This is a genomic window from Haemophilus sp. SZY H36, from assembly GCF_018829625.1.
Classification (GTDB): Bacteria; Pseudomonadota; Gammaproteobacteria; order Enterobacterales; family Pasteurellaceae; genus Haemophilus; species Haemophilus haemolyticus_K.
Window position 1 is genome coordinate 1 of sequence record NZ_JAHKKA010000003.1, and the last position, 57671, is coordinate 57671.

Here is a 57671-nt window from a genome sequence, read left to right on the forward strand (position 1 = left end):
CTACTTAAAAAGTAATTATGAATTTTCAGTTAAGCACCTATTAAGACTTCAAAATTAAAAATATTTTAAAACAAGTCAATCAACAAGTGCCCACACAGATTGTCTGATATATTGTTAAAGAGCAAAAAACAACGACGCACTTGGAAACTTAAAAACTTCACAACAGTGCGTCGTTGTGTGCGGTGCATTATAGGGATTTTCAAATCCCTTGCAAGTACTTTTTTGTAAAAATATTTAAAAAAATGATCTTTTGATGGAAATATAAACATTTTATCAAAAAGTGCAGTGAATATATTCAACTTTTTACAACTATTATTTCTTACGTAATGAAACCTCGCCACCATTAAACATCTGAATTTTATTGCCACATAATACTTTTAAATAACCGCGTTCATCTATGCCTTGTTCAATACCTAAAATAGTGCCTTGTTCAGTAAGCACATTTACTTCATTATTTGAAAACGCATTATATGATTGCCATGCTTGTTGAAATTCCTCATTAATACCATTTTGCTCAAAAGTATTTAAACGTGCATACAAATGTTGTATGAGTTTTGGTAATAAAGTTTGTCGCTCTACATCAGGATCTATTTCACATACTTCCGCATAAGGCTGACTAATTTCCGTTTGTTTTGGTAATGACACATTAATACCTACGCCAATCACTAAATTGAGCATACCATTTTTATGGTTAGCGATTTCAACCAAAATTCCACCCAACTTTCTTCCATTAAACAAAATATCATTTGGCCATTTCACCTGCACATTTAGCACCTCTGCAATCGCCAAGCCGATAACTAAACTTAAACCTTCAATTGATTTTTTAGGATCAAATGTCCAATAAAAACTAAACATAATTTGCCCAGCAAAAGGAGATAACCATTGGCGACCACGTCGACCGCGTCCTGCAGTTTGATATTCAGCCACACAAAGATCACCTTTTTTTAAGGAAGGTATATTTTGTAGTATCCATTCATTTGTAGAGGAAATAATCGGCTGATAATAGATATTATAAGGAAAAAGTGCGGTTGAAATTTGCTGAGGATTTAATAAAGGAAGACTAGGCACTAAGCAATAATTTTGGTCATCAACGACAATTTCCAAGCCTAGCTCACGTAATTGTTTAATGTCCTCTTCAATATGCAGAGAAAACTTTTCCAATTCAAACCGCACTTTCGGCTGACAATCAGCTAAATATGTCAATAAAGCGAAATTCATCATTTATTCCTTGTAGCAAATGGAGCGAAAATCATAACACAAATCCAAAATTTCGTTTTCAAAATCAAGTAAAATCTGTATAATCCCGCCGCAATATTTTTTAACTTCAACTTAGCGAGAATATTGCAATGTCATTACGCATTAAACAAGAAGCCCTTACTTTTGACGATGTTCTACTCGTCCCGGCACATTCAACTGTGCTTCCAAATACAGCCAATCTTTCAACCAAACTCACTAAAGAAATTACTTTGAATATTCCTATGCTTTCAGCAGCAATGGATACTGTGACCGAAACCAAACTTGCAATCTCTTTAGCACAAGAAGGTGGCATCGGCTTTATTCATAAAAATATGACCATTGAACGCCAAGCGGACCGTGTTCGTAAAGTAAAAAAATTCGAAAGTGGTATCGTGTCTGAACCTGTCACCGTTTCACCTGATTTATCCCTTGCAGAATTAGCAGAACTAGTGAAGAAAAACGGCTTCGCGGGCTACCCTGTTGTAGATAGTGAAAATAACCTAATCGGTATCATTACTGGACGCGACACCCGTTTCGTAAAGGATTTGAGAAAAACTGTTTCACAAGTAATGACGAAAAAAGAAGACTTGGTGACAGTAAAAGAAGGGGCGAGTCGCGAAGAAATTTTGGAATTAATGCATCAACACCGAGTTGAAAAAGTATTAGTGGTTAATGATAGTTTCAAACTTAAAGGCATGATTACCGTTAAAGACTTCCAAAAAGCAGAACAAAAACCAAATGCATGTAAAGATGAATTCGGTCGTTTACGTGTTGGTGCGGCTGTAGGTGCAGGTCCTGGTAACGAAGAACGTATTGATGCTTTAGTGAAAGCCGGCGTAGATGTACTGTTAATCGATTCATCTCACGGTCATTCAGAAGGCGTATTACAACGCGTGCGTGAAACCCGCGCGAAATACCCTAATCTTCCAATCGTGGCAGGTAACGTGGCAACCGCTGAAGGCGCAATCGCATTAGCCGATGCAGGGGCAAGTGCGGTGAAAGTAGGTATCGGCCCTGGTTCAATTTGTACAACTCGTATCGTAACCGGTGTAGGTGTTCCACAAATTACCGCTATCGCAGATGCAGCAGCAGCATTAAAAGATCGTGGTATTCCTGTAATTGCTGACGGTGGTATCCGTTTCTCTGGTGATATTGCAAAAGCTATCGCTGCAGGCGCAAGCTGTGTCATGGTTGGTTCTATGTTCGCGGGTACTGAAGAAGCACCGGGTGAAATCGAACTTTACCAAGGTCGTGCATTTAAATCTTACCGTGGTATGGGTTCATTAGGTGCGATGGCGAAAGGCTCATCAGACCGTTACTTCCAATCTGATAACGCTGCAGACAAACTCGTACCAGAAGGTATCGAAGGTCGTATTCCATACAAAGGTTACTTAAAAGAAATCATCCACCAACAAATGGGTGGCTTACGTTCATGCATGGGCTTAACTGGCTGCGCGACCATCGAAGAATTACGCACTAAAGCAGAATTCGTTCGCATCAGTGGTGCTGGTATTAAAGAAAGCCATGTTCATGACGTAACCATTACTAAAGAAGCGCCGAACTACCGTATGGGCTAACAATGAATAAAAGAGCGGTTAAATTTGCCCGCTCTTTTGAACTGTTTCAGGCAATAAAAGGAACTATAATGAAGAAATTTATATTACTGATCCCATTTATTCTATCAGCCTGCACATTACTCGGTCCAACTTATACTGGGGAAACAACTGCAGATGATTTACTAAAATATGATACGGCAAGTAACATTAACCTATTTTTCAGAGCAATCCATAATTGTACGCCTAAACAAATTCACACTCAGATCGATGATGTAAAACTAAACAACAAAACCTCCACAGTAGATTTAGTGAATGAAACTTGGACAGTAAAAGGCTGTGATAAAACTGAAATATTTCACATTAAATATATCAGCGATGGATACGGTGGAACTTACATCAACATGACAAAACAAAATTAACATAAGGCAAAAAATGACAAATATCCACAATCATAAGATCCTAATCCTCGACTTTGGTTCACAATATACTCAACTAATTGCTCGCCGTGTACGTGAAATTGGTGTGTACTGCGAACTTTGGGCTTGGGATGTAACCGAACAACAAATCCGTGAATTTGCCCCAACAGGTATCATTCTTTCCGGCGGCCCTGAAAGTACCACTGAAAAAAACAGCCCTCGTGCACCGGAATATGTGTTCAATGCAGGTGTACCGGTGCTCGGCGTTTGCTACGGTATGCAAACTATGGCGATGCAACTTGGCGGCTTAACCGAAACGTCTGAGCACAGGGAGTTCGGCTATGCTTCAGTTTCTCTTGAAAATTCCACCGCACTTTTTGCCAATCTTAATGATAACTTGACAGCAAATGAGCCGACCTTAGATGTTTGGATGAGCCATGGTGATAAAGTGACTCGTTTACCTCAAAACTTCCAAGTAACAGGGACTACCCCAACCTGCCCAATTGCCGCAATGTCTGATGAAAGCCGTCATTTCTACGGCGTACAATTCCACCCAGAAGTCACTCACACTAAAAAAGGCTTGGAATTATTAACCAACTTCGTCGTTAACATTTGTGGTTGCGAAACCAAATGGACAGCTGAAAACATTATCGAAGATGCCGTTGCTCGTATTAAAGAGCAAGTCGGTGATGATGAAGTAATTTTAGGCTTATCTGGTGGTGTGGACTCTTCTGTGGTTGCATTACTTTTACACCGTGCTATCGGTAAAAACTTACACTGCGTATTCGTGGATAACGGCTTACTCCGCTTACACGAAGGTGACCAAGTAATGGAAATGTTTGGCGATAAATTCGGCTTGAACATTACCCGTGTTGATGCTGAAAGCCGTTTCTTAGGTGAACTTGCAGGCGTATCGGATCCTGAAGCAAAACGAAAAATTATCGGTAAAGTATTCGTTGATGTATTCGATGATGAATCGAAAAAACTCACCAACGTGAAATGGTTGGCACAAGGTACGATCTACCCTGATGTCATCGAATCTGCAGCAAGCAAAACCGGTAAAGCACATGTGATTAAATCACACCACAACGTAGGTGGCTTACCAGACTATATGAAACTTGGCTTAGTTGAACCATTACGTGAATTGTTTAAAGATGAAGTACGTAAAATCGGTTTAGCATTAGGCTTGCCTGCTGCAATGATCAACCGCCATCCGTTCCCTGGCCCAGGCTTAGGCGTACGTGTATTAGGCGAAGTGAAAAAAGAATACTGCGATTTATTACGCCGTGCGGATGCAATCTTTATCGAAGAATTACGCAACAGCGGTTGGTATGAAAAAACCAGCCAAGCCTTCAGCGTATTCTTACCGGTGAAATCTGTAGGTGTAATGGGCGATGGCCGTAAATACGATTGGGTTATCTCCCTACGCGCGGTAGAAACCATCGATTTTATGACCGCACATTGGGCTCATTTGCCTTATGATTTATTAGGCAAAGTGTCTAACCGTATCATCAATGAGGTGAATGGCATTTCCCGTGTGGTGTATGACATCAGCGGAAAACCACCCGCAACGATCGAGTGGGAATAGAACCAGAATAAATAACGCCTTGTAAAACAAGGCGTTATTTTTTTAATTTAACAATATTTTCGCTGCATCTATTACCACTGAAACGGCTTTCTCTTCGGTCTCTTTCATTGTCGCTTCATTTGGAATTTCTTGTTGAGTGCGGTTTACAATCACGCCTGCAACCATTCCTGCTCGTAACCCCAATGCGCTACACATGGTAAACAATGTTGACGATTCCATTTCATAGTTCATAACATTCAAATCTTGCCACTGTTTAAGTAGTCCTTGGTAATCACGATATACTTTACCACTATAGGTATCATAACGTTCTTGACCTGGATAGAATGTATCAGATGATGCGGTCACTCCTACATAAGGTTCAATCCCTTTTGCTTTCGCTGCATTATAAAGTGCAGTTGTACATTCAAAGTTTGACACAGCCGGATATTCTAACGGTGCAAAATGGCGGCTTGCACCATCTAAGCGAACAGAAGCCGTTGTAATAAGAACATCACCCACATTAATATGTGGTTGAATTGCCCCCGTTGTACCAATACGTAAGAAAGTGCGAATGCCAAGTTGAGCTAGTTCTTCCACACAAATTGAGGTTGATGGCCCACCAATACCAGTAGAGCATACAACAACAGGTTGCCCATTAAGATAACCTAACCATGAAGTAAATTCACGCGTGCTAGCAAGAAACTTTGGATTATCAAGTTGTTTAGCAATACGCTCACTACGAGCAGGATCGCCGGGAACAATAGCGAGTGTTGCGCCTTTAAGTTGAGATTTTGTAAGATTAAGATGGAATACATCTGACATAGTAGCCTCCTTATTATTTTTATATTGTATGTTTACATGCCAAAAAAATTAAAGCAATAGCATTGAACCCCATTTGATGATATCAAAGAAGAATTTATTTTCATTCGTCGCGATACCATCAGGATTTTTCGGTGTGCCATCTTCATTTTTCTGCACTTCCACCATGCCATTTTTATATTGGCCTTTCACGACAGCCAAATCATCGCTCGCTTCATTACGTAATTTTAAACACGCCTGTTCAGTTAAAGGTTCAACATTACCCACTTCGGTACGGAATTTTTTAAACTGATAGCTTGCATAATTCATCGATTTTTCATCACCTTGAATAATCTTCACATATTGCTCACCAATAATTTTTTCCAATGGGTAGAAAAAGACATATTGTGAATGAATATAGCTATCTTCTTTAGAAAAATGCTGTTGCAAAATCCGAGTTAAATTTGGGTAAATGCATTGTTCTGCTTGCTTACTTGCAATCGCCCATTGTTTTGCATCTTGATCGGAGAGTTGGTAATCCGCCCCCGCAAATTCACCTGGGATTGCGGATTGTGAGCTACCAAACATTGAGCAGCCAGACAGCAATGCTGCCACACCTAAGGTTGCAATTAATTTCACATTTGATCCTTATAAAAGTGAGAATGCGCAAAATTCTAGCAATATCTTCACAACAGATAAAGCAGCAAATGAATTTAGTTTTCCTGATCCGAAAAACTTCCGCTATAATGACCGCACTTTTTTACGTTAATTAAAAGGAATTCTTATGCAAAATCCAAAAGATGATGTGTTATATGCGCCTGTTGAGTGGGTTGATCACAGTGAAGGCTACAGCGACATTCGCTATCATAAATCCACTGACGGTATTGCCAAAATCACGATTAACCGCCCAGAAGTTCGTAATGCGTTTCGTCCACAAACAGTGAAAGAAATGATCACTGCATTTTCTGATGCACGCTTCGATGAAAACATTGGTGTCATTGTATTAACTGGCGAAGGCGAAAAAGCATTCTGTTCTGGTGGTGACCAAAAAGTGCGTGGCGATTACGGCGGTTACAAAGATGACAGCGGCGTACATCACTTAAATGTATTAGATTTCCAACGCGATATTCGTTCTTGTCCAAAACCGGTTGTGGCAATGGTGGCAGGTTATGCAATTGGTGGTGGCCATGTATTACATATGCTTTGCGACTTAACAATTGCTGCTGAAAATGCCATTTTCGGGCAAACTGGGCCAAAGGTCGGTTCATTCGATGGTGGTTGGGGCGCAAGCTATATGGCTCGTTTAGTGGGTCAGAAAAAAGCGCGTGAAATTTGGTTCTTATGTCGTCAATATAATGCCCAAGAAGCATTAGACATGGGCTTAGTTAATACTGTTGTGCCTTACGCTGATCTTGAAAAAGAAACCGTACGTTGGTGTCGTGAAATGTTACGCAATAGCCCAATTGCAATTCGTTGTTTGAAAGCGGCATTAAATGCTGACTGTGATGGCCAAGCAGGTCTTCAAGAATTAGCAGGTAACGCAACAATGTTGTTCTACATGACTGAAGAAGGTCAAGAAGGCCGCAATGCGTTTAACGAAAAACGCGCCCCAGACTTCAGCAAATTCAGACGTAACCCTTAATTTATCGTTCTAAAGTGCGGTTAAAAATCTTCGTGAACTTTGACCGCACTTTTGTATTGGGAGCAAACATGGCTGAAAAATTATTTAATCTTTACCGTTATTCCATCCCCGTTGATAGTCAACTTATTCTGCGTGATCGTTTTTTAAAACGCCGTGAAGGCTTAATCGTAAGAGTGAGTTGCAGCCGAGACGGTTGGGGAGAAATCGCCCCGCTACCAGGTTTTAGCGAAGAAACCTTAGACCAAGCTCAAGAACAAGCAATTGAATGGCTAACGACATGGTGCAATGCCAGCTGCGATGCACCTCGCGTACCATTAGATGGCACCTATCCCTCCGTTGCTTTTGGTATCAGTTGCGCAATGGATGAAATGAAAGGTTATTTACAAGCTGAAGGCAATTATCATACGGCACCACTTTGTTGTGGCGATCCAGATGAACTGTACGCCAAACTTGCGAGCATAGAAGGCGAAAAAGTGGCAAAGATGAAAGTGGGCATATACGAAGCCAATCGCGATGGATTAATTGCCGATATGTTTTTAGAAGCCATTCCTGATTTACAATTACGACTTGATGCAAACCGCCATTGGTCGTTAGAAAAAGCGTTACAATTTGCCGATAAAGTCAAACCGCAGCATAGAAAACGTATTCAATTTTTAGAAGAACCTTGTAAAACACAAGCACTCAGCCGTGAATTTGCAGCGCAAACTGACATTGCGATTGCATGGGATGAATCCGTTCGAGAGCCTAATTTTTGCCTGAAAAAAGAACCGAACTTATCGGCTGTCGTAATCAAACCCACTTTAATTGGTTCAATTCAACGTTGTACTGAACTCATTAACCAAGCTCATTCGTTAGGTCTAAAAGCGGTTATTAGTTCAAGTATCGAAAGCAGTTTAGGGCTCTCTCAGCTTGCGCGAATTGCACAACAATACACCCCGAATGTAACGCCAGGCTTAGACACGTTAGATTTGATGGAATATCAAGTGCTACGCGCTTGGCCGGGTTCTGATTTACCTATTGTGAATTTAGAATCTGAATTTATCACTAAAATTATCTGATTCGACCACCAAAAATCGAAAAACCAGTATAATGCGCCACACAAAAAGGATTAAAAATGTCGCAAACACACAGAATTTTGCTGTTAAATGGCCCGAACTTAAATATGTTGGGGGCTCGCGAGCCAAAACATTATGGCAGTATTTCTCTTGCATCCATTGAAGAGAAAATACAAACTTTAGCTACTCAGCACAATGTAAAAGTGGAATGTTTTCAAGCCAATAGTGAAGAAAAATTAATTAATAAGATCCACGAAAGTTTTCATCAAGTCGATTTTATTTTAATCAATCCTGCTGCTTACACCCATACCAGTGTGGCATTGCGCGATGCACTTTTAGCCGTTTCAATTCCTTTTGTGGAGATTCATTTATCCAACATGCATAAACGTGAACCATTTCGTCATCATTCTTATTTTAGCGATGTGGCTGAAGGTGTTATTTGCGGTTTGGGCGCAAAAGGTTACGAGTTTGCCTTTTTATTTGCTATCGATTACCTTTCTAAAAAATAAGAAAATCGAGCATTTTTGGCGAAATTCACAGAATTTTATCGCAAATTTGCAAAATTTAAGGTAATCTTTGCAACATAAAAATAAGTTTATTCATAACCGCACTTTTTCGTCTAAAAGTGCGGTTAAAATTTCAATCTTTTTAGGAAGAACGTATGGACATTCGTAAAATCAAAAAATTAATCGAATTAGTAGAAGAATCTGGCATTACTGAATTAGAAGTGCAAGAAGAAGAAGGTACAGTACGTATTAGCCGTGCAGCGCCAGCAGTTGCTCCAGCAGCAGTTCAATACGCTGCAGCGCCAGTAGTAGCACCAACTCCAGCTGCTGCGCCAGCTCAAGCGCCTGCAGCTGCGACACCAGCACCAGCCGCATCTGATGAATTATCAGGCCATCTTGTACGTTCACCAATGGTGGGAACGTTCTATCGCAGTCCAAGCCCAGAAGCAAAAGCATTTGTTGAAGTGGGTCAATCTGTGAAAGTTGGCGACGCGCTTTGTATCGTTGAAGCAATGAAAATGATGAACCGCATTGAAGCGGACAAAGCTGGCGTAGTAAAAGCAATTCTTATCAACGACGGGGACGCTGTTGAATTCGACGAACCATTAATCGTTATTGAATAATTTCCAATATTTTCGTCGGGCGGACTTTAGTCCGCCTATTTCATATACAAACAATTAGAGCGAATTTATCGTAGGCAATATAAATTGAAATCTGTGCAGACCAAATTTTATAGGGAGAACAATATTTCAATAACCTACATAAAAATTCACGTCTATCTGACTAAACGGACTCTTTTATGTTAGAAAAAGTTGTGATTGCTAACCGCGGTGAAATTGCACTACGCATTTTACGTGCTTGTAAAGAATTAGGTATTAAAACTGTGGCGGTTCACTCCACTGCCGATCGTGATTTAAAACACGTTTTACTTGCTGATGAAACCGTTTGTATCGGTCCAGCACCTTCCGCAAAAAGTTATTTAAATATTCCAGCTATCATTGCTGCCGCCGAAGTAACAGGCGCAGATGCAATTCATCCAGGATACGGTTTTTTATCTGAAAATGCTGATTTTGCTGAACAAGTTGAACGCTCAGGTTTCACTTTCATCGGCCCAACTGCGGATGTCATCCGTTTAATGGGCGATAAAGTTTCAGCTATTAAAGCGATGAAAAAAGCAGGCGTGCCTTGTGTACCTGGTTCTGATGGCCCTGTAGGTAACGACATTGCTAAAAATAAAGAAATTGCTAAACGTATTGGCTATCCAATCATCATCAAAGCATCCGGCGGTGGTGGCGGCCGAGGAATGCGTGTCGTTCGTGGCGAAGACGCATTAGAAGAATCTATCGCGATGACCAAAGCCGAAGCGAAAGCCGCATTCAACAATGATATGGTCTATATGGAAAAATACTTAGAAAATCCACGTCACGTGGAAATTCAAGTATTAGCAGATACTCATGGCAATGCAGTTTATTTGGCTGAACGTGACTGCTCAATGCAGCGTCGTCACCAAAAAGTGGTGGAAGAAGCACCAGCTCCAGGTATCACAGAAGAAGTTCGCCGCGATATCGGCTCACGCTGTGCAAAAGCTTGCGTAGAAATCGGCTATCGCGGAGCAGGTACGTTTGAATTCTTATATGAAAATGGCAAATTCTATTTCATTGAAATGAATACTCGTATTCAAGTGGAACACCCTGTAACTGAAATGATTACAGGTGTAGATTTAGTGAAAGAGCAATTACGCATTGCAGCAGGCTTACCTATTTCCTTTAAGCAAGAAGACATCAAGGTTAAAGGCCATGCAATGGAATGCCGTATTAATGCAGAAGATCCAAAAACATTCTTACCGTCTCCGGGGAAAGTAAATCACTTACATTCGCCTGGCGGCTTAGGCGTTCGTTGGGATTCTCATGTTTATGGTGGCTATACAGTACCTCCACATTATGATTCTATGATCGCAAAACTTATCACTTATGGTGATACGCGTGAAGTTGCAATCCGTCGTATGCAAAATGCATTATCTGAAACAATTATTGATGGTATCAAGACCAACATCCCACTTCATGAATTAATTCTTGAAGATGAAAATTTCCAAAAAGGGGGAACAAACATCCACTATTTGGAGAAAAAATTAGGTATGCATGAATAATTAAATTTTAAATGGCTAACAGGTGTTAGCCATTTTCTTATTGATTTTATAGACTTTTATTATAAAAAATAACAATTATATAGATAGTTTATTAAGACAATGAATAGTTTTTTCTATATAATCCCCTATTAGTTATTTTAGGAGAAATTATGAACATCAATTTAAAAAAATTTAGTTTAACGATACTTGCCGCCCTAACATTAACGGCTTGTGGAAGCGGTGGTGGATCATCAGCACCAAGCACTCCTGCTCCTCAACCAAGTACTCCAGCAGCTCAACCAAGTACTCCGGCTACTCAACCAAGTGCTCCAGCTGCTCAACCAAGTACTCCTGCAGCTCAACCAAGCACTCCTGCAGCTCAACCAAGCACTCCAGCAGCTCAACCAAGCACTCCAGCAGCTCAACCATCAGAACAAGCTGTTCTAGAAATGCCTGAGCGTTCACCGACTAATACAGGTTTAGTCTTTTCTATAAAAACAGAAAGTGAGGAAGATAGTGTAGGACAAATTAACACAATTAACAATGAACAAGAGCTATCTAATAGAACTTTAACCAGCATTGATGTTGATGGAAAAAATATCCCTATTGATTTTAAATTTGAACTCAATGAAGATTGGACAAAGGAGGGGGAATTTATTGAGGAACGCAATTTATCACCGCATATTTGTTGTGGGAAATATACTCATGTACGCTTTGGTGCAATCGCAAATCACTCAAACGGACAAAATGATATTCTTTTTTATAATGGAATCCCTTCTGAAAATGTTCCAAATTCTAATCCAAAATCTGGTCCTGTATCTTACATAGGTGAAAGTGTAATGGCATATAAAGGAACTGGGAGTTATAGAAGAGGAACATCTAAATTTACCGTTGATTTTGAAAAGAAAAAATTACATGGAAGTTTAAATGGAAATATCTACCAACATGACAGACTAAATGATGTCGAAATTAAGATTGATGCTCAAATTTCAGGTAATCAATTCTACGGTACAGCAAAATCATCCTCTTTAGATTCAAAAGGTATCACAGAAGGTAAATTTTACGGCGATGGTGCTAAAGAACTAGGTGGAATGGTGAAAGCTAAAGATAATTCTTGGGCTGGAGCCTACGGCGCAAAAGCACAGTAATAAATTGTTTTATCATTTAAAGCAAGCTCAAGCTTGCTTTATTTCCCAATAAGGATAAAAATGAGTATACAAACTAAATTTAGTTTATGTCTCACCGTCGCATTATTTTTAGCGTCAAATTCTATTGCTGTAGAAAAATATCCTCTGCCACATGATGGGCGTTTAGATGAACAGCTACATTTGGCTAAACCAAATTTACCACAAAAAACAACCGTACTTTTGACGAATAATAATCCATCAAAATTATCGATTACAAAAGAAGAATTAGCCAAACACCCAGATTTGATTATTCGCGGTCTTATCCCTGCAGTATTACAAAATAATGGCGAGGCGGTACAGCTTTTATTGCCTCTATATCACCCCCTTCCTAAAAAAGATCCGTTCTTGTTAGAATGGGCGGAAGCAATTGACTTACGAGAAAAAGAGCATTTTTCTGATTCCGTTAAAGCCTACCGACACTTATTTTCACAAAAAACTGATCTTTTACCTTTACGCTATCAATTAGCTCAAGCCTTGTTTCTGAATAATGATAACGAGGCGGCAAAAGATCAATTTCAAAAGTTAAGAGCAGAGCAAGTTTCCCCTGATTCTGTAAAAATAATTGAACAATATCTTTCTGCATTGAACCAACGAGATCAATGGAAAATTCAAGGTGGATTTAGTTTTTTAAATGAAAGTAATATCAATAATGCGCCAAAAGCAGGCACAAAAATTGGCAACTGGACTGCTTGGGAAAAAGAAAGTGCCAGAGGATTTTCGTATTTTGGGAATGCTGAAAAGAAATGGTCATTACCTCACAACTACTTTACAAAATTGTCCTTGGAGGGTAGTGGGAAATATTATTGGGATAACAAGAAATATAATGAATTTAACGCGAGAGCTGGTGTGGGTCTTGGATACCAAACTGCACGATTTGAACTCTCATTAATGCCATTTACTGAGAAGCGTTGGTATGCGGGCGGCTCATCTGGCGGAAATGCGATGAAACAATACTCTAAAAATTCAGGTGCTAGATTGGATTTATCCAATTGGATAAATGAAAAATGGCAAATTTCGACCGCACTTGAGTATGGTGAACAACGCTATGAAACTCGTAAACATCTCAATGGAAATAACTATCTAGCTTCCGCTACACTACTTTACCTTGCGAAAAGTGGACAGTATTGGTTTGGTGGCGTTGATTATAATCGCGAAAATACTCGAGATTTAGATAACGCTTATCAACGAAAAAATGTCCGATTAGGATGGGGACAAGAATGGAAAGCGGGTATATCAACTCGTTTAATCCTAAATTATGCACAACGTGCCTATAAAGAAAAAGATCTTATTGGTATTCGCCAGAAAAATAAGGAATATGCATCAGTATTTACTATTTGGCATAGAAACTTTCATATCTGGGGAATCACACCGAAATTATCTTGGTCGTATCAAAAGGTAACCAGTAATCATCCTTTTTATGAATATGACAAAAATCGAATTTACTTAGAAATCAGCAAAACATTTTGAATTATTCAAAAAAGTTGTAAGATTGGCAAACATAAGGGGCGTATGAAATATACGCCCTTTATACCATTCAAAAATATACTTTCACTTATAAAAATTTTAAGGAAGAAACATGACATTAAAACAACGTTATCAACAAGCTGCCAAGGAAGCTAGTTGGGCATTAGGCCTATCTATTTTATATGTGATAGGTTGGTGCTTATGTGCTTATTTGCCTAAAGAAACTCAAGGGCCGATTGGTTTCCCTCTCTGGTTCGAGCTCTCTTGTATTTATTTGCCTATTCTATTTATTGTAATTGGCCATTGGATTATCAAAATTATTTATCAAGATATCTCTCTTGAAATCAAGGATGAGGAGAATCAAAAATGAATTTAGGTATTATTCTCCCTTTAATTATTTATCTTGCATTTATATTTGGTGCTGCGATTTTAGCTTATGTAAAACGTACAAAAGGCGATTTCCTAACGGAATATTATGTAGGTAACCGCTCGATGACGGGTTTTGTGCTCGCAATGACAACCGCATCAACTTATGCCAGTGCAAGTTCTTTTGTCGGAGGGCCTGGTGCAGCTTATAAATACGGATTAGGCTGGGTATTACTAGCGATGATTCAAGTCCCTGCTGTGTGGCTCGCATTAGGTGCATTAGGTAAAAAATTCGCGCTATTATCAAGAGAAACCAATGCGTTAACGATTAACGATCTGTTCCTTTATCGTTATAAAAACAAATATTTAGTCTGGCTATCAAGCCTTGCCCTTCTTCTCGCATTTTTTGCAGCCATGACTGTGCAATTTATTGGTGGTGCACGTTTATTAGAAACGACCATTGGCATTTCTTATACTCAAGCATTGCTCTTATTTGCTTTAACGGTAGGTATCTATACATTTATCGGGGGATTCCGTGCTGTCGTACTCACGGATACCATTCAAGGTACCGTCATGATTTTAGGTACCATTATTCTCCTTGTAGGAACCATTTATGCGCTCGGCGGTGTAGAAAGTGCGGTTAATAAATTAACAGAAATCGATCCTGCGTTAGTCACACCTTACGGGCCAAATGGAATGTTAGATTTTCAATTTATGGCTTCCTTCTGGGTACTCGTCTGTTTCGGGGTCGTCGGTCTTCCACATACTGCTGTTCGATGCATGGCATTTAAAGATAGCAAAGCCTTACATAGAGGCATGCTGATAGGAACAATTGTTCTTTCCATCATTATGTTCGGTATGCACTTAGCCGGTGCACTTGGTCGTGCAGTTATTCCAAATTTAACGGTATCGGATCAAGTGATTCCAACTTTAATGCTAAAAGTATTACCGCCTATTATTGCCGGTATTTTCTTAGCCGCACCAATGTCAGCAATTATGTCCACTATTGATGCGCAACTTATTCAATCTTCTTCTATTTTTGTAAAAGATTTATACCTTTCTACGAAACCAGAAGCTGCAAAAAATGAGAAAAAAGTCAGTTATTTTTCATCTATTATCACGCTGATTTTGACCGCACTTTTAATCTTTGCCGCCCTCAATCCACCAGATATGATTATTTGGTTAAACCTATTTGCCTTTGGCGGACTAGAAGCCGCATTTTTATGGGTGATTGTGCTGGGTATTTACTGGGATAAAGCAAATGCTTATGGCGCGTTAAGCTCAATGATTATCGGCTTGGGAAGTTATATCTTGCTCACTCAACTTGGCATAAAATTATTGAATTTCCATCAAATCGTGCCGTCATTAGTATTTGGATTGATTGCATTTTTAGTAGGTAATAAATTGGGCGAACGTCGTATTGAAAAAACTCAATTAAAAGTTACCGCACTTTAACCATTAATCAATATGCTGTCACCTTCTTCTAAATGAGAGGAAGGTGATATTTAATTTTCTCACTTTCAGCAATTTCTACGCTAAAACATAGAATTGGAACAATTCACAGGGATACATCAATGCTCTATCAAATTCTCGCGCTACTTATTTGGAGCAGTTCATTAATCGTCGGTAAGCTCACTTATTCGATGATGGATCCTGTGCTTGTTGTGCAAGTGCGGTTAATTATTGCAATGATTATTGTCATGCCACTCTTTTTACGTCGTTGGAAAAAAATTGATAAACCAATACGTAAACAGCTTTGGTGGTTGGCATTCTTTAACTATACCGCCGTATTTTTATTGCAATTCATCGGACTAAAATATACATCTGCGTCCAGTGCAGTCACCATGATTGGGCTAGAACCGCTGCTCGTTGTATTTGTCGGGCATTTCTTCTTTAAAGACAAAGCAAAATGGTTTCACTGGCTATTCGGCGCAATGGCATTTATTGGCGTGGCGATTTTAATCAATGGTGGAAAAAATAATGAAGGCATTGATAACATCAGTTTATTCGGCTGTTTATTAGTGCTAAGTGCGGGGATCATTTTCGCTGCCGTGTTACGTTGGACGCAGCGAGTTGTAGCCAAAGTCTCAACGCAAGCTTATACCTCCGTCAGCATTGTACTTGGCACCATCACGACGTTGCCATTTACGGTATTACTCACAGAAAACTGGCAAATATCATTAAATTCCACAGGTATTGCAGGTTTATTATATCTTGCCATTGGCTGTAGCTGGCTTGCCTATTGGTTATGGAATAAAGGCCTTAATAATGTGGATGCCAATATCTCCGGTATTTTAGTCGCACTTGAGCCACTATTCGGCATCTTATTTGCCGTATCATTACTTGGCGAAACACTATCATTTTCAGCCGCACTTGGTATAACAATCATCATGCTCGCTACACTTGGCTCGACTTTACTGCCGAAACTTTTGAAAAAATCGGTATAATACGCCCCATTTTATGAAATAAAGGAAAAAACAAATGGCTTGGATTCAAATTCGCCTAAATAGTACCAATGAAAAAGCAGAACAAATGAGTGATTTTTTAGAAGAAATCGGCTCCGTTTCTGTGACTTTTATGGATAGTCAAGATACACCGATTTTCGAGCCTTTGCCTGGTGAAACTCGTTTATGGGGCAACACCGATGTTATTGCATTATTTGATGCAGAAACAGATATGGCAGAAATCGTCCGCTTATTAAAAGAAGCAAAATACTTAGATAACAATACGGCATACAAAATTGAACAAATAGAAGACAAAGACTGGGAGCGCGAGTGGATGGATAACTTCCACCCAATGCAATTTGGTAAGCGTTTGTGGATTTGTCCAAGTTGGCGTGATGTACCTGATGAAAATGCCGTCAATGTTATGCTCGACCCAGGCTTAGCGTTTGGTACAGGTACTCATCCTACAACCGCGCTATGTTTAGAATGGCTAGATGGCCTAGATTTAAAAGATAAAACCGTCATTGATTTTGGTTGTGGTTCAGGTATTTTAGCCATTGCTGCATTAAAACTTGGTGCGAAAAGTGCAGTGGGAATTGATATCGATCCACAAGCGATTCTAGCTAGTCGTAATAATGCCGAGCAGAATGGCGTAGCTGATCGCCTACAACTGTTCTTATCTGATGAAAAACCCGCTAATTTAAAAGCAGATGTCGTGGTGGCAAATATTCTTGCTGGCCCGCTCAAAGAACTTTACCCAATCATTAGTCAACTTGTTAAACCGAATGGCGATCTTGGTTTATCGGGCATTTTAGAAACTCAAGCTCAATCCGTATGCGACGCCTATACGCAAACATTTGCGTTAGAGCCAGTCGCAGTGAGAGAAGAATGGTGCCGAATTACGGGTAAGCTAAAAACGCTTTAATTTCTTTTTGTCAATCAAAAAAAGTGTATTTTTTAAACAAATTTCACTTTGCAAAGTAAGGCAAAATGCGTATTATAGCCAGCCTTGTCGGTCGTCGACCAGTTCGACACTAATTAGATTTAGGCTTGCTAGGAAGGTAACGTAAAATGCGAATCGGTTCATACCAATTAAAAAATCGTGTTTTACTTGCACCAATGGCAGGCATTACCGACCAGCCTTTCCGTCGTCTTTGTGCATATTATGGTGCTGGGCTCACATTTTCAGAAATGATGTCCACAAATCCGCAAGTTTGGCATACCGAAAAATCCAAATTGCGTTTGGCACATAGCGAAGATTTAGGTCTCAATGCCGTGCAAATTGCAGGTAGTGATCCACTCGAGATGGCGCAAGCTGCGGCTATCAACGTGGAATATGGCGCTCAAATCATTGACATTAATATGGGGTGTCCTGCCAAAAAAGTAAATCGCAAACTCGCAGGCTCTGCGTTGTTGCAATTTCCTGATCTCGTAGAAAAAATTCTGCGTGAAGTGGTGGCTGCCGTGAATGTGCCGGTGACCTTAAAAATTCGTACAGGCTGGGATAAATCTAATCGAAACTGCGTTCAAATCGGCAAAATTGCAGAACAATGTGGCATACAAGCATTAACGGTGCATGGTCGTACACGCGCTTGTCTTTTTGAAGGCGAAGCGGAATATGACAACATCAAAGCCGTTAAACAAGCGATTGCCATACCGGTTATAGCCAATGGTGATATTGATTCTGCTCGGAAAGCAAAATTCGTTCTCGATTATACCGGAGCGGATGCCATTATGATCGGTCGTGCTGCGCTAGGTAACCCTTGGCTATTTCAAGCTGTGGAAAACCTAATTGAGCATGACTCGATAAGCCAAATGCCAAGTTTAAACGAAAAGTGCGGTCAAATTTTGCGTCATATTCAAGAATTACATCAATTCTATGGCGAACAAAAAGGCTATCGCATTGCGCGTAAACACGTGGCTTGGTATTTACAGGGAATTCAACCTGATTCCGTTTTTAAACAGACTTTTAATGCAATTAGTGATCCAAAAGAGCAACTTATTGTATTGGAAGATTTTTTCAATTTAATTTTGGATAAAGAAAAATGTTAGAACAACAACGTAATCCTGCTGAAGCCTTAACGGTATCAGTATTAAATGCGCAATCACAAGTGACCAACAAACCATTACGCGATTCAGTAAAACAAGCATTGCGTAATTATTTAGCGCAATTAGATGGTCAAGATGTGAATGATCTTTACGAATTAGTATTAGCGGAAGTTGAACACCCGATGTTAGATATGATTATGCAATATACTCGCGGTAATCAAACCCGTGCAGCAAATATGCTTGGTATCAACCGTGGTACATTACGTAAAAAACTAAAAAAATACGGTATGGGCTAAGTTATACTTTTTTAGATAGCAAAGGGCGAACATTTTAATGTTCGCCCTTTTCATTCAATCATGATAAAGCACAAGCTATAACCTGTGCTTTAAATTTATCTTAAAATCAACCGCACTTTATTCTACGGTGACGGATTTCGCTAAGTTACGAGGTTGATCTACGTCAGTACCTTTAATTAAAGCCACATGATAAGAAAGCAACTGCATTGGGATGGTATAAAAAATCGGTGCAACGATATCATTGACTTTCGGCATCGTGATGATTTTCATTCCTTCACTTGGTGTAAAGCCCGCTTCTTTATCGGCAAATACGTATAATTGGCCACCACGAGCACGAACCTCTTCAATGTTCGATTTTACTTTCTCTAATAATTCATTATTTGGCGCCACAACAATTACCGGCATATCGGCATCAATCAACGCTAATGGACCATGTTTCAATTCTCCAGCCGCATACGCTTCAGCATGAATATAAGAAATCTCTTTCAATTTCAAAGAGGCCTCTACAGCAATTGGATAAAATGCACCACGACCTAAGAAAAGTGCATGATGTTTTTCAGCAAAATCTTCAGCCAATGCTTCAATGTCTGTATCAAAAACTAACGCTTTTTCAATTTCAGCAGGTAAAGATTGCATTGCTTTGATAATCTCTTGCTCTTTTTCTGCAGAAATATGACCTTTAACTTTACCAAGTGCCGTCACCAACATTAATAACGCAGCGAGCTGCGTCGTAAATGCTTTTGTTGATGCCACCCCAACTTCAACACCAGCACGCGTCATAAATGCAAGATCTGATTCGCGTACTAGCGAAGATCCAGCAACATTACAAATTGTTAATGCCGCCATGTAGCCCTTTTCTTTCGCTAAACGAAGTGCGGCTAAAGTATCTGCTGTTTCGCCAGATTGAGAAAGTGTAATCAATAAGCTATTTGGACGGGTAACAAATTTGCGGTAACGAAACTCTGATGCAATTTCAACATCACAGCTCACTCCAGCCAAAGATTCAAACCAATAACGAGCCACCATACCTGCATTATAGGATGTACCACAAGCAACAATTTGAATATGCTCAACTTTTTCTAAAATGCCTTTTGCACCATTGCCAATTGAATCAACAATCACATTTTTATGATTGATACGCCCTTCCATTGTATTGATAAGTGCAGTTGGCTGTTCGTAAATTTCTTTCTGCATAAAATGACGGAATTTACCTTTCTCTGCCGCGTCATTTTCAAGATTAGATTCGTGAACTTCACGATCAACTTTATTGCCGTAAGTATCATAAATATCAACTGTACGACGTGTAATCTCTGCAATATCCCCTTCTTCTAAAAAGATAAAACGACGGGTAACACTTAAAAGCGCAAGTTGATCTGAAGCTAAGAAATTTTCACCAATACCTAAACCAATCACTAGCGGACTACCAGAGCGAGCTGCAACTAAATTTTCAGGATGGCGACTATCCATTACTACCATACCATATGCGCCCGTGAGTTGTTTTACTGTTTTTTGCACAGCTTCTAAAAGTGAATCCGTGCTACGCATTTCCCATTCGACGAGATGAGCAATTACTTCAGTATCTGTTTGTGATAAAAATACATAACCACGAGATTTTAGTAATTCTCGAAGTTCTTCATGATTTTCAATAATACCATTATGTACTATGGCAAAGGTACCTGACACATGTGGATGAGCATTTGTTTCCGATGGCTCACCATGCGTTGCCCAACGAGTATGCGCAATCCCTGAACCACCAATCAATGGTTTCTCGGATACAGCCTCGTCTAAGGCCTTAACTTTACCTAAGCAGCGCACACGTTGTAATTCATGATTTTCATTTACCACTGCTACGCCTGCAGAATCATAACCACGATATTCTAAACGATGTAAACCATTAATTAAGATTTCCGCTACATCACGTTGCGCTACCGCGCCGACAATACCACACATAAGCTTTCCTTATTGTTCATTAAATAAAAAATACGTCTAATTTTTAACCGCACTTTATACGCAAATTACTTCTACGCCATGAGCTAAAATGGCTTGTTTATCTTGTTCTGATAATCCCGTATCAGTAATAAGCACATCAATTTGTTGCCAAGTTAATTCTAAATTTGGCATTTTCCGACCAATTTTCTGAGATTCCACCATCACAACAACTTCGCGAGAAACTTCCGCCATCACCTGGCTTAATCCTACAAGTTCATTAAAAGTCGTAGAACCTCGTGCTAAATCAATGCCATCGGCGCCAATAAAAAGTTGGTCAAAATCGTAAGAACGCAACACCTGCGCTGCTACTTTCCCTTGAAACGATTCCGAACGAGTATCCCAAGTGCCACCAGTCATCAGTAACGTTGGCTCATTTTCTAATGCTCTCAATTCTGTTGCCACCGAAAGTGAGTTCGTCATTACAACTAAGCCTTGTTTTAAATTAAGTTGTTTAATCAAAGTCGCAGTAGTACTACCGCTATCTACGATAATACGGTTATGATCACGAATACGTTCGGCGGCGGCTTTCGCTATGACAAACTTTCGTTTCGTAAGTTCATCATTTTCGTTTTCATCGATAATTTCTTTTGGCATTAAAATTGCGCCGCCGTATTTACGCAATAAAAAACCATTTGTTTCTAGCGCACTTAAGTCTTTACGAATAGTCACTTCAGATATATCAAAAAGCTGCACGAGCTGTTCTACACTCACTTCACCTTGTTCTTGCAAAAGTTGCATAATAGTATGGCGACGTTGTTTAGTATTACGAGGCTGGCTACTTTCTTTCATAAAGCTATCCTTAGATGCAATAAATTTCGGTTCGAAAGTTTATTTAAAGAATATTGTTTTGTAAAGTAAATTTTAGGTAACAAAAAACCCTGCTCATTGGCAGGGTTTAAAATCATTCAAATATTAATTATTTGATTGCATCTTTTAATGCTTTACCAGATACAAACGCTGGTACTTTAGATGCTGCGATTTTAATTTCAGCACCAGTTTGTGGGTTACGACCAGTACGTGCAGCACGTGCATTTACTTTGAATGTACCGAAACCGATTAATTGTACAGGTTCACCTTTTTTGAGGCTTGCAGTAATCGCTTCTAAAGTAGCTTCTAACGCAGCTTTAGCTTGTTTTTTGTTTAATTCTGCAGCGCTTGCAATTGCATCAATTAAATCTGTTTTGTTCATAAATTTGTACCTTCTGTTAAATAAAAATTTGACTCTTCAAAATATGCCTGCGGACGAACCACAAAAGCTGCGCAAAGGATAATCTAACTTACGATGAATTAAAAGCAAGATTTTTAAAATTTGTGACAAATCTCACGTTATTGATGAAATTCTATACCAATATTAGAGATTCCCTCGGCTCGGATCTCATTTTTTAAATCTAAAATTAATTCAATATCACGTTTTTCACATTCTTTAAGTAAACGATAAATCTGCCATTGCACATCAAGTTCAGCCTGAATATCTTCACTTTCTTTTAGCTCACTGTCCGACCAATCTCGCCCCGTTTCCGTTTCCAACAAACTGGTTACCGTTCCTAAAGAAATTAAGCTCATTTCCACCGCTCTTTCTAAAGTTTCACCCGCAATAATAGCGTGTAAAATTTCAGCTAAAGCCTGGCAAGCATCTAACGCAGGCACAACACCAAAACTCTCGTAATCATTCACATCAGGAATAATCGTTTCCAATTTCTCCAACTGATTTTCAAAGTTAACCTTGGCATTTTTAACCGTTAAATATTCCCACACCAAATTGAGAATATTTTGATACATTTTGACTTCAGCGCTAAGCTCGTTCATTTGACAGAACAATTTAAAATTTGGAGCCATACGTTCACATAAAGCAGCCATAAAAGTAAGATGTTGCCAACTTTCTAAATTCTCCAAACGTTTATGAATTGGATTTCGCATGATATTCTCTTATTTATGATAGATTCTAGAATAATGGTGCACCGCATCTACAAAAACTTTAGGTGCATTTTCTGGCACATCTTGATGAATTCCATGCCCAAGATTAAATACATGGCCACTTCCAGTACCAAAATCAGCTAAGATTGATTGAACTTCTTGTTCAATACGCTCTGATGATGCATACAATACGCTTGGATCCATATTACCCTGCAATGCAACTTTATGCCCTACACGTGCTTTAGCATCAGCAAGATTCACCGTCCAATCTAATCCAATCGCATCACATCCGGTATTAGCTATGGCTTCTAACCATAAACCACCACCTTTGGTGAACAATGTTACGGGTACTCGACGACCATCATTCTCACGAATCAATCCATCTACAATTTTATGCATATACTGAAGAGAGAAATCTAAATATTCTCTATGTCCCAACACTCCGCCCCAAGTATCAAAGATCATCACAGCTTGAGCACCAGACTTAATTTGGGCATTCAAATAAAGCGTGATGGAATCAGCCAGTTTATCGAGTAATAAATGAAGTGTTTTCGGATCAGAATACATCATTTTTTTGATTTTTCCGAAGGTCTTACTTGAGCCACCTTCTACCATATAAGTAGCTAATGTCCAAGGACTACCAGAGAAACCAATAAGAGGGACCTCGCCTTTTAGCTCACCACGAATTGTGCGTACAGCATTCATAACATATTGAAGTTCTTCCTCAGGATCTGGAATAGGTAAATTTTCTACCGCGCTTTTACACTCAATTGGTCGGGCAAATTTAGGACCTTCCCCCGCACCAAAACTTAAACCTAGCCCCATAGCATCTGGAATAGTCAAAATATCAGAAAATAAAATCGCAGCATCTAAATCATAACGACGAAGCGGTTGGAGCGTCACCTCACAAGCTAAGCCAGAATTGCGACAAAGTGACATAAAATCTCCTGCTTGGGCACGCGTCGCTTTATATTCAGGCAAATAACGTCCAGCTTGACGCATCATCCAAACAGGGGTGTAATCCACTGATTCACGTAATAAAGCTTTTAAATAACGATCATTTTTTAATACTGACATTTAGATTTCCTTCTGATTATCCTCTGCTCGACAAAGCTCAAGCGTCGTATGTATAAGTTTATATGCGATAGTACCTGTTGGCGGTAATTCTGGCAAGGGTTGATCATAAGAAAACCACTGCGCATCATGAATTTCACTTTCCTGCAAAGTAATTTCACCGCTCTCATAATCAGCAAGAAAACCGACCATTTGAGAATTCGGAAATGCCCAAGGCTGGCTACTAAAATAACGAATATTTTTTATCAAAATCCCTGTTTCCTCAAAAACCTCTCTCCGCACCGCTTTTTCAAATGTTTCACCGACCTCTACAAAACCAGCAAGAGTAGTATACATTCCTCCGTTCGGGTGATAATGACGCTTGTGATTAGCAAGCAATATTTCTTTGCCACGTCGAACTGCAACAATAATGGATGGGCAAATTACAGGATAAGTGCGATACCCACAGTGAGTACATTGCACAGCGAGTTCTTCTTGAATTTGTTGTGTTTTATGGCCGCACTTTCCACAAAATTTATGGGTTTTCAGGAAATGATTAATTTCCACACCTCGGCTTAATATATGGAATTCATCCTCTGGCAGTGAAAGTAATCCACGTAAACTTACATATTCCCGCGCATCACTTTCTTGCTCAGCCACAAGCCATAACGGATGATTTTTCCATTCACCGATTTGCATTGCCTGCAATCCTTCCATTCCAAGCGCTTTAGCCGTACCACAAGGCAACTCATTATTCAGCAAATAAAGATTCGAACCTTGAGTAAGTAACCAATAACCAAAATCATCTGGATGAAGTGTTTTCATTTTTTACTCCATAAAAATAACCGCACTTTCAAAGTGCGGTTATTATAAATCTTCTTTTTACCACTCACTAATAATAAGAGTGCTCTCCACGCTGATGTTCGGTTACATCTTTTGCACCTTTTAATTCATTAGGGAATAGGTTAATAAGTTGTTTTTCTACGCCATCTTTTAACGTAACGTCCACCATTGAGCAACCATTACAGCCACCACCAAATTGTAAAATTGCGTAACCATCTTCAGTAATTTCAATTAAGGTTATGCGTCCACCATGACTTGCAAGCTGTGGATTAATTTGAGTTTGTATCACATATTCAACGCGTTCAATTAATGGCGCATCATCAGCCACCTTACGCATTTTGGCATTTGGTGCTTTTAAGGTAAGTTGCGAACCAAGTTCTTCGGTAACATAATCAATTTCTGCTTCTTCTAAGAAAGGCAGGCTGACCTCATCAATAAATGCAGAAAAAGTGTCATATTTCATTTCAAAATCACTTTCTTCTACGGCATTCGGTGGGCAATAAGATACGCCACATTCCGCGTTAGGTGTGCCTGGATTAACCACGAAAATACGAATATTCGTTCCTTCTTCTTGCGTGTCTAAAAGTTTTCGAAAATGCGCTTGTGCGGCATCAGAAATAGCGATTTGCTGGGTTGCTTGTTCCATAATATTATGTCCTAAATACTTGAGAGAAAGTATCGGGAATAATACGCTCATCGCGCTTTTTTTTCCAGTGCTTTGTATTAAGCCCGCGCCAGCCCCCACACTTGGATCTCCTCTACACCTAATTTTCGCAACAATTTTGATATTTCATTGAGTGTAGAACCAGTAGTAATCACATCATCCACCAATGCTACGCGACGATAAGGAAATTCATTTTTCGAAACAGCAAGAGAAAAGGCATTTTTTAAATTCTGACGACGATCTTTTGCACTCAAACCTCGTTGAGTATGGGTATGTCTCACGCGTTTTACAATATTGTTCAAATTAGGAATATCTAGCCAACGACTTAATTGCCGAGATAATAAATCAGCCTGATTATAACCCCGTCGCCACTGACGAAAATGATATAAAGGCACTGGAATGATTGCTTCTGGCAATTTAAGTTGATGCGTTCGTTTAGCATCACGCACCGCAAGATATAAAAGGCGAGCTAAAGTGCGGTCAATCCAAAATTGATTTTGAAATTTAAAACGGTGAATCAATATAGAAAGTGGCTCAACATAATGCCCAATAATGACTATCTTATCCCAACTAGGCTCTTGTTTAAGGCAATTACCACAATGCTGCGCATAATATTGCAATTCCGCACCACAATGACCGCAATAAGGAAAAGATTTAATTTGTTTTTGGCAACGGGAACATAGCCCATTTTTTGCGATATGAAGATTGCCACGACAGTGGATACAGCGAAAATTAAAAAAATTCATCATCTAAAAAAGTTATTTTTTACCCGCACTTTTTTGTTTCAACGCATCTAACGTTTCTCCTGCTTTTAAAATATGCGGCGTCACGAAAATCACTAGCTCACGTTTTTGATGTCGTTCACTTTCTTTACTAAACAATCGTTTAATGCCAGGTATATCGCCAAGTACTGGCACTTTATCTTCGCTTTTCGTGATCGTATCGTGGAATACACCGCCAAGCACAATGGTTTCCCCATCTTTGGCAAAAACTTGAGTATTAATTTCTTGCTTATCAATAGAGACCACCTCGTTTTGTCCATAAGCGACACGAGAACCTGGTGAGTTTTGACTCACTAATAAATCAAGCAAAATATTGTTATCTTTAGAAATATGTGGCGTCACTTCCAAACCAAGCACCGCCTCACGAAATTCCACAGATTGCGTATCGTTACGAGTATTACTCACAACATAAGGAATTTCTGTCCCCTGTTTAATACTCGCACTTTTCTTATTCGTAGTGAGTAAGCGAGGACTTGCTATGATTTCCACATTATTTTCGCGCTCCAACGCGCTCAATTCTAAATCAAGCAATCGACCATTAATTTTCGCGACTTGTAATGCTATCGAGCCAGCAGGTGTCGTCGTTGTCGCAAAATTTACATTAAGATTATCCGTAATATTTTCAAAGCCATTTCCAGCTAAACTGCCCGCTACACGCGCAGCATTTTCCGTTGGATTAAAAATCCCCCACCGAACGCCTAGTTCTTTCAAACTCTCATCAGTTATCGTCACAATACGCGCTTCAATAGCAATCTGCTCAATAGGTTTATCCATTTCTGAAATTAGTTTTTTGATATTTTGCACAGAACGAGGCTCATCCTGAATAACCAGTAAATTACTACGATCATCAAAGGTAATGCTCCCTGCAGGCGAAAGCAACGATCCACTTCCTGTTGTTAAGGATTTCATTAATTCAGAGGCTTTAGCAAAATGGAGTTTTACCGTATGGCTCACTAAGTGCGGTTCATTTGTAGCAAGATTTCCTGCAACTTGACCTTTGCCTGATTGCCCTCCATTAAGATAATAAATACCCTCATCTTTATTCAAAGTAAGCTTCTTACTTTTAGCAATTATTTGTAGCAAACGGGGCATATCAATATTGTCTAATTTCAACGAAATATTGCCTTCTAACGTCTCATCCATCACTAAATTGACATCATGTTGAAAAGCTAATTGCTCCAGTGTTTGATCTAAAGGCGCTTGCGATAAACGAATAAAAAAACGTTCGTTATCAGTTTTGGGATTAGCAAAAACAATTAATGGCAACCAAAAACACATTAAAAAACAACCGCATTTTAAAAGATACTTCTTCATAACCTTCCTTTAAAAACTTAATTCTTTCTGTTCAGTGCTATCACATTGCTCACCGAGCTTACGCATAAATTGCACTTTATTTTTATGAATTTTTTCCACTAAATAGCCCTCTTTAGCCACATCAACGCCCTCTAAAACGCTGTAAATTTGCAAATCCTGATCTAGTAATAACGCCAACGCTTTATCTTTAGAAATCAGTACGCCCACCAATTTTAAAGCGTTCAAAGGAATTTCAACCGCTTGGCGATTTTCATCCGCTCCGCATTGATTATTAGGTACATCTGAGGAGGTTATTTCTGTCTGCTCCATTACTGTTTGTACGTTATCAAACTGAGAACGGGTACGCTGTGTTTTATCAAAAGGATCTTGTCCCCAACTGCAATTCATAAAAAATAATGCAATCAGGTAAAACCAATACTTCATTTTGCCTCCTTATCTAGCTGAAAAATGATCTCGGTTTGCAATGGGCTGTCTTCGGGTTTCATAAATTGCAACTGGCTTACAGAAAGTTGTGACGTATTAGCTAAAAGTGCGGTTAAAAATGTCTTCGTTTTTTCAAAATGCCCAGTAAGCTGTAAATGCAAAATAAGTTGTTGCCCCGTTTCCCAACGTAAATTCTGAGATAAACCGTTACGCGCAGCTAAACGTTGAATTTGTTTATTCAACGGCATAATTTGAGCAGCCAGTTCTGGAGAAAGTTTTCGACTTTCCGACTGCTGCTGTAAAGAGGTTAAAATTTTCTGTTGATGCAATAATTCTGATCTTTTCCCTGCTAATTCACTTTCGATTTCATGGAAACGCGAGCTCCCCTCGATATAATCTAAAACAGGTCTAAAAATCACCGCACTTAATAACAATAAAAAAGTTAAACCGTGCACATAAAAAGGCTGACTTAGCCATTTTCCAAAAGGTGTAAAAGGATCGTTAAAAAAGGCTTTCACTTTTCCTCTCCTTGTTCCACATTAAAGCGAAAAAACAATGTATCTTGTTCAGGCTGAACCTGACTTAATTTCACATTGGGAAAATGTTTCTTTAAAAATTGATGTACCGATTCAAATTCTGTTTGATCTTGTGCTCGACCTTCCAAACTTAAGTTATGGGCATCTTGTTTAAATCGGTTTAATTCGCCTTTCTGAAGAGGCAATTCACTTAATTGCTGCAAACTATTTTGAACTTGTCTATTCGTGAGAGAGTGCAAAATTTCACCAACTTTCACAGCACTACGTAACTGTTCAATTTGCGTGGTGGTTTTGTAAAGTTGCTGATTAAGTTGTTCAAACGACTTTTGTTGTGCCTGCAAATTTTGTTTCTGTTGTTCAATCAAATTGCTAAAAGCCAACATTAAATTAATAGCAAGCAAGATAAATAAAGCGATATAAAAAGCTAAACGACGTAAACGCTTTTGATGTTGATAAGTACGCCAAGGCAATAAATTCATCGACATTTAGCTACTCACTTTTTGTTGATGTAAATCTTTTTGCCACAGCGCATTGCCAAGTGCGATAAAAGGTAAATCCGTTTCTACTCGCTGCCAGTTTTCTGGTAATGGCGTATGACTTGAAGGAATTTGATAAACAAAAATTCGTTCAATTTGCCCTTCAAAACGTTCGGTAAATTGCTCATAAAGTGCGGTCAAATTTTCATGAGATTGTAAAATTTGCGATTGCTGCGCTCTTTCACAAATCGCCAAGCAATAGTCATCTTCTTGAAATAAAAATAAGGTATTTTCTGACCGCACTTGGTCATTCAATAAATACTGAAATGCACGCAAGATGGTATGAGGAACAACATCTAACACATTAATTTTAAATGGCTGAAAATTTTGCAAATAAGTTTGCGCACTTGCTTCTCGAATTGCCGTAATCTCTAAACGAAAACCTTGCTTTAACGGAGTAGAAATATAATCAAACCACAATTCATCCAAAGGAATAGGCAACTCTTTCTCAATCACAAATTTACATTGTTGATGACATTCTTGCGCATTTAATATTTGCGGCAACATTAATACTTTCGACCAAGTCAAGTGAGCAAAAATACTTGCCACAAACTGCAAAGAAAAGGTTTTCCCTTGAAATTGTGTTTTTAAATGTCGCAAAAAACGATTTTTTAAATCACTATCATTGATAGAAGCTTGATAACATTGTGGCTGTTCAAGTTCATCAAACCACACAAAATCAAAATTACCTTGTTTACGGTGAATACCAATTTGTAAAGTGCGGTGATTTTTCCGGGAGAATTGCATATTCTTTCCTATTCTTTAAAGGCTGAATCTTTTATACTTAGCAGCTAAATCATAGGTCTCTTAACAAGAATATTCATTAACGAAGCGAGAATTTTACGATGCGGATCGCAAAATTAATATTTAGTACCCTATTAACTTTATGTATTTTAGGTTTAATCGCAGGCGGAATGCTGTATTTCCACCTAAAATCAGCATTACCCTCAGTAGAAGCATTAAAAACCGTTGAATTACAACAACCAATGCAGATTTATACGGCCGACGGTAAATTAATTGGTGAAGTGGGTGAGCAACGACGTATTCCAGTTAAATTAGCAGATGTTCCACAACGCTTAATTGATGCATTTTTAGCGACAGAAGATAGCCGCTTTTACGATCATCACGGATTAGACCCTATCGGCATTGCCCGAGCATTGTTTGTTGCAGTGAATAATGGTGGCGCATCACAAGGTGCAAGTACGATCACCCAACAATTAGCACGTAACTTTTTCTTAACCCCAGAAAAAACCATTATTCGTAAAGCTCGTGAAGCCGTGCTTGCGGTAGAAATTGAAAATACCCTCACTAAACAAGAAATCTTAGAGCTTTATTTAAACAAAATCTTTTTAGGTTATCGTTCTTATGGTGTTGCGGCTGCTGCGCAAACCTATTTCGGTAAATCATTAAATGAATTGACATTATCGGAAATGGCCATTATCGCAGGCTTACCAAAAGCACCTTCAACCATGAACCCGCTTTATTCTTTAAAACGCTCAGAAGAACGCCGCAATGTGGTGCTAAGCCGAATGTTAGATGAAAAATACATCAACAAAGAAGAATATGATGCTGCATTAAAAGAGCCTATCGTTGCCAGTTATCATGGCGCAAAATTTGAATTTCGTGCTGATTATGTCACTGAAATGGTTCGCCAAGAAATGGTTCGCCGTTTTGGTGAAGAAAACGCCTACACCAGTGGTTATAAAGTATTTACCACTATACTTTCAAAAGACCAATCTGAAGCCCAAAAAGCCGTACGTAACAACTTAATTGATTACGATATTCGTCGTGGGTATCGTGGTGGTGCGCCTTTATGGCAAAAAAATGAAGCGGCTTGGGATGATGAACGTATTCTAGCGTTTTTACGTAAATTACCAGATTCTAACCCATTTATTCCAGCGGCTGTGGTTGGCATGGCAAAAGGTGGTGCAGATCTATTATTAGCATCCGGTGAAAAAATGACGCTCTCCACTAATGCAATGCGTTGGACTGGCAGAAGCACTCCTGTAAAAGTAGGTGAGCAAATTTGGATTCGTCAACGCACTAATGGTGAATGGCAATTAGGACAAATTCCAGCAGCTAACTCTGCGTTAGTATCGCTTAACTCAGATAATGGTGCGATTGAAGCTATTGTTGGTGGCTTTAGCTATGAACAAAGTAAGTTCAATCGAGCAACTCAATCCTTAGTTCAAGTGGGTTCCTCTATTAAACCATTTATTTACGCAGCGGCATTAGAAAAAGGCTTAACACTTTCTAGTGTATTACAAGACAGCCCAATTTCTATTCAAAAACCTGGACAAAAATTGTGGCAACCCAAAAACTCACCTGATCGTTATGATGGTCCAATGCGTTTACGCGTAGGATTAGGTCAATCTAAAAATATGATTGCTATTCGCGCTATTCAAACAGCAGGTATTGATTTCACAGCAGAGTTTTTACAGCGTTTTGGTTTTAAACGTGATCAATATTTTGCAAGTGAAGCCTTAGCGCTTGGCGCAGCCTCTTTCACACCATTAGAAATGGCTAGAGCTTATGCGGTGTTTGATAATGGCGGTTTCCTCATTGAACCTTATATCATTGAAAAAATTCAAGATAACACGGGTAAAGACTTATTCGTTGCAAACCCTAAAATTGCTTGTATTGAATGTAATGATATCCCTGTTGTTTATGGTGAAACGAAAGACAAAATCAACGGATTTGCGAATATTCCTTTAGGCGAAAATGCCTTAAAACCATCAGATGACAGTACAAACGGTGAAGAAGTTGATCAACAACCTGAAACTGTGCCTGAACTGCCAGAATTACAGTCAAATGTCACCGCACTTAAAGAAGATGCGATTGATTTAATGGCGGATGCAAAAAATGGTTCATCTAAAACTGAATATGCCCCTCGAGTAATCAGTGGCGAATTAGCATTTTTAATTCGCAGCGCCTTAAATACTGCGATTTATGGTGAACAAGGTTTAAGCTGGAAAGGCACCAGCTGGCGTATCGCACAAACTATTAAACGTAGCGATATAGGCGGTAAAACAGGTACCACCAATAGTGCAAAAGTGGCTTGGTATGCGGGATTTGGTGCAAACTTAGTAACCACAACTTATGTCGGGTTTGATGATAACAAACGCGAATTAGGTAAAGGTGAAGCGGGTGCGAAAACTGCAATGCCAGCTTGGGTCGCTTATATGAAAACAGCATTGAGCGATAAACCAGAACGTAAATTATCGTTACCACCAAAAATTATGGAAAAAAGTATTGATACGATGACTGGTTTACTCTCTCCATCCGGTGGACGAAAAGAATACTTTATTGTGGGAACTGAACCAACCCGTACATACGTTTCCGAAATGCAAGAACGCGGTTACTATGTTCCACCAGAATTACAACAACGCTTAAATGGTACTGGAGGCAAAGCGCCCGTGCCAGTTAGCCAGCCAGAAGAACTCTTCTAAAAATGACCGCACTTTAGTGCATAATCAGGCGAGTCAATGGGCTCGCCTTCGTTATTAAACAAAGGATATATTATGCTGAGTTATCGTCACTCATTCCACGCCGGCAATCATGCTGATGTCTTGAAACATATCGTCTTAATGCTCATTTTGGAAAATCTTAAACTCAAAGAAAAAGGCTTTTTTTACTTAGATACGCACTCTGGCGTGGGGCGTTATCGTTTATCCTCAAACGAATCAGAAAAAACGGGAGAATATAAAGAAGGTATTGGACGCTTGTGGGATCAAACAGACTTACCTGAAGATATTGCTCGTTATGTAAAAATGATCAAAAAACTCAATTATGGTGGCAAAGAACTACGTTATTACACTGGCTCACCGTTAATTGCCGCGGAATTTTTGCGCCCACAAGATCGCGCACTATTGACCGAGCTTCATCCTAGTGATTATCCAATTCTTCGTAATAATTTTAGTGACTACAAAAATGTCACCGTAAAATGTGACAATGGCTTTCAACAAGTCAAAGCAACACTACCACCAAAAGAACGCCGTGGCTTGGTGCTAATCGATCCGCCTTATGAATTAAAAGAAGATTATGATCTTGTCGTCAAAGCCATTGAAGAAGGCTATAAACGTTTTGCCACTGGTACCTATGCGATTTGGTATCCTGTTGTACTACGCCAACAAACTAAACGTATTTTTAAGGGATTAGAAGCAACGGGGATTAGAAAAATTCTAAAAATTGAACTCTCTGTTCGCCCTGATAGTGATCAACGAGGCATGACAGCAAGCGGTATGGTAGTAATTAATCCACCTTGGACATTAGAAACCCAAATGAAAGAAATTTTGCCTTACCTCACAAAAACATTAGTTCCAGAAGGTATAGGAGGCTGGACAGTCGACTGGATTACACCGGAATAGAAAAATGAGCATCACCAGAAGGTAATGCTCATTTTAATCAACTTAACTCTATGGAATGACGGGTAATTAACCTTTCTGTACGTTATATGCTTCCAATGCACGTAAAGAATAAGTATAAGCAGCGCCTGCATTTAATGCGATAGACATTGCTAATGCTGCAGCCACTTCAGCTTCGCTTGCGCCTGCTTTTACAGCTTCTTCTGCGTGTACGCTAATGCAGCTTTCGCAACGAGTTGTTACAGCAACTGCTAATGCGATAAGTTCACGAGTTTTAGCGTCAAGCACATTACCTTCTGCCGCTGCTGCGCCTAATGCTTGGTAAGCTTGTAACATTTTTGGATATTGTTTACCTAACGCACCAAATGATTTTTTAACGTGTGATGTTTCTTCTTTCCAATCTGCAAACATAATGTTCTCCTAAATATATTGAATTAATAACGAACTGGTGTGGCAAATTATAGGCAGATTGGATTATGATACTTGCTTATTTATCTCAATTTTTATCGCTAACATCTCATTATGGATTATTTAGATAAACTCACCCATTTAGCACAAGTGCGTGGGGAAATTAATATTCGCTGTGAATTTCAAGGTGAATGGCAAGTTGCCCATCAAGAAAAAGATGCAGGAAAAGGCGTATTCCATCTTATTGAACAAGGCGAATGCTGGCTTACACTCGGACAAAAGCAATTTCATTTAAAGGAAGGTGATATCTTTTTCCTTCCCCAAAATCAACCGCACTTTATGCGTCATTCATCCACCCAAACAAAGGACGCATCATTGAAAAAAAGCTGGCAAGGTGCGTTTGAATTGTATCAAGTAGGGCAAGGCACACCAGATTTAAAAATGTTCTGCGGTGCATTTTATTATCAGCAAGATGCTCTCCTCACAGCTTCTATGCCTGAATATTTGCATCTCAATTTATGCGATACGCCGATTCATCCTTTGGTTCAGCTTTTTCTACAAGAAGCACAAAAAAACGATGCAGGTACGAAATCAGTCGTCGATGCACTTTCGAATGTGCTTTTAATTTATATTTTACGCCATGCGATTCAAGAGAACTTAATTACAGGCGGTGTGCTACTTGCGTTGCAAGACAAGCGATTAAATACGGTGCTAGGTGCGATATTACAACGCCCTCAAGAAGATTGGAGAATTGAACAATTAGCCGATCTTTCTGCAATGTCTCGTGCAAACTTTATTCGTGTTTTTCAACAACAACTTGGTATGTCGCCAGGGCGTTTTATTACTCAAGTGCGGTTACAATCGGCAGCATTTTTATTAAAACAATCCCAACAATCTGTGCTTGCCATTGCTTTAGAGGTAGGGTATCAATCGGAAGCGCATTTTAGTAAAGCCTTCAAGAATTACTACCAACTTTCGCCAAGCCAATACAGAAAATCTGCCAGCCTATAAATTGGAGAATTTTTGCGCTATAATCTCCAAGTTTTTTGAAAGGCAACATCTGTTGCCTTTTCTTTTTAAGGAAAAGATATGTTTAACAAAATTTTTTCGTGGTTTGAAAACCGCTTAAATCCTTATCCAGAAGGTAATCCAACAACACCTAAAAAAGGCTTATTGCGTTTTATTTGGTCTAGCATTGAAGGAATGAAAGGCTGGATTCTCTTACTGACAGTGCTAACGGTTGGTACTGGTGTAATGGAAGCCATATTATTCCAATTTATGGGAACGCTTGTAGATTGGTTAGGGACATTAACACCTGAGACATTATGGCAAGAAAAAGGTCATTTATTAATTGGCATGGCTGCCCTATTACTTGTTAGCATTGTGTGGGGATTTTTAGCCTCTACCGTACGTTTACAAACCTTACAAGGCGTATTTCCAATGCGATTACGTTGGAATTTCCATCGTTTAATGCTTGGGCAAAGTTTGAGTTTTTATCAAGATGAATTTGCCGGCAGAGTATCTGCCAAAGTAATGCAAACCGCACTTGCTGTTCGTGATACAGTGCTCACACTGGCAGATATGTTTGTATATGTCATCGTATATTTTATTACATCAGGATTAGTTCTCGCAGCATTAGATTCTTGGTTCTTACTGCCATTTATTGCTTGGATTACGATTTTTATTTTTATCCTACGAACCCTCATTCCTAAATTATCAAAAACGGCACAACGACAAGCTGACGCACGCTCGTTAATGACAGGACGCATTACAGATGCTTATTCCAATATTGCCACGGTAAAATTATTCTCTCATGGTTCGCGAGAGGCCGCTTATGCCAAGCGTTCTATGGAAGATTTTATGGTCACAGTGCACGCTCAAATGCGCTTAGCAACATCACTAGATACACTCACTTACGCTACAAATATTCTACTTACGTTAAGCACTGCAATACTTGGTATTATTTTATGGAAAAATGGTCAAGTTGGCGTGGGTGCAATAGCAACGGCAACGGCAATGGCATTACGAGTAAATGGACTATCTCGCTGGATTATGTGGGAATCTGCCCGTTTGTTTGAAAATATCGGAACCGTAAACGACGGAATGAATACCTTAACTAAACCTCACACTATTGTGGATAAACCTCAAGCATCGCCGTTACAAGTGAAACAAGGGGAAATTAAATTTAACGATATTACCTTTGCTTATGATCCGACAAAACCATTGCTCAATCATTTCAATCTCACTATCAAACCTGGTGAAAAAGTCGGACTAATCGGCCGTTCTGGTGCAGGGAAATCTACAATTGTGAACTTGTTGCTTCGTTTCTATGAAGCACAACAAGGCTCGATTACTATTGACGGGCAAGATGTACTAGATGTGCAACAAGAAAGCCTACGCCGCCAAATCGGTTTAGTGACTCAAGACACATCTCTGCTACATCGCTCTGTTCGTGACAATATTATTTATGGACGCCCGAATGCCACAGATGAAGAAATGGTTTTAGCTGCTGAACGAGCGGAAGCCGCTGATTTCATTCCATTCCTTACTGATGCTCAGGGCAGAAAAGGCTATGATGCCCATGTGGGTGAACGTGGTGTAAAACTTTCAGGTGGTCAACGGCAGCGCATTGCTATTGCTCGTGTCATGTTAAAAGATGCACCAATTCTATTGTTAGATGAAGCCACAAGCGCACTAGATTCTGAAGTAGAAGTGGCAATACAAGAAAGTCTCGATAAGATGATGGAAAATAAAACAGTGATTGCCATTGCCCATCGTTTATCTACTATCGCAGCGATGGATCGCTTGATTGTGCTTGATAAAGGACAAATTGTCGAACAAGGTACCCATGCTGAATTACTGGAACGAAATGGACTATATGCAAAACTATGGGCTCACCAAAGCGGTGGATTCTTGAGTGAACATATAGAATAAAACCCAAAGTGCGGTTTGTTTTTACCTATTTTTTATTGGAGTCTAAATGAAAAAATTATTACTTCCTATGTTAATTCTCCCCACTCTATGTCTAGCACAGGAAACAAAAATCGATCCTATTTTACTCGGTCTTGGAGAAGTTTTCTTTTTTGATAAATCCCTCTCTCATAATAAGACCCAATCCTGCTCCACTTGCCATATGCCAGCAGCAGCCTTTGCTGACTTGCGTCAAAATGATATCGCTCATATGGTCTCTCAAGGAGATGATCCAACAAAATTTGGTAACCGTAACACACCAACTGCACTTTATGCTAAGTATTCACCTAGCTTCCATTTTGATGAAAAAATTAACGATTATGTGGGCGGACAATTCTGGGATGGTAGAGCAAAAAATCTTGCAGAACAAGCCGGAGGTCCACCATTAAACCCCGTAGAAATGGGCATGAAAGATAAAGCAGATGTAGTAAAACGTATTGAAGAAAATCAAGCCGTGAAAGATTACATTACAAAATATTTTGGTGCCGAAATATGGAAAGATAATCAGAAAATATATGCCATTATGGAACAAGCATTAGCTACTTTTGAACATTTAGATTTATTTAGCCAATTCAGCTCAAAATACGACCGCACTTTAGCTGGAAAGGATACCCTAACAGAACAAGAATCTTTAGGAAAGGCATTATTTTTTGATAAAGAAAAAACAAATTGTAGTAATTGTCATCAATTACAAACAGCCGATCACGATGAAGAAACTTTCACAAACTATCGTTATTTCAATCTTGGTGTTCCTAAGAATGAAGCCTTAATTGCACATAATAAATTAGACAATAACTGGATTGATAATGGCTTACTCGATAATCCAATGGTAAAGGGAGATGAAAAACAAAAAGGAAAATTCAAAGTGCCCACACTCCGTAATGTCGCAGTTACAGCACCTTACATGCACAATGGAGTATTTAAAGAACTTCGCACCGTATTATTATTCTTAGATAGCTACAATAACCCTGCACGAAAAATTAATCCAGAAACCAATAAGCCCTGGGATTTGCCCGAATATGCACCAACTGTAAGCCACGACGCGCTTAAAGGAAAACCATTAACTGATACAGAAATTGATGCACTAGAATCTTTTTTAAAAACCTTAACGGATGCACCTTATGAAAGAAATTAAGAAAACTAGACAATTTTTAATTAAATTGAATCCATCCTAAAATCTAGGCTATTCTTTACTTAGTCTAGCGAGTAAAATAAATAACCCAACTTGTCTCATATAAGTTGGGTTATTTTCTAACTAATAAAGTACTCGCGCACGAATTGTGCCATCGATTTCCTTCAATTTCGCCAGTAATGGCGATGCATCATTTGTTTCTACATCAACGACAACATAACCAATTTTCGGGTCAGTTTGTAAATATTGCGCGGCAATATTCAGGTTGGCTTCGACGAAAATTTGGTTCAGTTTATTCAATATACCAGGACGATTTTCATGAATATGCAATAAACGTTTTGTTCCCTCGTGTTCTGGTAAAGATACTTCAGGGAAGTTGACGGAAGAAAGTGTTGAACCATTGTCTGAATATTTGACAAATTTACCTGCTACTTCAAAACCGATATTTTCCTGTGCCTCTGCTGTTGAACCACCGATATGTGGAGTTAAAATCACATTATCAAATTCGCGTAACGGTGAGACAAATTCTTCATTAATTGACGCAGGTTCAATTGGGAATACATCAATGGCAGCACCGTGAATTTTACCGTCTTTTAAGGCTTGAGCGAGAGAATCAATATCTACCACTGTACCACGCGCAGCATTGATCAAAATTGCACCTTGTTTTAATTGTGCGATACGCTCAGCATTCATTAAGTTTTTGGTAGATGGCAGCTCTGGCACATGTAATGAAACCACATCGCAAGAACTGAGTAATTCTTCAAGGCTACGAACCTGTTTGGCATTACCGAGCGGAAGTTTATTTTCGATATCGTAGAAATGTACATCCATGCCTAATGATTCCGCAATAATACTTAATTGTGAACCAATGTGGCCGTAACCAATAATTCCAAGTTTTTTACCCCGCACTTCATGAGATCCCGTCGCTGATTTATTCCAGACGCCACGATGTACTTCGGCATTCGCCTGTGGCACATTGCGCATAAGTAATAAAATCTCGCCTAATACAAGTTCTGCGACAGAACGAGTGTTTGAGAATGGCGCATTAAATACAGGGATTCCACGCGCTTTTGCCGCATTTAAATCCACTTGGTTGGTACCAATACAGAAACAGCCTACTGCGATTAATTTGGGTGCGGCCTCAATCATTTCTGCCGTTAAATGGGTGCGAGAACGCAAGCCGATAAAGTGTGCATCTTTAATGGCTTCTTTTAATTCATTACCATCTAGTGCTTTTTTATAGTAATCAATATTGGTATAGCCTGCCGCATGGAGCGTATCAAGTGCGCTTTGATGCACACCTTCAAACAATACAAATTTGATTTTTGATTTGTCTAGAGAGACTTTGTTTGTCATGTTTGCTTCCTTATGATTTTTATTATGAATTAGTCAATAATTTTGGCGCCTTCAGGCGTACCGACGATCACAACGTCTGCGCCACGTAACGCGAATATCCCGTTAGTGACGACACCCGCAACGTTGTTTAATTCTTTTTCCATTTCAACTGGATTTAAAATAGTAAAGTTGTGCACATCTAAAATCACATTGCCGTTGTCAGTCACCACTCCTTCACGATATTCCGGTGCGCCACCAAGTGCGGCTAATTTTCTGCCTACTTGTGAACGAGCCATTGAAATAACTTCAACTGGTAATGGGAAGGTCGAACCTAACACATCCACTTGTTTACTCGAATCCACAATACAAATAAATTTTTTCGCTAATGCAGCGACGATTTTTTCACGAGTGAGTGCTGCGCCACCACCTTTAATCATCATTTTTTGTGGATTGATTTCATCTGCACCATCCACATAAATATCTAAGCTCGAGACATCATTTGCATTAAATACTTCGATACCTTGTTTACGGAGTAATTCTTCTGATGCTTTGGAAGCCGCAACTGCGCCTTGAATTTTATCTTTGATTGTACCTAAAGCTTCAATAAAGCAGTTCACAGTGGAGCCACTTCCCACGCCAACAATTGTGTCAGCTTTTACATATTGTAATGCAGCTTGTGCTGCGAGTTTTTTCATTTCTAATTGATTCATTTCTTTTCCTTATTTTAATAAGTAAACGATTGCGTTACTTTATTACGAGAGTATTTAATAAACAAGTGTAATTTTCAGCAGTGATAGGTTTAACGGATAAGCTACGATTCCGTTAAAAATAATTCCAAAAGTCCATTGAGAAATAATTTGCCATGCTCAGTGATTTGCCAAGAATCATTGTTTTCCACAATATAGTTTTGTTGAATAGCAAAATCAATTTGATTTTTCACCGCACTTTGCGATAAACCTGTGTAATCTTCAAATTCTTGTTTGGGTACCGCTTCTAACAAACGAAAGCGATTCATAAAAAATTCAAAAGGGCGGTCAATTTCTGGCACGTTTTTTTCTTCGTAAAGATATTCGCCACGCAAATAACCTTTCGGGTGCTTAGTTTTAGAAAAGCGGGTAATCTCGCCATTCGGAAACGTCAATTTCCCGTGTGCGCCACAGCCAATGGCTAAATAATCCCCAAACCGCCAATAATTCAAATTATGTTTACATTGAAAACCCGCTTTTGTGTAAGCCGATGTTTCATATTGCTGGTAGCCTGCCGCAGTTAACAGTTGGTGGCCTTGTTCAAAAATATCCCAAAGCTCATCATCATCTGGCAATTTAGGTGGGCGGTAAGCAAACATCGTATTTGGCTCAATAGTAAGCTGGTACCAAGAAAGGTGAGGAGGAGATAGCTCAATAGCTTGGCGAAGATCATCTAAGGCTTCTTCCAACGTTTGGTTTGGCAAACCGTGCATTAAATCTAAGTTGAAACTTTTTAGCCCAGAAACTTTCGCTAAATTGACCGCACTTTTTGCCTCTGCTGCATTATGAATCCGCCCAAGACGCTGTAATTTGTCATCATCAAAGCTTTGTATCCCCATAGAAATTCGCGTAATGCCTGCTGATACATAACCTTTAAAACGTTCAGCTTCTACCGTGCCAGGATTCGCTTCTAATGTGATTTCAATATTATCTTCAAAATCAATCTGCGTTTTTATTTCTTTTAAGAGATATGCAATGCTTTTTGCTAAAAATAAACTTGGCGTACCGCCACCAATAAAAATTGAATGGAGTTTTCGTTGTTGAATTGAATCTTTAAAGCGCTGTAAATCAGCCCGTAGATCTTGCAGAAGGTGGTAAATATAGTCTTGTTCTGGTATATCGCCTTTTTGTGCGTGAGAATTAAAATCACAATAAGGGCATTTTTGAACGCACCATGGAATGTGTACATAAAGGGAAAGTGGAGGAAGTTTGAGCATGCTGTTATTAACAAGTTTTAAATGTGAGAACAGTTGAAAAAGTACAAATTAACGTTGTGTAAATATGAAATCTTAGCTGACACTATGAATGTTGATAAAAAGGGCCTGTTTTCACAAGCCCTAAAACATTCAATTAATTGACCGCTCTTGTTGTCTTACTGGTCGCTTTACGGCGGGGTGATTTTGCCGCTTTAGCTTCAACTTTGACAAACTCAATGCCTTCAGGCGGATTTTCCAATGCAAGGCCAAGTACTTCATCAATGGTTTCTACTGCATGAATCGCAAGATTTTGTTTTACGTTTTCTGGAATTTCTTCGAGATCTTTAACGTTCTCTTTTGGAATTAATACGGTTTTAATTCCGCCACGATGTGCAGCAAGAAGTTTTTCTTTTAATCCACCGATTGGTAATACTTTACCGCGTAAACTGATTTCACCTGTCATGGCTACATCCGCACGTACAGGATTACCTGTTAAACAAGAAACTAATGCCGTACACATTGCAATACCTGCACTCGGACCATCTTTTGGTGTTGCACCATCTGGCACATGAATGTGAATATCGCGTTTCTCATGGAATTCAGAATTAATACCAAGTTTATCCGCACGAGCGCGCACAACAGTCATAGCCGCTTGGATGGATTCTTTCATTACATCACCTAATGAACCGGTAAATGTGAGTTTTCCTTTACCAACAACGGAGGCAGTTTCAATAGTGAGTAAGTCGCCGCCGACTTCTGTCCAAGCTAGACCTGTCACTTCACCAATGCGGTTTTGTGTGTCGGCTTTGCCAAATTCAAAGCGTTTGACACCAAGATAATCGTGCAGATTATCTGAATTTACGGTGATAGATTTAAGTTTTGGATTTACCAATAAATTTTTCACTGCTTTACGGCAGATTTTTGAAATTTCACGTTCTAATCCACGAACGCCCGCTTCACGTGTGTAATAGCGGATAATATCTAAAATTGCGCTTTCTTCGACGGTAAGTTCGCCTTTCTTTAAACCATTACGTTCAATTTGTTTCGCTAACAAATGACGCATCGCGATATTAAGTTTTTCATCTTCTGTATAACCAGAAAGACGAATAACTTCCATACGATCCAATAATGGGCCTGGAATGTTCATAGAGTTTGATGTCGCCACAAACATTACATCAGAAAGATCATAATCCACTTCTAAATAGTGATCGTTAAACGTGGTGTTTTGCTCAGGGTCGAGCACCTCAAGTAATGCTGAGGCTGGATCGCCTCGCATATCGGATGCCATTTTGTCGATTTCATCAAGCAAGAATAATGGATTTTTCACCCCCACTTTTGCCATTTTTTGAATTAATTTACCCGGCAATGCACCAATATAGGTTTTACGGTGACCACGGATTTCTGCCTCATCGCGAACACCGCCTAATGCCATGCGTACATATTTACGACCAGTGGCATTCGCAATAGATTGACCAAGAGAGGTTTTACCTACGCCTGGAGGGCCAACTAAGCAAAGAATGGGTCCTTTCACTTTGTTTAAACGAGCTTGTACTGCAAGATATTCAAGAATACGTTCTTTCACTCGTTCTAAACCATAGTGATCGGCATCTAATACTTGTTGTGCTTTCGAAATGTCTTTTTTCACTTTAGAACGTTGATGCCAAGGCACTTGGATCATCCATTCAATGTAACTACGAACAACGGTTGCTTCAGAAGACATGGCTGACATCATTTTGAGTTTTTGTAGCTCATTTTCCACTTTATTGCGCACATCTGCTGGCATGCCAGCAGCTTCTACTTTTTGACGAAGTTGTTCAACTTCATCAATCGTATCCTCACTTTCACCATCATCCATTTCTTTACGAATGGCTTTAATTTGTTCGCTAAGATAATAGTTGCGCTGGCTTTTCTCCATTTGTTTTTTTACTCGGCCACGAATACGTTTTTCTACTTGAAGAATGTCAGCTTCCGACTCCATTATACCGAGCAAAAACTCTAAGCGTGCTTGCACATCAACAATTTCCAATGCATTCTGTTTATGGTGCACTGCAACTGGCAAATGTGCCGCCATCGTATCAGCAAAACGATCTACATTATCAATACGTTGAATAGCATTTAATATATCAGCAGGTACCTTTTTATTCAGAGTAAGATAATTTTCAAACTCAGACAACACCGTACTTCTCACGACATGTAATTCTTTCTCATCACCATAAGTCGTTTCGATAGGCGTTATTTGAGCAGAAAAGCATTTCTCACCATCTTCAATACTCGAGATTTTTGCACGTTGCTGACCTTCAACTAGCACTTTCACTGTGCCATCAGGTAGTTTTAGTAACTGAATAATATTAGCAATGGTACCCACATCAAATAAATCTTCAGGGGTTGGCTCTTCCAAATCTGCTTCTCTTTGAGATACTAAAAGAAGCTGTTTATCATCGTTCATCGCTTCTTCAAGGGCATTAATTGATTTTGCACGCCCTACAAAAAGTGGCATCACCATATAAGGGAAAACGACGACATCGCGTAATGGCAATACGGGCATCGTACGTTGGGTATTCTTCGCCATAATTTATCTCTCTATTAATTCTTTCCGATAATTTGGGTAAATATTGGGGTAGGGAAAAAGGAATTCAAGGAAAAGATTATAACAAAATCTGAGTTATAAAGTGGGTTTTAAACAAAAAAGAATTTTGGCAAATGAAGTGATAATCGCTAAAATGACTGATAGTTTTATTAAATTTCACAAAATATTGAGTTATGTCCGCGAAAAATAATTTTATTTTCCCCACTTACGTTCAAATGTATCCTTATTCCAAGGATCGCCCTTTTCTCAAACAAGTGCGGGAAAAATTACGCTATTATGGTTATAAATGCTTGTATCAAAAGCAATGTAGTCAATTAGTAGATTTTCTTAATACAGAAACTCAATGGCAGCCTTTATTTACACAAGATTATTATCGTATCAATACAGTTCTGACTACTTTTTGCGATAAACGCTTTTCTGCTTCAGAACGTTTAACGGCGATTACGGAGAATTTACGTTTGGCAGAAGAGAAAATGGGACGTTCGCTTTGCCAACAATTATTAGAACAACAAAATATCGTGTTAACACAATTAACTGATGATTTGCGTTTATCTTTGAGTATCAACCATATCGATCCCTTCGAAGGGTATTTTTCTATTAATATTCGTAATCAACATAATGAGCGAGTATATGATGCTTCTTTCACTTTTTTGAGCCCGAATAAATTGCTTATTGCCTCGATTCAAGGCCCTTCAAGTGACAATGCTCAAGAACTTGTAAAACAGGCTACGAAATCATTGCACGGTATGCGTCCAATGTTTCTGCTGGTCAATGCGTTCAAAATACTTGCTGAAAAATGGCAATATGAGCTAGTGGGTATTCCACACAAAGCGCAAGGAAAATATCGTCTTTCTGCGCGCAGTAAAATTTTGTTTAATTACGATGAGTTCTGGCAAGAGAACCTTGGAGAATACCACAATAATTATTGGCAATTACCTTTGGATATTGAACGCAAACAGTTAGAAGATATCGCAAGTAAAAAACGTTCTATGTATCGTAAACGTTATGAAATGTTAGACCAAATGGCATTGAATATTCAGCAACTTTAAGGAAGAAAGTGCGGTAAAAATGAGAGAAATTTTTACCGCACTTCTCAATTAGTTTTCTTGTTTTTTCACTTCATCCCACAACAAATCTAATTCAATAAGCGGCACATCATTAACTTGCTTACCTTGTTGTTGAACCGCTTGTTCTACTGCTCGAAAACGACGTTCAAATTTTAAATTCGCTTTTCGCAATGCATCTTCAGGATCACATTTTAAGTGGCGAGCAAGATTGACCGTTGCGAACAATAAATCGCCCATTTCCTCTTCCACTTTATTTTGCTCAATCGAAGTGCGGTTAATTTCAGCTTGAACTTCTTCTAATTCTTCCTGCACTTTGTCAAATACAGGGGAAATTTCTTCCCAATCAAACCCTACTTTTGAACAACGTTTTTGTAATTTTTCCGCTCTTGTAAGGGAAGGCAAAGCACGAGGTACATTATCTAAAATAGAAGTTTCTTCACTTTTACCTTGTTTTTCTTTGGCTTTCATTTCGTTCCAACGGGAAAGGGCTTCTGTTTCGTCCCCCGCTTTTGCATCACCAAACACGTGAGGATGACGGCGCACAATTTTTTCAGCTACATCTTGCAATACATCGTCAAAAGTAAAGTATTTATCTTCCGTAGCAAGCTGGCTGAAGAAAACGACTTGTAACAATAAATCCCCTAATTCTTCGCGTAAATTTGGTATGTCTTTCTTCTCAATCGCTTCGATTACTTCGTAAGTTTCTTCCGTTAAGCAAGGAATCATGGATTCATAATTTTGTTTTAAATCCCAAGGACATCCGCCATTTGGATTACGCAATTGAGCAATAAGTTGAATAAAATCCTGAATAGAATAATGCATTGTCTCGCCTCCTAATCAATAATCTATCTGTTTAATAGTATAACGGAACAATAAGAAAAAGGGTGTAAATACAATCGCTTTTTAACTACTTTTTCTTTATACTCTAGCCCCTAGAAAATCTTTTATTAAGCTGGACAAGATGGAAAAAATTATTATCGATCACGATCGTTTTTCTCGTACAATTTCACGCATTTCCCATGAAATCATTGAAAAACACCAATCTCTCGATAATGTAGTGATTGTTGGAATCAAACGCCGCGGGGCTGAAATTGCCGCATTATTACAGCATAGAGTAGAAAAATTAAGTGGTAATAAATTACCATCTATGGAACTGGATATTACCTTTTACCGAGACGATCTAACCTTAGTAGATCAAGAGGATAAAATGCCTGTATACAGTGGCTCCTCACAATATTTGAATATTCAAGACAAAACAGTAATTCTTGTCGATGATGTACTTTTTACTGGTCGAACCATTCGAGCAGCAATGGATGCACTCACTGATTTTGGTAGAGCAGCAAAAATTGAGTTAGTCATTTTTATCGATCGTGGACATCGAGAACTACCAATTAGGGCTGACTATGTAGGAAAAAATGTCCCAACAAGTCGCGAGGAATTAGTACAAGTTCGCACTGAAAAATATGATGGTTGCTATGAAGTTGCTATTATTGGGAAATAATTACTGTCACTTGTGAACCTTCTTTATAACTGATAATCTAAAGAGCATTGTTGATACTTTTTGATAAAACAGAAATGAAAAAATCTACATTTAAATCATTGTTTTTAGCCACTATTAGCACCATTGTTTTAGCTTCTGTTGTAAAAGCCGAAGAACGTGTTGTAGCAATGGTGAATGGCGTTCCAGTCCTTGAAAGCCAGATTCAAGCGAATATAGGAAAAAGTGGAGATCGCCAAGTTGCTTTAGATAAAATCATTGATGACATTTTGCTTCATCAAGCAATGCAAGATGTGAAAGCCCCTTCAATTGACCCTAAAGCATTAAATGCAGCTGTAGAGCAACAGCTTAATCATATTGCTGCAGCAAACAATTTAACCTTAGGGCAGTTCGCTATTGCGCTAAGTAATGAAGGTTCCTCACTAAATGAATTTCGCCAGCGTATCGCAAAAGATGTCAGAAAAGCCTGGGAAAACCAATTACAAACGATGACCCGCGATGCAATTCGAAATAAAGCAATTCATGAAAGCGTGGATGTTGAACAAGCACGTAGTGAAGCTTGGGCCCTTGGACAAAAAATGTTAGAGGAAGCAAAAGAAAAAGGTTCTGCACAGAAAATAACAGGAAAAGAATATGAAGTTCGTCATATTTTGCTTAAACTAAATCCAATGCTAAATGATGCACAAGCCAAAGCAGAACTTACAAAAATTCGCTCAGATATTCTTGCTGGAAAAATTTCTTTCTCAGATGCAGCGTTAAAATATTCAAAAGATTATTTATCCGGCGCAAATGGCGGCAGTTTAGGTTATGCATTCCCTGAAACTTATGCGCCACAGTTTGCACAAACTGTTGTACAAAGTAAACAAGGAGTAATTTCTGCACCGTTTAAAACAGAGTTTGGCTGGCACATTTTGGAAGTGACAGGGATGAGAGACGGCGATCTTACTGCTGAGGCCTACGCACAAAAAGCCTATGAACATTTAGTAAACTCTCAGTTGCAAGATGCAACAAAAGATTGGGTTAAGGCATTGCGTAAAAAAGCAGATATCCAATATTTTAATAAATGATTTAATATTTAAAAGAAAGGGGCTTAATTGCCCCTTTTGTTGTTTTTTGTTTTTTATTTTCTCTTTCTTATATCTTATGAAGAAATTTTTAATTGCGATTTTACTTTTAATTTTGATTTTAACGAGTGTGGTTAGTTTTGGTTATTACAAAATTACTGAATTTGTAAAAACTCCGCTAAATGTGCAGGCAGATCAACTTTTAACTATTGAACGTGGCACAACTGGTTCAAAATTAGCCGCACTTTTTGAGCAAGAAAAGTTAATTGATGATGGGAGATTATTACCTTATTTGCTGAAGTTGAAACCTGAGCTAAATAAAATAAAAGCAGGGACTTATTCTCTTGAGAATGTTAAAACTGTGCAAGATTTACTGGATTTGCTTAATTCAGGTAAGGAAGTGCAGTTCAATGTAAAATGGATTGAAGGAAAAACCTTCAAGGATTGGCGAAAAGATCTTGAAAATGCATCGCACTTGGTGCAAAGCGTGAAAGATAAGAGTAACGAGGAAATTTTCACATTACTTGATTTGCCAGATGTTGGTAGAAATCTTGAACTAAAAAATGTGGAAGGTTGGCTTTATCCTGATACTTACAACTATACACCTAAATCGACAGACTTAGAGCTACTTAAGCGATCCGCTGAGCGAATGAAAAAGGCGTTAAATAAGGCATGGAACGAGCGTGATGAGGATTTACCTTTAGCGAATCCTTATGAAATGTTGATTCTGGCTTCTATCGTAGAAAAAGAAACGGGCATTGCTACTGAGAGAGCAAAAGTGGCCTCTGTATTTATCAACCGTTTGAAGGCAAAAATGAAATTACAAACGGATCCAACGGTAATTTATGGTATGGGTGAGAATTACAGTGGTAATATTCGTAAAAAAGATTTAGAAATGTCAACGCCTTATAATACTTATGTGATTGATGGATTGCCACCGACGCCAATTGCTATGCCAAGTGAAAGCTCGTTACAGGCTGTTGCGAACCCTGAAAAAACAGATTTTTATTATTTTGTGGCAGATGGTTCTGGTGGACACAAATTTACCCGAAATTTGAATGAACATAATAAAGCAGTACAAGAATATTTACGTTGGTATCGCAGCCAGAAAAATGCCAAATAAAAGTGCGGAAGAAAATATGAAAGGAAAATTTATTGTCATTGAAGGCTTGGAAGGTGCGGGGAAAAGCTCCGCTCATCAGTCTGTTGTGCGAGTCTTGCATGAACTTGGTATTCAAGATGTCGTATTTACACGCGAGCCTGGTGGAACCCCGTTGGCAGAGAAATTACGCCATTTAATTAAACATGAAACCGAAGAACCTGTGACAGATAAAGCAGAGTTATTAATGCTTTATGCGGCACGTATTCAGTTGGTGGATAACGTGATTAAGCCTGCTTTAATGCAAGGAAAATGGGTGGTGGGTGATCGCCATGATATGTCATCTCAAGCGTATCAAGGTGGTGGACGTCAATTAGACCCGCATTTTATGCTCACCTTGAAAGAAACTGTATTAGGAGATTTTGAGCCAGATCTCACAATTTATTTGGATATAGATCCAATTGTTGGTTTAGCGCGAGCCCGTGGACGTGGCAAGTTAGATCGTATTGAACAAATGGATTTAGATTTTTTCCATCGCACTCGAGCACGCTATTTAGCGTTAGTACAAGATAATCCAAAAGCAGTAGTGATTAATGCTGAGCAGAGTATTGAACTTGTTCAAGCTGATATTGAAAGTGCGGTTAAAAATTGGTGGAAATTACACGAAAAATGACCGCACTTTACCCTTGGTTAATGCCAATTTATCATCAAATTGCTCAAACCTTTGACGAAGGTTTGGGGCATCATGCTGTGCTGATTAAAACTGATTCTGGTTTAGGTGTAGAAAATTTATTTGATGCGCTTGCACAGAAAATAATGTGTGTGGCTAAAGGTGATAAACCTTGTGGTCAATGCCATTCTTGCTATTTAATGCAAGCTCATAGTCATCCAGATTATCATGAATTGAGCCCTATTGATGGTAAGGATATTGGCGTCAATCAAGTACGCGACATTAATGAAATAGTTGCTCAACATGCACAACAAAACGGTAATAAAGTGGTGTATGTGCAAGGTGCGGAACGTTTAACGGAAGCGGCTGCTAATGCGTTATTGAAAACATTAGAAGAGCCTCGTCCAAATACTTATTTTTTACTTCAGACGGATAGTTCAGCAAGTTTATTAGCAACCATTTACAGTCGTTGCCAAGTGTGGAATCTGTCCGTGCCTAATGAACAAATGGCTCTTGATTGGTTGAAATCAGAAAGTGCGGCTGAAAATCAGGAAATTTTGACCGCACTTGCGATGAATCTTGGGCGTCCGCTTTTAGCATTAGAGACTTTACAACAAGAGCTTATTGAACAGCGTAAAAACTTCTTACGTCAATTTTGGGTGTTCTATCGCCGACGTTCACCATTAGAATTGCTTCCGTTGTTTGATAAAGAACGCTATGTTCAGCAAGTGGATTGGATTTTGGCTTTTCTTTCCGATTGTTTAAAACATAAACTTGAAATTGATAGTCATCGACAAGTTGCCGATCTTGGCCGCGGTATCGAACAATTCAGCGATGAGCAAACCGCTCTTGGTTTATTACAAGCAATCAAAATTATGCAAAAAGTGCGGTCAGATTTGCTTACAATTAATGGTGTGAATGTTGAATTGATGCTATTAGATAGCTTGACCAGATTAGTCACAGAAGTATTTGAAACGCAATAAATTAAAGATATATCGTCTATGGCGTTCAAGCCTTAGGTATAAGGAAAAATAATTATGTTCATTGTTGACTCCCACTGCCATTTAGATGCATTGGATTATGAAAATTTACATAAAAACATCGCAGATGTGGTGGAAAAAGCGCGCGCGCGTGGTGTGAAACATTTGCTCGCAATTGGTGTAACCTTAAGCCGTTTTGAGCAGGCTTATGAATCTTTACGCGAATTTAATAATGTCTCGCTTGCTTGTGGTGTTCACCCACTGGATTTTGAAGAGGAACCTTATGACGCAGAACGTTTATTGCGTTTAGCACAAGATCCAAAAGTGATTGCGATTGGCGAAATTGGATTAGATTATTATTACAGCGCGGACAATAAGGCGGAGCAACAAGCAGTGTTTGGTAGCCAAATCGATATTGCAAACCAGTTAGATAAGCCAGTAATTATTCATACTCGTTCTGCTGGCGATGACACCATTGCAATGTTACGCCAGCACCATGCTGAAAAGTGCGGTGGCGTTATTCATTGTTTTACGGAAAGCATGGAATTTGCGAAAAAAGCGTTGGATTTAGGTTTTTATATTTCTTGTTCTGGCATTGTCACCTTTAAAAATGCCGAAGCGATTCGTGAGGTTGTTCGTTATGTGCCAACGGATCGCTTATTGGTTGAAACGGATTCTCCTTATCTTGCGCCAGTACCTTATCGAGGAAAAGAAAACCAACCGGCTTATACGAGAGAAGTATGTGAATATGTGGCAACATTAAAGGGTGTTTCGGCTGAGTCGTTTGCTAGAATCACCACGCAAAATTTCGAGCGTTTATTTAAAATTCGTGTAGAATAAATGCACAGTTCTGACAAGGGAAAAGTATGCGAAAGTTTTTTAAATATTTCTTATTTATTGTTGTTTTTTTATTCCACGGTTTTATGTTTTCTGTGGTGAATTATGTGTTCCCTCATTACGATGTGACACGTGTTACTGGCGTAGAAGTAAAACGCGTTGATAAAGATGGGCCAATCACAAAATCGAATCCAGCTGATGGCCCAACACGTGATGTGTATTACATCAATACGCAAAATGACGATGGAAAAATTATGGTGTATCGCAATGAAGATACACGTTGGGGTTTTCCGTTCTACTTCAAATTTGGCTCAGCCAATTTACAGGCTGAAGCGCAGGCTTTGGGTAATGACAACAAACTTGTGCAAATTAAATACTATGGTTGGCGTATTACGATGATGGATGAATATCGCAATGCAACCTCAATTAAAGAAATTACTGCTGATGACACGCCAAGTCATCCAATCGTTTCTTGGATTTTCTATGCATTCCTGTTAGCTACTTTATTCTTGTCTATTCAATTTGTTCGCGGCTGGTTTGACAGCGAAGAGTAATATCCTGAACGGCCGCAAAGTGCGGTCGTTTTCTTTCATATTTTTGAGTAATGATTATGGAATTATTTCATACTATTTTGGCGATTATTGCCTTAATTCTAATTAGTGCGGTTGTTTCTTCTGCAGAGATTTCACTGGCGGGTTCGCGTAAATTGAAACTACAAACCCTTGCGAATGAAGGGGATGTGCGTGCGCTTCAAGTACTTAAATTACAAGAGCATCCTGGTCGTTTTATTACCGTGGTTCAAATTGGTTTGAATATGGTGGCGATTCTTGGTGGGGGAATTGGTGAAAGCGCACTAAGCCCTTATATCGCGGAAATTTTAAGCCGCTCTTTTGTGGGCGATTGGATTGAGCCAACTGCTTCTACCATTGCGTTTGTATTGGTTACTTGTTTCTTTATCTTATTTGCTGATCTTATTCCAAAACGTATTGCTATTACTTATCCTGAAATGGTGGCGTTGCGTGTTGTCGGCATTATGAATTTCAGTATGTTTGTGTTTAAGCCGCTTGTATGGTTTTTTGATACGCTTGCTAATGTATTTTTCCGCTTATTTCGTATTTCCACTGTGCGTGAAGATGGTATGACGTCTGAAGATATTTTCGCCGTAGTAGAAGCAGGCGCAGAAGCTGGCGTATTAAAAACTCAAGAGCATTATCTCATCGAAAATATTTTCGATATGCAAGCGCGTACAGTGACTTCCACTATGACAACCCGTGAAAATATCGTGTATTTAGACCGTACTTTTTCTCGCCAAGAAGTCATGGATACGCTTTCTCGTGATTCTCATTCTAAAATCGTGATTTGTGACAATAGCCTCGACAAAATCTTAGGTTATGTAGAATCCCATACGTTGCTCACCATGTATTTGCAGAATGAAAATGTGGTGCTCACAGATTCCAAACTACTCCGTAAAGCATTATTTGTGCCGGATACGCTTTCTCTTTACGAAGTATTAGAATTGTTTAAATCTACCGGTGAAGATTTTGCGATTATTGTAAATGAATATGCCCTCGTAGTGGGTATTGTTACGCTAAATGATGTCATGAGTATTGTTATGGGGGAATTAGTTTCTAACGAAGAAGAATATATTGTGAGTCGTGATGAAAACTCATGGCTTATTGATGGCGCAACGCCATTAGAAGATGTGACACGAGTATTAGATATTGAATCTTTCCCAGATGAAGAAAATTACGAAACCATCAGTGGCTTTATGATGTATATGCTACGTAAAATCCCGAAAAAAACCGATTCTGTGGTTTACGGAAAATACAAGTTTGAAGTGATTGATACGGAAAACTTTAAAATCGATCAGATTTTGGTGTCTTTAGTAAAAGAGGCGGAATAATTACCGCCCTTTCTTTAATCCCCTTCAGCCAGTATAATGGCGGCGTTTTATTAACTTTAATCAGGTATGACTATGTTTAAAAAAATCTCTGTTTTATTTTTTACGTTAATGTTGGCAGGTTGTTCTTCTTGGTCATCGGTTACCAACTACATTCCATTTATGGGGAACGATAAAAAAGTGATTGATTTAGATAAGGATAAAATCGATCAAAAATCTTATGCGGCTGCTTATGAAGCGACTATAGCGACATATAAAGGTCGCGTGAATGAAAATTTCTTTGTAGATAATTTTGCAAGTGGTGCGAATGACTGGTATCTAGGCCGTATTTTAGTTCCTGTTAAACAAATTCAGGATAAACTTTATACAGGCGGCCATGATTCTGATGTATATGCTTATTATAGCGGCGTGTTACATGCGGAAGCATTGCAAGCGAACATTAAACGTTTGAACGCAAATTGTTGGGAAAAAGTGGATTCGCAAAGCATAACTCAAGGTATTTATGATGCGATGCGTGATTTGCAAAAAGGCAAAGAGCGCGGTGAAAATGATGAATATATTGCGCAAGGTAGTGAAGCACTGCTGAAAGCCTGCACATCTAAATAATTGTTTTTCAACAAGCTGCTGGTCGATTTATTTCACCAGCAGCTTTATTTTTAAATTATTAAGGAGCAAGAATGTTAGAACTTTCGGAAAGCAACATTCATTTAAATGCTAACGCAGCTGATAAACAACAAGCGATTGAAATCGCAGCGTCCGCATTAGTTCAAGCAGACAATGTGGAAAATGGTTACTTGCAAGGAATGCTAGCGCGCGAGTTGCAAACCTCAACCTTTTTAGGCAATGGCATCGCTATTCCTCATGGCACCTTGGATACTCGTTCGATGGTAAAGAAAACGGGCGTGCAAGTGTTTCAATTTCCTCAAGGCATAGAATGGGGAGAAGGAAATATTGCTTATGTCGTGATTGGTATTGCGGCGCGATCTGATGAGCATTTGTCCTTATTACGTCAACTTACTCACGTTTTGAGTGATGAAGATACCGCAGCGAAATTAGCAAAAATAACGGATGTTGCTGAATTTCGTGCGATTTTAATGGGCGAGACAATTGAGCCATTTGAAATTCCTGCTGCCAATATCAGTGTAGATGTAGATACCCAAAGTTTATTAACTTTAGTCGCGATTAATGCGGGGCAATTACAGATGCAAAGTGCGGTAGAAAATCGCTTTATTTCTGAGGTGATTAATAATGCGGCATTACCACTTGGCAAAGGGTTATGGGTAACCGATTCTGTCGTAGGGAATGTGAAAAATGCCTTGGCATTTAGTCGTGCCAAAACGATTTTTAGCCACAATGGCAAAGCTGTAAAAGGCGTGATAACCGTTTCAGCTATCAGTGATCAAATTAATCCAACTTTAGCGCGTTTATTAGATGACGATGTCCAAACAACCTTACTCAATGGTAATTCAACAGAAATTTTGACCGCACTTTTGGGTTCAGAGTGTGATGTTGAAACTCAATCTGTAGAAGGTGCTGTTGTAGGAACCTTTACGATTCGTAATGAACATGGTTTACATGCGCGTCCAAGTGCGAATTTGGTTAATGAAGTGAAAAAATTCACTTCGAAAATTACCGTGCAAAATCTTACTCGTGAAAGTGAAGTCGTCAGTGCAAAAAGTTTGATGAAGATTGTTGCACTTGGTGTAATACAAGGGCATCGTTTACGTTTTGTGGCAGAAGGGGAAGATGCAAAACAAGCTATTGAAGCATTGGGCAAAGTGATTGCCGACGGCTTGGGTGAGAATGTTTCTGCCGTGCCGCCATCTGAACCAGATACCATTGAAATTATGGGGGAGCAAATTCACGCACCAGAGGTAACAGAAGATAATAACTTGCCGGCAAATGCTATTGAGGCAGTGTTTGTAATTAAGAATGAACACGGTTTGCACGCTCGCCCAAGTGCAGTGTTGGTAAACGAAGTGAAAAAATATAATGCCTCTGTAGCGGTTCAGAATCTTGATCGTAATTCTCAATTAGTGAGTGCTAAAAGCTTAATGAAAATTGTGGCATTAGGCGTAGTAAAAGGGACTCGTTTACGTTTTGTTGCAACGGGCGATGAAGCGCAACAGGCTATTGATGGAATCGGTGCTGTGATTGAATCGGGTTTAGGGGAATAGTATGGCAAGCGTTGTAACAATTACTTTAAATTCCGCCTATGATTTAGTCGGGCGTTTAACTCATATCCAACTTGGTGAAGTAAATACCGTAGAAACCCTTGGCTTATTTCCTGCGGGGAAAGGCATTAATGTCGCAAAAGTACTAAAAGATTTAGGCGTTGATGTTTCAGTAGGCGGTTTCTTGGGCGAGGATAATTCAGCTGATTTCGAGCAAATGTTTAATAAGCACGGTTTGGAAGATAAATTCAACCGTGTGGATGGCAAAACTCGTATCAATGTAAAAATTACCGAAACTGAAGCAGATGTGACAGATTTAAATTTCTTGGGATATCAAATAAGCCCACAAGTTTGGCAACAATTTGTGACGGATTCTTTGGCTTATTGTTTAAATTATGACATTGTCGCAGTTTGTGGCAGTTTACCTCTAGGTGTATCTCCTGAATTATTTGCTGATTGGTTGAGTCAGCTTCACCAAGCTGGCGTAAAAGTGGTGCTTGATAGTAGCAATGCTGCGCTTACCGCTGGATTAAAAGCGAAACCTTGGCTAGTAAAACCCAATCATCGAGAACTTGAGGCTTGGGTTGGTCATCCATTAAATCGTCTTGAAGAAATTATTGCTGCTGCACAGCAACTCAAAGCGGAAGGTATTGAAAACGTGATTATTTCAATGGGAGCCAAAGGTTCTTTATGGATTAATAATGAAAGCGTGCTCAAAGCCGAACCGCCAAAATGTGAAAATGTAGTGAGTACTGTTGGGGCAGGCGATTCAATGGTAGCAGGCTTAATTTATGGTTTTGAAAAAGGTTTATCGAAAGCTGAAACCTTAGCTTTTGCTACGGCTGTGTCCGCTTTTGCGGTGTCTCAAAGTAATGTCGGTGTGAGTGATTTGAATTTACTTGAGCCCATTTTAGAAAAAGTACAAATAACGATGATTGAAGGATAGTATGAAGTTATTTTTAACCCAATCAGCTAATGTAGGCGATGCGAAAGCCTATTTATTACATGAAGTTTTTCGAGTAGCTGCGCAAAAAGCAAATGTCTCTATTGTAGAAACACCAGCCGAAGCAGATCTTGTTCTCGTATTTGGTTCTGTATTACCCAATAACCCTGCGTTAGTTGGTAAAAAAGTCTTTATTATCGGCGAAGCTATCGCCATGATTTCTCCTGAAGTCACGCTGGCAAATGCCTTAGCCAATGGAGCAGATTATGTTGCTCCGAAAAGTGCGGTGAATTTTACAGGTGTTTCTGGTGTAAAAAATATTGTTGCGGTAACTGCTTGTCCAACTGGCGTTGCACATACGTTTATGTCAGCCGAAGCGATTGAAGCCTATGCGAAAAAACAAGGTTGGAATGTAAAAGTTGAAACCCGTGGTCAAGTTGGGGCTGGCAATGAAATTACTGCAGAAGAAGTCGCGGCGGCTGATTTGGTATTTGTTGCAGCAGATATTGATGTGTCTTTAGATAAATTTAAAGGTAAACCAATGTATCGCACTTCAACAGGATTAGCCTTGAAGAAAACCGAGCAAGAATTTGATAAAGCATTTAAAGAGGCCAAAGTTTTTGATGGCAGAAATAATGCTGGCTCAAAAGAAGAAAGCCGTGAGAAAAAAGGTGTGTACAAACACTTAATGACTGGCGTTTCTCATATGTTACCGTTAGTGGTTGCGGGTGGGTTGTTGATCGCGATTTCGTTTATGTTCAGTTTTAATGTAATTGAAAATACAGGAGTTTTTCAAGATCTTCCCAATATGTTGATGAATATCGGTAGTGGTGTGGCGTTCAAGTTAATGATTGCCGTGTTTGCCGGTTATGTTGCATTTTCTATCGCTGATCGTCCAGGGCTTGCAGTTGGTTTGATTGCGGGGATGCTGGCAAGTGAAGCGGGTGCAGGGATTCTTGGCGGTATTATTGCGGGTTTCTTAGCGGGCTATGTAGTGAAAGGGCTGAATGTGATTATTCGATTGCCAGCAAGCCTGACTTCATTAAAACCGATTTTAATTTTACCGCTCTTGGGTTCGATGATTGTTGGTTTGACGATGATTTACCTCATTAATCCACCAGTAGCTGAAATTATGAAAGAGCTAAGTAATTGGCTTACTTCAATGGGCGAAGTGAATGCGATTGTGTTAGGCGCAATTATTGGTGCAATGATGTGTATCGATATGGGCGGGCCGGTAAATAAAGCAGCATACACCTTTTCTGTTGGATTGATTGCATCCCAAGTTTATACGCCAATGGCTGCGGCAATGGCCGCGGGTATGGTTCCACCAATTGGTATGACAGTGGCGACTTGGATTGCTCGCAATAAATTCACTGTTAGCCAACGCGATGCGGGGAAAGCATCATTCGTTCTTGGTTTATGTTTTATTTCCGAAGGTGCATTACCATTTGTGGCAGCAGATCCAATTCGTGTCATTATTAGCTCTGTGATTGGTGGTGCAGTGGCTGGTGCGATTTCTATGGGCTTAAATATTACATTACAAGCTCCACACGGCGGATTATTTGTCATTCCATTTGTATCTGAGCCGTTGAAATATCTTGGTGCAATTGCGATTGGTGCTTTATCAACAGGTGTGGTTTATGCCATTATTAAATCGAAAAACAATGCGGAATAATACCGCACTTTGAATGTAAAAAAGCCGATTCATTTGAATCGGCTTTTGTTTTGGAATAGATTTATTTTTCACGATCGTCGATAGTTTGTAGCAAATAATTTCCATCTGCATCAGCAAGACTGCGGAAACCTACATTCGTGATTTTGTAGGGATACTTTGTTCGATAAGTAAAGTTTTCGTGATGATGACCGTGGAATACTTGCTTAACACCCATCTTCATTGCCAAATCATTAATCACTTGGAAACCCATCGGATGTGGCTTAGG

General features: G+C 39.1%; 57 protein-coding genes (1 of these 57 running past the window's edge). 34 read left to right on the top strand and 23 right to left on the bottom strand.

Features of this window, described 5'->3' with window-relative positions; genetic code table 11:
- Nucleotides 1–312: 312 nt before the first annotated feature.
- Entirely contained in the window at nucleotides 313–1218 is a 906-nt protein-coding gene (gene birA, locus KP713_RS05970) for a bifunctional biotin--[acetyl-CoA-carboxylase] ligase/biotin operon repressor BirA (protein WP_181154015.1), read from the bottom strand.
- A 128-nt stretch (nucleotides 1219–1346) separates the two neighbouring features.
- Here birA and guaB point away from each other — a divergent pair, with 128 nt between their 5' ends.
- The 3 genes from guaB to guaA all read left to right on the top strand — a co-directional run bounded on the left by guaB (nucleotide 1347) and on the right by guaA (nucleotide 4796).
- Nucleotides 1347–2813 (top strand): IMP dehydrogenase, encoded by a 1467-nt coding sequence (gene guaB, locus KP713_RS05975; RefSeq protein ID WP_140527345.1) that lies wholly within the window; start codon nucleotides 1347–1349, stop codon nucleotides 2811–2813.
- A 68-nt stretch (nucleotides 2814–2881) separates the two neighbouring features.
- Complete coding sequence (locus KP713_RS05980) at nucleotides 2882–3211, top strand: hypothetical protein (protein ID WP_140527346.1); 330 nt, start codon at nucleotides 2882–2884, stop codon at nucleotides 3209–3211.
- Between the two features lie 13 nt (nucleotides 3212–3224).
- Complete coding sequence (gene guaA / locus KP713_RS05985) at nucleotides 3225–4796, top strand: glutamine-hydrolyzing GMP synthase (RefSeq protein ID WP_215768024.1); 1572 nt, start codon at nucleotides 3225–3227, stop codon at nucleotides 4794–4796.
- 42 nt (nucleotides 4797–4838) lie between these two features.
- On the opposite strand, the gene udp is transcribed toward guaA, so the two are convergent.
- Nucleotides 4839–5597, bottom strand: a complete 759-nt coding sequence (udp, locus tag KP713_RS05990) for a uridine phosphorylase (protein ID WP_215770133.1) — start codon at nucleotides 5595–5597, stop codon at nucleotides 4839–4841.
- A 48-nt stretch (nucleotides 5598–5645) separates the two neighbouring features.
- Entirely contained in the window at nucleotides 5646–6212 is a 567-nt protein-coding gene (locus KP713_RS05995; protein WP_215770134.1) for a DUF5358 domain-containing protein, read from the bottom strand.
- 145 nt (nucleotides 6213–6357) lie between these two features.
- Between KP713_RS05995 and menB the strand changes: the two genes are divergently transcribed.
- From menB to fis, 13 genes are all read left to right on the top strand, one after another.
- Nucleotides 6358–7215: a 1,4-dihydroxy-2-naphthoyl-CoA synthase gene (gene menB / locus KP713_RS06000; protein WP_005630980.1), complete on the top strand. Its 858-nt coding sequence runs from the start codon at nucleotides 6358–6360 to the stop codon at nucleotides 7213–7215.
- 68 nt (nucleotides 7216–7283) lie between these two features.
- Nucleotides 7284–8273 (top strand): o-succinylbenzoate synthase, encoded by a 990-nt coding sequence (menC, locus tag KP713_RS06005; RefSeq protein ID WP_215770135.1) that lies wholly within the window; start codon nucleotides 7284–7286, stop codon nucleotides 8271–8273.
- A 56-nt stretch (nucleotides 8274–8329) separates the two neighbouring features.
- Entirely contained in the window at nucleotides 8330–8779 is a 450-nt protein-coding gene (gene aroQ, locus KP713_RS06010; RefSeq protein ID WP_215770136.1) for a type II 3-dehydroquinate dehydratase, read from the top strand.
- 152 nt (nucleotides 8780–8931) lie between these two features.
- Entirely contained in the window at nucleotides 8932–9399 is a 468-nt protein-coding gene (accB, locus tag KP713_RS06015) for an acetyl-CoA carboxylase biotin carboxyl carrier protein (protein WP_105899043.1), read from the top strand.
- Nucleotides 9400–9575: 176 nt separating this feature from the next.
- Nucleotides 9576–10922, top strand: a complete 1347-nt coding sequence (accC, locus tag KP713_RS06020) for an acetyl-CoA carboxylase biotin carboxylase subunit (protein WP_215770137.1) — start codon at nucleotides 9576–9578, stop codon at nucleotides 10920–10922.
- A 149-nt stretch (nucleotides 10923–11071) separates the two neighbouring features.
- Nucleotides 11072–12049: a Slam-dependent surface lipoprotein gene (locus KP713_RS06025; protein ID WP_215770138.1), complete on the top strand. Its 978-nt coding sequence runs from the start codon at nucleotides 11072–11074 to the stop codon at nucleotides 12047–12049.
- 60 nt (nucleotides 12050–12109) lie between these two features.
- The gene (locus KP713_RS06030) at nucleotides 12110–13555 is read left to right on the top strand and encodes a surface lipoprotein assembly modifier (protein ID WP_215770139.1); all 1446 of its coding nucleotides are present in this window, start codon (nucleotides 12110–12112) and stop codon (nucleotides 13553–13555) included.
- Between the two features lie 109 nt (nucleotides 13556–13664).
- Nucleotides 13665–13922 (top strand): YhdT family protein, encoded by a 258-nt coding sequence (locus tag KP713_RS06035; RefSeq protein WP_005634512.1) that lies wholly within the window; start codon nucleotides 13665–13667, stop codon nucleotides 13920–13922.
- Nucleotides 13919–15373, top strand: a complete 1455-nt coding sequence (gene panF / locus KP713_RS06040; protein ID WP_215770140.1) for a sodium/pantothenate symporter — start codon at nucleotides 13919–13921, stop codon at nucleotides 15371–15373. The genes KP713_RS06035 and panF overlap by 4 nt, the downstream gene beginning before the upstream one ends.
- Nucleotides 15374–15492: 119 nt before the next feature.
- The gene (locus tag KP713_RS06045; RefSeq protein WP_215770141.1) at nucleotides 15493–16365 is read left to right on the top strand and encodes a DMT family transporter; all 873 of its coding nucleotides are present in this window, start codon (nucleotides 15493–15495) and stop codon (nucleotides 16363–16365) included.
- 34 nt (nucleotides 16366–16399) lie between these two features.
- Nucleotides 16400–17287, top strand: coding sequence for a 50S ribosomal protein L11 methyltransferase (gene prmA / locus KP713_RS06050; RefSeq protein WP_215770142.1), 888 nt, complete (start codon nucleotides 16400–16402; stop codon nucleotides 17285–17287).
- 146 nt (nucleotides 17288–17433) lie between these two features.
- The gene (gene dusB / locus KP713_RS06055) at nucleotides 17434–18414 is read left to right on the top strand and encodes a tRNA dihydrouridine synthase DusB (RefSeq protein ID WP_215770143.1); all 981 of its coding nucleotides are present in this window, start codon (nucleotides 17434–17436) and stop codon (nucleotides 18412–18414) included.
- Nucleotides 18408–18707 carry a DNA-binding transcriptional regulator Fis gene (gene fis, locus KP713_RS06060; RefSeq protein ID WP_009500196.1) on the top strand — a complete coding sequence of 100 codons (300 nt, stop codon included), beginning with the start codon at nucleotides 18408–18410 and terminating at the stop codon, nucleotides 18705–18707. The genes dusB and fis overlap by 7 nt, the downstream gene beginning before the upstream one ends.
- A 117-nt stretch (nucleotides 18708–18824) precedes the next feature.
- Here fis and glmS read toward each other — a convergent pair whose 3' ends face one another.
- The 13 genes from glmS to KP713_RS06125 all read right to left on the bottom strand — a co-directional run bounded on the left by glmS (nucleotide 18825) and on the right by KP713_RS06125 (nucleotide 29508).
- Nucleotides 18825–20657, bottom strand: coding sequence for a glutamine--fructose-6-phosphate transaminase (isomerizing) (gene glmS, locus KP713_RS06065; protein ID WP_215770144.1), 1833 nt, complete (start codon nucleotides 20655–20657; stop codon nucleotides 18825–18827).
- A 54-nt stretch (nucleotides 20658–20711) separates the two neighbouring features.
- On the bottom strand, nucleotides 20712–21485 hold the full coding sequence (locus KP713_RS06070; protein WP_215770145.1) for a DeoR/GlpR family DNA-binding transcription regulator: 774 nt from the start codon (nucleotides 21483–21485) through the stop codon (nucleotides 20712–20714).
- A gap of 127 nt (nucleotides 21486–21612) precedes the next feature.
- Complete coding sequence (locus tag KP713_RS06075) at nucleotides 21613–21885, bottom strand: HU family DNA-binding protein (protein WP_005634530.1); 273 nt, start codon at nucleotides 21883–21885, stop codon at nucleotides 21613–21615.
- Between the two features lie 137 nt (nucleotides 21886–22022).
- Nucleotides 22023–22613: a YjaG family protein gene (locus tag KP713_RS06080; protein ID WP_215770146.1), complete on the bottom strand. Its 591-nt coding sequence runs from the start codon at nucleotides 22611–22613 to the stop codon at nucleotides 22023–22025.
- A gap of 9 nt (nucleotides 22614–22622) precedes the next feature.
- Nucleotides 22623–23687 carry a uroporphyrinogen decarboxylase gene (hemE, locus tag KP713_RS06085; protein ID WP_215770147.1) on the bottom strand — a complete coding sequence of 355 codons (1065 nt, stop codon included), beginning with the start codon at nucleotides 23685–23687 and terminating at the stop codon, nucleotides 22623–22625.
- On the bottom strand, nucleotides 23688–24488 hold the full coding sequence (gene nudC / locus KP713_RS06090) for an NAD(+) diphosphatase (RefSeq protein ID WP_215770148.1): 801 nt from the start codon (nucleotides 24486–24488) through the stop codon (nucleotides 23688–23690). It abuts the gene before it with no gap.
- A gap of 67 nt (nucleotides 24489–24555) precedes the next feature.
- Complete coding sequence (gene nfuA, locus KP713_RS06095; RefSeq protein ID WP_215770149.1) at nucleotides 24556–25152, bottom strand: Fe-S biogenesis protein NfuA; 597 nt, start codon at nucleotides 25150–25152, stop codon at nucleotides 24556–24558.
- Between the two features lie 77 nt (nucleotides 25153–25229).
- Nucleotides 25230–25916 (bottom strand): ComF family protein, encoded by a 687-nt coding sequence (locus KP713_RS06100; protein ID WP_032828001.1) that lies wholly within the window; start codon nucleotides 25914–25916, stop codon nucleotides 25230–25232.
- 12 nt (nucleotides 25917–25928) lie between these two features.
- Complete coding sequence (locus KP713_RS06105; RefSeq protein ID WP_140527362.1) at nucleotides 25929–27266, bottom strand: type IV pilus secretin PilQ family protein; 1338 nt, start codon at nucleotides 27264–27266, stop codon at nucleotides 25929–25931.
- A gap of 9 nt (nucleotides 27267–27275) precedes the next feature.
- On the bottom strand, nucleotides 27276–27689 hold the full coding sequence (locus KP713_RS06110) for a pilus assembly protein PilP (RefSeq protein ID WP_140527363.1): 414 nt from the start codon (nucleotides 27687–27689) through the stop codon (nucleotides 27276–27278).
- On the bottom strand, nucleotides 27686–28207 hold the full coding sequence (comC, locus tag KP713_RS06115) for a competence protein ComC (RefSeq protein WP_140527364.1): 522 nt from the start codon (nucleotides 28205–28207) through the stop codon (nucleotides 27686–27688). Before comC ends, KP713_RS06110 begins: the two co-directional genes overlap by 4 nt.
- Nucleotides 28204–28710, bottom strand: coding sequence for a PilN family protein (locus tag KP713_RS06120; RefSeq protein ID WP_140527365.1), 507 nt, complete (start codon nucleotides 28708–28710; stop codon nucleotides 28204–28206). The genes comC and KP713_RS06120 overlap by 4 nt, the downstream gene beginning before the upstream one ends.
- Nucleotides 28711–29508, bottom strand: coding sequence for a type IV pilus biogenesis protein PilM (locus KP713_RS06125; RefSeq protein ID WP_140527366.1), 798 nt, complete (start codon nucleotides 29506–29508; stop codon nucleotides 28711–28713).
- 98 nt (nucleotides 29509–29606) lie between these two features.
- Here KP713_RS06125 and KP713_RS06130 point away from each other — a divergent pair, with 98 nt between their 5' ends.
- Both KP713_RS06130 and KP713_RS06135 read left to right on the top strand, forming a co-directional pair.
- Complete coding sequence (locus tag KP713_RS06130; protein ID WP_215770150.1) at nucleotides 29607–32210, top strand: penicillin-binding protein 1A; 2604 nt, start codon at nucleotides 29607–29609, stop codon at nucleotides 32208–32210.
- A 72-nt stretch (nucleotides 32211–32282) separates the two neighbouring features.
- Nucleotides 32283–33128 (top strand): 23S rRNA (adenine(2030)-N(6))-methyltransferase RlmJ, encoded by an 846-nt coding sequence (locus KP713_RS06135; protein WP_140527368.1) that lies wholly within the window; start codon nucleotides 32283–32285, stop codon nucleotides 33126–33128.
- A gap of 66 nt (nucleotides 33129–33194) precedes the next feature.
- Here KP713_RS06135 and KP713_RS06140 read toward each other — a convergent pair whose 3' ends face one another.
- A complete protein-coding gene (locus KP713_RS06140; RefSeq protein ID WP_005627672.1) occupies nucleotides 33195–33536 on the bottom strand; it encodes a carboxymuconolactone decarboxylase family protein in 342 nt (113 codons plus the stop codon).
- A gap of 111 nt (nucleotides 33537–33647) precedes the next feature.
- Here KP713_RS06140 and KP713_RS06145 point away from each other — a divergent pair, with 111 nt between their 5' ends.
- The 3 genes from KP713_RS06145 to KP713_RS06155 all read left to right on the top strand — a co-directional run bounded on the left by KP713_RS06145 (nucleotide 33648) and on the right by KP713_RS06155 (nucleotide 37638).
- Complete coding sequence (locus KP713_RS06145) at nucleotides 33648–34544, top strand: cupin domain-containing protein (RefSeq protein WP_215770151.1); 897 nt, start codon at nucleotides 33648–33650, stop codon at nucleotides 34542–34544.
- 78 nt (nucleotides 34545–34622) lie between these two features.
- Nucleotides 34623–36467 (top strand): ABC transporter ATP-binding protein, encoded by a 1845-nt coding sequence (locus tag KP713_RS06150; protein ID WP_215770152.1) that lies wholly within the window; start codon nucleotides 34623–34625, stop codon nucleotides 36465–36467.
- Between the two features lie 46 nt (nucleotides 36468–36513).
- A complete protein-coding gene (locus KP713_RS06155) occupies nucleotides 36514–37638 on the top strand; it encodes a cytochrome-c peroxidase (protein ID WP_215770153.1) in 1125 nt (374 codons plus the stop codon).
- A gap of 120 nt (nucleotides 37639–37758) precedes the next feature.
- Here KP713_RS06155 and serA read toward each other — a convergent pair whose 3' ends face one another.
- The 4 genes from serA to lon all read right to left on the bottom strand — a co-directional run bounded on the left by serA (nucleotide 37759) and on the right by lon (nucleotide 43481).
- On the bottom strand, nucleotides 37759–38991 hold the full coding sequence (gene serA / locus KP713_RS06160; RefSeq protein ID WP_048952942.1) for a phosphoglycerate dehydrogenase: 1233 nt from the start codon (nucleotides 38989–38991) through the stop codon (nucleotides 37759–37761).
- Nucleotides 38992–39020: 29 nt separating this feature from the next.
- Nucleotides 39021–39680: a ribose-5-phosphate isomerase RpiA gene (rpiA, locus tag KP713_RS06165; RefSeq protein WP_048952943.1), complete on the bottom strand. Its 660-nt coding sequence runs from the start codon at nucleotides 39678–39680 to the stop codon at nucleotides 39021–39023.
- A 101-nt stretch (nucleotides 39681–39781) separates the two neighbouring features.
- A complete protein-coding gene (gene hemW, locus KP713_RS06170; protein WP_215770154.1) occupies nucleotides 39782–40933 on the bottom strand; it encodes a radical SAM family heme chaperone HemW in 1152 nt (383 codons plus the stop codon).
- Nucleotides 40934–41066: 133 nt separating this feature from the next.
- Nucleotides 41067–43481, bottom strand: a complete 2415-nt coding sequence (gene lon, locus KP713_RS06175) for an endopeptidase La (RefSeq protein ID WP_215770155.1) — start codon at nucleotides 43479–43481, stop codon at nucleotides 41067–41069.
- A gap of 191 nt (nucleotides 43482–43672) precedes the next feature.
- Here lon and KP713_RS06180 point away from each other — a divergent pair, with 191 nt between their 5' ends.
- On the top strand, nucleotides 43673–44548 hold the full coding sequence (locus tag KP713_RS06180; protein ID WP_140524539.1) for a VirK/YbjX family protein: 876 nt from the start codon (nucleotides 43673–43675) through the stop codon (nucleotides 44546–44548).
- Between the two features lie 48 nt (nucleotides 44549–44596).
- Here the strand turns inward: KP713_RS06180 and mazG are convergent, their stop codons facing one another.
- Complete coding sequence (gene mazG / locus KP713_RS06185) at nucleotides 44597–45388, bottom strand: nucleoside triphosphate pyrophosphohydrolase (RefSeq protein ID WP_215770156.1); 792 nt, start codon at nucleotides 45386–45388, stop codon at nucleotides 44597–44599.
- Nucleotides 45389–45527: 139 nt separating this feature from the next.
- Between mazG and pyrR the strand changes: the two genes are divergently transcribed.
- From pyrR to KP713_RS06245, 12 genes are all read left to right on the top strand, one after another.
- The gene (gene pyrR, locus KP713_RS06190; protein WP_048952948.1) at nucleotides 45528–46067 is read left to right on the top strand and encodes a bifunctional pyr operon transcriptional regulator/uracil phosphoribosyltransferase PyrR; all 540 of its coding nucleotides are present in this window, start codon (nucleotides 45528–45530) and stop codon (nucleotides 46065–46067) included.
- A 74-nt stretch (nucleotides 46068–46141) separates the two neighbouring features.
- A complete protein-coding gene (locus tag KP713_RS06195) occupies nucleotides 46142–47131 on the top strand; it encodes a peptidylprolyl isomerase (RefSeq protein ID WP_140527374.1) in 990 nt (329 codons plus the stop codon).
- A gap of 76 nt (nucleotides 47132–47207) precedes the next feature.
- Nucleotides 47208–48251, top strand: a complete 1044-nt coding sequence (gene mltG, locus KP713_RS06200) for an endolytic transglycosylase MltG (RefSeq protein WP_140527375.1) — start codon at nucleotides 47208–47210, stop codon at nucleotides 48249–48251.
- Between the two features lie 16 nt (nucleotides 48252–48267).
- Nucleotides 48268–48900: a dTMP kinase gene (tmk, locus tag KP713_RS06205; RefSeq protein WP_215770157.1), complete on the top strand. Its 633-nt coding sequence runs from the start codon at nucleotides 48268–48270 to the stop codon at nucleotides 48898–48900.
- Nucleotides 48897–49880: a DNA polymerase III subunit delta' gene (locus KP713_RS06210; RefSeq protein ID WP_215770158.1), complete on the top strand. Its 984-nt coding sequence runs from the start codon at nucleotides 48897–48899 to the stop codon at nucleotides 49878–49880. The genes tmk and KP713_RS06210 overlap by 4 nt, the downstream gene beginning before the upstream one ends.
- A 54-nt stretch (nucleotides 49881–49934) precedes the next feature.
- Nucleotides 49935–50717: a TatD family hydrolase gene (locus tag KP713_RS06215; RefSeq protein ID WP_140527376.1), complete on the top strand. Its 783-nt coding sequence runs from the start codon at nucleotides 49935–49937 to the stop codon at nucleotides 50715–50717.
- Nucleotides 50718–50743: 26 nt separating this feature from the next.
- Nucleotides 50744–51268 carry a DUF1523 family protein gene (locus KP713_RS06220; RefSeq protein WP_005626131.1) on the top strand — a complete coding sequence of 175 codons (525 nt, stop codon included), beginning with the start codon at nucleotides 50744–50746 and terminating at the stop codon, nucleotides 51266–51268.
- 50 nt (nucleotides 51269–51318) lie between these two features.
- The gene (paeA, locus tag KP713_RS06225; RefSeq protein ID WP_140449709.1) at nucleotides 51319–52617 is read left to right on the top strand and encodes a polyamine export protein PaeA; all 1299 of its coding nucleotides are present in this window, start codon (nucleotides 51319–51321) and stop codon (nucleotides 52615–52617) included.
- A 72-nt stretch (nucleotides 52618–52689) separates the two neighbouring features.
- On the top strand, nucleotides 52690–53220 hold the full coding sequence (locus tag KP713_RS06230) for an HI_0449 family lipoprotein (RefSeq protein ID WP_181153737.1): 531 nt from the start codon (nucleotides 52690–52692) through the stop codon (nucleotides 53218–53220).
- Nucleotides 53221–53291: 71 nt separating this feature from the next.
- Complete coding sequence (gene fruB, locus KP713_RS06235) at nucleotides 53292–54791, top strand: fused PTS fructose transporter subunit IIA/HPr protein (protein WP_065265601.1); 1500 nt, start codon at nucleotides 53292–53294, stop codon at nucleotides 54789–54791.
- Between the two features lies 1 nt (nucleotide 54792).
- A complete protein-coding gene (gene fruK / locus KP713_RS06240; RefSeq protein WP_065265600.1) occupies nucleotides 54793–55734 on the top strand; it encodes a 1-phosphofructokinase in 942 nt (313 codons plus the stop codon).
- Between the two features lies 1 nt (nucleotide 55735).
- Nucleotides 55736–57406 (top strand): fructose-specific PTS transporter subunit EIIC, encoded by a 1671-nt coding sequence (locus KP713_RS06245; protein ID WP_111407696.1) that lies wholly within the window; start codon nucleotides 55736–55738, stop codon nucleotides 57404–57406.
- Nucleotides 57407–57467: 61 nt separating this feature from the next.
- On the opposite strand, the gene KP713_RS06250 is transcribed toward KP713_RS06245, so the two are convergent.
- A protein-coding gene (locus tag KP713_RS06250; RefSeq protein WP_215770159.1) for a metallophosphoesterase family protein crosses the window boundary here: on the bottom strand, nucleotides 57468–57671 show its final stretch. 477 nt of this gene lie beyond the right edge of the window; only the last 204 of its 681 coding nucleotides appear in the window; its start codon lies off the right edge, out of view; its stop codon occupies nucleotides 57468–57470.

Bases quoted from the DNA above. Each gene is read 5' to 3' on its own strand.
- udp (WP_215770133.1), bottom strand. From the start codon at position 5,597: ATGTCAGATGTATTCCATCTTAATCTTACAAAATCTCAACTTAAAGGC.
- KP713_RS06030 (WP_215770139.1), top strand. From the start codon at position 12,110: ATGAGTATACAAACTAAATTTAGTTTATGTCTCACCGTCGCATTATTT.
- tmk (WP_215770157.1), top strand. From the start codon at position 48,268: ATGAAAGGAAAATTTATTGTCATTGAAGGCTTGGAAGGTGCGGGGAAA.
- KP713_RS06130 (WP_215770150.1), top strand. From the start codon at position 29,607: ATGCGGATCGCAAAATTAATATTTAGTACCCTATTAACTTTATGTATT.
- KP713_RS06105 (WP_140527362.1), bottom strand. From the start codon at position 27,266: ATGAAGAAGTATCTTTTAAAATGCGGTTGTTTTTTAATGTGTTTTTGG.
- prmA (WP_215770142.1), top strand. From the start codon at position 16,400: ATGGCTTGGATTCAAATTCGCCTAAATAGTACCAATGAAAAAGCAGAA.
- fis (WP_009500196.1), top strand. From the start codon at position 18,408: ATGTTAGAACAACAACGTAATCCTGCTGAAGCCTTAACGGTATCAGTA.
- guaA (WP_215768024.1), top strand. From the start codon at position 3,225: ATGACAAATATCCACAATCATAAGATCCTAATCCTCGACTTTGGTTCA.
- mazG (WP_215770156.1), bottom strand. From the start codon at position 45,388: ATGCATTATTCTATTCAGGATTTTATTCAACTTATTGCTCAATTGCGT.
- KP713_RS06155 (WP_215770153.1), top strand. From the start codon at position 36,514: ATGAAAAAATTATTACTTCCTATGTTAATTCTCCCCACTCTATGTCTA.
- KP713_RS06150 (WP_215770152.1), top strand. From the start codon at position 34,623: ATGTTTAACAAAATTTTTTCGTGGTTTGAAAACCGCTTAAATCCTTAT.
- KP713_RS06215 (WP_140527376.1), top strand. From the start codon at position 49,935: ATGTTCATTGTTGACTCCCACTGCCATTTAGATGCATTGGATTATGAA.
- nudC (WP_215770148.1), bottom strand. From the start codon at position 24,488: ATGAAAACACTTCATCCAGATGATTTTGGTTATTGGTTACTTACTCAA.
- rpiA (WP_048952943.1), bottom strand. From the start codon at position 39,680: ATGAATCAATTAGAAATGAAAAAACTCGCAGCACAAGCTGCATTACAA.
- aroQ (WP_215770136.1), top strand. From the start codon at position 8,330: ATGTCGCAAACACACAGAATTTTGCTGTTAAATGGCCCGAACTTAAAT.
- KP713_RS06080 (WP_215770146.1), bottom strand. From the start codon at position 22,613: ATGCGAAATCCAATTCATAAACGTTTGGAGAATTTAGAAAGTTGGCAA.
- KP713_RS06230 (WP_181153737.1), top strand. From the start codon at position 52,690: ATGTTTAAAAAAATCTCTGTTTTATTTTTTACGTTAATGTTGGCAGGT.
- nfuA (WP_215770149.1), bottom strand. From the start codon at position 25,152: ATGGAACAAGCAACCCAGCAAATCGCTATTTCTGATGCCGCACAAGCG.
- KP713_RS06245 (WP_111407696.1), top strand. From the start codon at position 55,736: ATGAAGTTATTTTTAACCCAATCAGCTAATGTAGGCGATGCGAAAGCC.
- glmS (WP_215770144.1), bottom strand. From the start codon at position 20,657: ATGTGTGGTATTGTCGGCGCGGTAGCGCAACGTGATGTAGCGGAAATC.
- KP713_RS06075 (WP_005634530.1), bottom strand. From the start codon at position 21,885: ATGAACAAAACAGATTTAATTGATGCAATTGCAAGCGCTGCAGAATTA.
- KP713_RS06110 (WP_140527363.1), bottom strand. From the start codon at position 27,689: ATGAAGTATTGGTTTTACCTGATTGCATTATTTTTTATGAATTGCAGT.
- KP713_RS06025 (WP_215770138.1), top strand. From the start codon at position 11,072: ATGAACATCAATTTAAAAAAATTTAGTTTAACGATACTTGCCGCCCTA.
- panF (WP_215770140.1), top strand. From the start codon at position 13,919: ATGAATTTAGGTATTATTCTCCCTTTAATTATTTATCTTGCATTTATA.
- KP713_RS06140 (WP_005627672.1), bottom strand. From the start codon at position 33,536: ATGTTTGCAGATTGGAAAGAAGAAACATCACACGTTAAAAAATCATTT.
- guaB (WP_140527345.1), top strand. From the start codon at position 1,347: ATGTCATTACGCATTAAACAAGAAGCCCTTACTTTTGACGATGTTCTA.
- KP713_RS05980 (WP_140527346.1), top strand. From the start codon at position 2,882: ATGAAGAAATTTATATTACTGATCCCATTTATTCTATCAGCCTGCACA.
- accB (WP_105899043.1), top strand. From the start codon at position 8,932: ATGGACATTCGTAAAATCAAAAAATTAATCGAATTAGTAGAAGAATCT.
- KP713_RS06180 (WP_140524539.1), top strand. From the start codon at position 43,673: ATGTCCGCGAAAAATAATTTTATTTTCCCCACTTACGTTCAAATGTAT.
- fruK (WP_065265600.1), top strand. From the start codon at position 54,793: ATGGCAAGCGTTGTAACAATTACTTTAAATTCCGCCTATGATTTAGTC.
- KP713_RS06220 (WP_005626131.1), top strand. From the start codon at position 50,744: ATGCGAAAGTTTTTTAAATATTTCTTATTTATTGTTGTTTTTTTATTC.
- birA (WP_181154015.1), bottom strand. From the start codon at position 1,218: ATGAATTTCGCTTTATTGACATATTTAGCTGATTGTCAGCCGAAAGTG.
- dusB (WP_215770143.1), top strand. From the start codon at position 17,434: ATGCGAATCGGTTCATACCAATTAAAAAATCGTGTTTTACTTGCACCA.
- paeA (WP_140449709.1), top strand. From the start codon at position 51,319: ATGATTATGGAATTATTTCATACTATTTTGGCGATTATTGCCTTAATT.
- serA (WP_048952942.1), bottom strand. From the start codon at position 38,991: ATGACAAACAAAGTCTCTCTAGACAAATCAAAAATCAAATTTGTATTG.
- KP713_RS06210 (WP_215770158.1), top strand. From the start codon at position 48,897: ATGACCGCACTTTACCCTTGGTTAATGCCAATTTATCATCAAATTGCT.
- KP713_RS06100 (WP_032828001.1), bottom strand. From the start codon at position 25,916: ATGAATTTTTTTAATTTTCGCTGTATCCACTGTCGTGGCAATCTTCAT.
- KP713_RS06120 (WP_140527365.1), bottom strand. From the start codon at position 28,710: ATGTCGATGAATTTATTGCCTTGGCGTACTTATCAACATCAAAAGCGT.
- hemE (WP_215770147.1), bottom strand. From the start codon at position 23,687: ATGTCAGTATTAAAAAATGATCGTTATTTAAAAGCTTTATTACGTGAA.
- lon (WP_215770155.1), bottom strand. From the start codon at position 43,481: ATGGCGAAGAATACCCAACGTACGATGCCCGTATTGCCATTACGCGAT.
- fruB (WP_065265601.1), top strand. From the start codon at position 53,292: ATGTTAGAACTTTCGGAAAGCAACATTCATTTAAATGCTAACGCAGCT.
- menC (WP_215770135.1), top strand. From the start codon at position 7,284: ATGGCTGAAAAATTATTTAATCTTTACCGTTATTCCATCCCCGTTGAT.
- KP713_RS06145 (WP_215770151.1), top strand. From the start codon at position 33,648: ATGGATTATTTAGATAAACTCACCCATTTAGCACAAGTGCGTGGGGAA.
- accC (WP_215770137.1), top strand. From the start codon at position 9,576: ATGTTAGAAAAAGTTGTGATTGCTAACCGCGGTGAAATTGCACTACGC.
- menB (WP_005630980.1), top strand. From the start codon at position 6,358: ATGCAAAATCCAAAAGATGATGTGTTATATGCGCCTGTTGAGTGGGTT.
- KP713_RS06070 (WP_215770145.1), bottom strand. From the start codon at position 21,485: ATGAAAGAAAGTAGCCAGCCTCGTAATACTAAACAACGTCGCCATACT.
- mltG (WP_140527375.1), top strand. From the start codon at position 47,208: ATGAAGAAATTTTTAATTGCGATTTTACTTTTAATTTTGATTTTAACG.
- KP713_RS06035 (WP_005634512.1), top strand. From the start codon at position 13,665: ATGACATTAAAACAACGTTATCAACAAGCTGCCAAGGAAGCTAGTTGG.
- hemW (WP_215770154.1), bottom strand. From the start codon at position 40,933: ATGCTCAAACTTCCTCCACTTTCCCTTTATGTACACATTCCATGGTGC.
- KP713_RS06195 (WP_140527374.1), top strand. From the start codon at position 46,142: ATGAAAAAATCTACATTTAAATCATTGTTTTTAGCCACTATTAGCACC.
- KP713_RS06135 (WP_140527368.1), top strand. From the start codon at position 32,283: ATGCTGAGTTATCGTCACTCATTCCACGCCGGCAATCATGCTGATGTC.
- pyrR (WP_048952948.1), top strand. From the start codon at position 45,528: ATGGAAAAAATTATTATCGATCACGATCGTTTTTCTCGTACAATTTCA.
- KP713_RS06045 (WP_215770141.1), top strand. From the start codon at position 15,493: ATGCTCTATCAAATTCTCGCGCTACTTATTTGGAGCAGTTCATTAATC.
- KP713_RS06125 (WP_140527366.1), bottom strand. From the start codon at position 29,508: ATGCAATTCTCCCGGAAAAATCACCGCACTTTACAAATTGGTATTCAC.